The 57,671-nt window shown below is 45.5% G+C and carries 51 protein-coding genes and 1 pseudogene (1 of these 52 cut by a window edge); 9 read left to right on the top strand and 43 right to left on the bottom strand.

What is annotated here, in order from left to right; genetic code table 11:
• From rlmN to MHB37_RS13335, 11 genes are all read right to left on the bottom strand, one after another.
• Positions 1-693, bottom strand: partial view of a 23S rRNA (adenine(2503)-C(2))-methyltransferase RlmN gene (gene rlmN / locus MHB37_RS13385; protein ID WP_036686196.1) — the 5' portion only. 348 nt of this gene lie to the left of the window's left edge; the window shows 693 of its 1,041 coding nt (coding positions 1-693); it begins with the start codon at positions 691-693; the stop codon falls past the left edge of the window.
• A 151-nt stretch (positions 694-844) separates the two neighbouring features.
• Entirely contained in the window at positions 845-2,317 is a 1,473-nt protein-coding gene (gene rsmB / locus MHB37_RS13380) for a 16S rRNA (cytosine(967)-C(5))-methyltransferase RsmB (RefSeq protein ID WP_282579740.1), read from the bottom strand.
• Entirely contained in the window at positions 2,314-3,249 is a 936-nt protein-coding gene (gene fmt / locus MHB37_RS13375) for a methionyl-tRNA formyltransferase (protein ID WP_248548083.1), read from the bottom strand. The genes rsmB and fmt overlap by 4 nt, the downstream gene beginning before the upstream one ends.
• A 5-nt stretch (positions 3,250-3,254) precedes the next feature.
• Positions 3,255-3,734, bottom strand: a complete 480-nt coding sequence (gene def, locus MHB37_RS13370) for a peptide deformylase (RefSeq protein ID WP_036686193.1) — start codon at positions 3,732-3,734, stop codon at positions 3,255-3,257.
• 85 nt (positions 3,735-3,819) lie between these two features.
• Complete coding sequence (gene priA / locus MHB37_RS13365) at positions 3,820-6,351, bottom strand: primosomal protein N' (protein WP_076189879.1); 2,532 nt, start codon at positions 6,349-6,351, stop codon at positions 3,820-3,822.
• Positions 6,351-7,586, bottom strand: a complete 1,236-nt coding sequence (gene coaBC / locus MHB37_RS13360) for a bifunctional phosphopantothenoylcysteine decarboxylase/phosphopantothenate--cysteine ligase CoaBC (protein ID WP_405169492.1) — start codon at positions 7,584-7,586, stop codon at positions 6,351-6,353. Before coaBC ends, priA begins: the two co-directional genes overlap by 1 nt.
• Before the next feature lie 216 nt (positions 7,587-7,802).
• Entirely contained in the window at positions 7,803-8,003 is a 201-nt protein-coding gene (gene rpoZ, locus MHB37_RS13355; RefSeq protein WP_036686188.1) for a DNA-directed RNA polymerase subunit omega, read from the bottom strand.
• 51 nt (positions 8,004-8,054) lie between these two features.
• Positions 8,055-8,624: a guanylate kinase gene (gene gmk / locus MHB37_RS13350; RefSeq protein WP_076129144.1), complete on the bottom strand. Its 570-nt coding sequence runs from the start codon at positions 8,622-8,624 to the stop codon at positions 8,055-8,057.
• A 19-nt stretch (positions 8,625-8,643) separates the two neighbouring features.
• Complete coding sequence (gene remA, locus MHB37_RS13345; RefSeq protein WP_006209218.1) at positions 8,644-8,904, bottom strand: extracellular matrix/biofilm regulator RemA; 261 nt, start codon at positions 8,902-8,904, stop codon at positions 8,644-8,646.
• Positions 8,905-8,952: 48 nt separating this feature from the next.
• Positions 8,953-9,846 (bottom strand): YicC/YloC family endoribonuclease, encoded by an 894-nt coding sequence (locus tag MHB37_RS13340; RefSeq protein ID WP_076129143.1) that lies wholly within the window; start codon positions 9,844-9,846, stop codon positions 8,953-8,955.
• A gap of 38 nt (positions 9,847-9,884) precedes the next feature.
• Positions 9,885-11,753, bottom strand: coding sequence for a bifunctional homocysteine S-methyltransferase/methylenetetrahydrofolate reductase (locus MHB37_RS13335; protein ID WP_405169491.1), 1,869 nt, complete (start codon positions 11,751-11,753; stop codon positions 9,885-9,887).
• A gap of 185 nt (positions 11,754-11,938) precedes the next feature.
• Between MHB37_RS13335 and MHB37_RS13330 the strand changes: the two genes are divergently transcribed.
• Complete coding sequence (locus MHB37_RS13330) at positions 11,939-12,196, top strand: hypothetical protein (protein WP_036686181.1); 258 nt, start codon at positions 11,939-11,941, stop codon at positions 12,194-12,196.
• Here MHB37_RS13330 and MHB37_RS13325 read toward each other — a convergent pair.
• The 5 genes from MHB37_RS13325 to MHB37_RS13305 all read right to left on the bottom strand — a co-directional run bounded on the left by MHB37_RS13325 (position 12,169) and on the right by MHB37_RS13305 (position 20,094).
• Entirely contained in the window at positions 12,169-13,269 is a 1,101-nt protein-coding gene (locus tag MHB37_RS13325; RefSeq protein ID WP_076129140.1) for a GerAB/ArcD/ProY family transporter, read from the bottom strand. The genes MHB37_RS13330 and MHB37_RS13325 overlap by 28 nt on opposite strands.
• A gap of 22 nt (positions 13,270-13,291) precedes the next feature.
• Positions 13,292-14,578, bottom strand: a complete 1,287-nt coding sequence (locus MHB37_RS13320; protein ID WP_081383232.1) for a Ger(x)C family spore germination protein — start codon at positions 14,576-14,578, stop codon at positions 13,292-13,294.
• The gene (locus MHB37_RS13315; RefSeq protein ID WP_076280822.1) at positions 14,496-16,157 is read right to left on the bottom strand and encodes a spore germination protein; all 1,662 of its coding nucleotides are present in this window, start codon (positions 16,155-16,157) and stop codon (positions 14,496-14,498) included. Before MHB37_RS13315 ends, MHB37_RS13320 begins: the two co-directional genes overlap by 83 nt.
• Before the next feature lie 146 nt (positions 16,158-16,303).
• Positions 16,304-17,140: a diaminopimelate epimerase gene (gene dapF / locus MHB37_RS13310; RefSeq protein WP_076129138.1), complete on the bottom strand. Its 837-nt coding sequence runs from the start codon at positions 17,138-17,140 to the stop codon at positions 16,304-16,306.
• 137 nt (positions 17,141-17,277) lie between these two features.
• On the bottom strand, positions 17,278-20,094 hold the full coding sequence (locus tag MHB37_RS13305; RefSeq protein WP_076189874.1) for a calcium-translocating P-type ATPase, SERCA-type: 2,817 nt from the start codon (positions 20,092-20,094) through the stop codon (positions 17,278-17,280).
• 291 nt (positions 20,095-20,385) lie between these two features.
• Here MHB37_RS13305 and MHB37_RS13300 point away from each other — a divergent pair, with 291 nt between their 5' ends.
• The gene (locus tag MHB37_RS13300) at positions 20,386-22,275 is read left to right on the top strand and encodes an NFACT family protein (RefSeq protein ID WP_405169490.1); all 1,890 of its coding nucleotides are present in this window, start codon (positions 20,386-20,388) and stop codon (positions 22,273-22,275) included.
• Between the two features lie 87 nt (positions 22,276-22,362).
• On the opposite strand, the gene MHB37_RS13295 is transcribed toward MHB37_RS13300, so the two are convergent.
• From MHB37_RS13295 to MHB37_RS13250, 10 genes and pseudogenes are all read right to left on the bottom strand, one after another.
• Entirely contained in the window at positions 22,363-23,250 is an 888-nt protein-coding gene (locus MHB37_RS13295; RefSeq protein ID WP_405169603.1) for a PHP domain-containing protein, read from the bottom strand.
• 72 nt (positions 23,251-23,322) lie between these two features.
• Positions 23,323-23,775: pseudogene (locus MHB37_RS13290) on the bottom strand (GNAT family N-acetyltransferase); the annotation flags it as partial.
• Between the two features lie 23 nt (positions 23,776-23,798).
• On the bottom strand, positions 23,799-24,698 hold the full coding sequence (locus MHB37_RS13285; RefSeq protein WP_076129135.1) for a selenium metabolism-associated LysR family transcriptional regulator: 900 nt from the start codon (positions 24,696-24,698) through the stop codon (positions 23,799-23,801).
• Positions 24,699-24,858: 160 nt separating this feature from the next.
• Positions 24,859-25,296, bottom strand: a complete 438-nt coding sequence (locus tag MHB37_RS13280; protein ID WP_076129159.1) for a hypothetical protein — start codon at positions 25,294-25,296, stop codon at positions 24,859-24,861.
• Positions 25,297-25,460: 164 nt separating this feature from the next.
• Complete coding sequence (locus MHB37_RS13275; RefSeq protein ID WP_036686170.1) at positions 25,461-25,724, bottom strand: YlbG family protein; 264 nt, start codon at positions 25,722-25,724, stop codon at positions 25,461-25,463.
• A 40-nt stretch (positions 25,725-25,764) separates the two neighbouring features.
• Positions 25,765-26,202: a YlbF family regulator gene (locus MHB37_RS13270; RefSeq protein WP_405169489.1), complete on the bottom strand. Its 438-nt coding sequence runs from the start codon at positions 26,200-26,202 to the stop codon at positions 25,765-25,767.
• Between the two features lie 20 nt (positions 26,203-26,222).
• Complete coding sequence (locus MHB37_RS13265; RefSeq protein WP_405169488.1) at positions 26,223-28,148, bottom strand: helicase-associated domain-containing protein; 1,926 nt, start codon at positions 28,146-28,148, stop codon at positions 26,223-26,225.
• Positions 28,145-29,857, bottom strand: coding sequence for a DNA repair helicase XPB (locus MHB37_RS13260; protein WP_076280364.1), 1,713 nt, complete (start codon positions 29,855-29,857; stop codon positions 28,145-28,147). Before MHB37_RS13260 ends, MHB37_RS13265 begins: the two co-directional genes overlap by 4 nt.
• 119 nt (positions 29,858-29,976) lie before the next feature.
• Complete coding sequence (locus tag MHB37_RS13255; protein ID WP_405169487.1) at positions 29,977-30,408, bottom strand: CBS domain-containing protein; 432 nt, start codon at positions 30,406-30,408, stop codon at positions 29,977-29,979.
• A 63-nt stretch (positions 30,409-30,471) separates the two neighbouring features.
• A complete protein-coding gene (locus MHB37_RS13250) occupies positions 30,472-31,653 on the bottom strand; it encodes a M20 family metallopeptidase (protein ID WP_405169486.1) in 1,182 nt (393 codons plus the stop codon).
• Between the two features lie 239 nt (positions 31,654-31,892).
• On the opposite strand from MHB37_RS13250, the gene MHB37_RS13245 reads away from it, so the two are divergent.
• Both MHB37_RS13245 and ftsW read left to right on the top strand, forming a co-directional pair.
• Positions 31,893-32,240 carry a YugN family protein gene (locus MHB37_RS13245; protein WP_036686159.1) on the top strand — a complete coding sequence of 116 codons (348 nt, stop codon included), beginning with the start codon at positions 31,893-31,895 and terminating at the stop codon, positions 32,238-32,240.
• Positions 32,237-33,478, top strand: coding sequence for a putative lipid II flippase FtsW (ftsW, locus tag MHB37_RS13240; protein ID WP_081387374.1), 1,242 nt, complete (start codon positions 32,237-32,239; stop codon positions 33,476-33,478). Before MHB37_RS13245 ends, ftsW begins: the two co-directional genes overlap by 4 nt.
• Positions 33,479-33,566: 88 nt before the next feature.
• Here the strand turns inward: ftsW and MHB37_RS13235 are convergent, their stop codons facing one another.
• Positions 33,567-33,932 carry an Asp23/Gls24 family envelope stress response protein gene (locus MHB37_RS13235; RefSeq protein WP_019911482.1) on the bottom strand — a complete coding sequence of 122 codons (366 nt, stop codon included), beginning with the start codon at positions 33,930-33,932 and terminating at the stop codon, positions 33,567-33,569.
• A 153-nt stretch (positions 33,933-34,085) separates the two neighbouring features.
• Here MHB37_RS13235 and cax point away from each other — a divergent pair, with 153 nt between their 5' ends.
• Positions 34,086-35,156 (top strand): calcium/proton exchanger, encoded by a 1,071-nt coding sequence (gene cax, locus MHB37_RS13230; RefSeq protein WP_036686157.1) that lies wholly within the window; start codon positions 34,086-34,088, stop codon positions 35,154-35,156.
• 87 nt (positions 35,157-35,243) lie between these two features.
• Here cax and MHB37_RS13225 read toward each other — a convergent pair whose 3' ends face one another.
• The 8 genes from MHB37_RS13225 to MHB37_RS13190 form a co-directional block, all read right to left on the bottom strand.
• On the bottom strand, positions 35,244-35,540 hold the full coding sequence (locus tag MHB37_RS13225; RefSeq protein WP_036686156.1) for a YlaN family protein: 297 nt from the start codon (positions 35,538-35,540) through the stop codon (positions 35,244-35,246).
• Between the two features lie 202 nt (positions 35,541-35,742).
• Entirely contained in the window at positions 35,743-35,988 is a 246-nt protein-coding gene (locus MHB37_RS13220; RefSeq protein WP_036686154.1) for an HPr family phosphocarrier protein, read from the bottom strand.
• 106 nt (positions 35,989-36,094) lie between these two features.
• Positions 36,095-37,210, bottom strand: coding sequence for an aminopeptidase (locus MHB37_RS13215; protein WP_036686152.1), 1,116 nt, complete (start codon positions 37,208-37,210; stop codon positions 36,095-36,097).
• Between the two features lie 95 nt (positions 37,211-37,305).
• On the bottom strand, positions 37,306-38,133 hold the full coding sequence (locus MHB37_RS13210; protein WP_139331051.1) for a hypothetical protein: 828 nt from the start codon (positions 38,131-38,133) through the stop codon (positions 37,306-37,308).
• Between the two features lie 104 nt (positions 38,134-38,237).
• Positions 38,238-38,390 (bottom strand): hypothetical protein, encoded by a 153-nt coding sequence (locus tag MHB37_RS13205; protein ID WP_179087520.1) that lies wholly within the window; start codon positions 38,388-38,390, stop codon positions 38,238-38,240.
• A 129-nt stretch (positions 38,391-38,519) separates the two neighbouring features.
• Complete coding sequence (locus MHB37_RS13200) at positions 38,520-38,756, bottom strand: hypothetical protein (protein WP_405169485.1); 237 nt, start codon at positions 38,754-38,756, stop codon at positions 38,520-38,522.
• A 414-nt stretch (positions 38,757-39,170) separates the two neighbouring features.
• Entirely contained in the window at positions 39,171-39,368 is a 198-nt protein-coding gene (locus MHB37_RS13195; protein ID WP_139331052.1) for a hypothetical protein, read from the bottom strand.
• 278 nt (positions 39,369-39,646) lie between these two features.
• A complete protein-coding gene (locus tag MHB37_RS13190) occupies positions 39,647-41,650 on the bottom strand; it encodes a sensor domain-containing diguanylate cyclase (protein WP_076306359.1) in 2,004 nt (667 codons plus the stop codon).
• A 400-nt stretch (positions 41,651-42,050) separates the two neighbouring features.
• Here MHB37_RS13190 and rpsD point away from each other — a divergent pair, with 400 nt between their 5' ends.
• Both rpsD and MHB37_RS13180 read left to right on the top strand, forming a co-directional pair.
• On the top strand, positions 42,051-42,650 hold the full coding sequence (rpsD, locus tag MHB37_RS13185) for a 30S ribosomal protein S4 (protein ID WP_036686147.1): 600 nt from the start codon (positions 42,051-42,053) through the stop codon (positions 42,648-42,650).
• Positions 42,651-42,894: 244 nt separating this feature from the next.
• Positions 42,895-45,810 carry a transglycosylase domain-containing protein gene (locus tag MHB37_RS13180; protein ID WP_405169484.1) on the top strand — a complete coding sequence of 972 codons (2,916 nt, stop codon included), beginning with the start codon at positions 42,895-42,897 and terminating at the stop codon, positions 45,808-45,810.
• A gap of 83 nt (positions 45,811-45,893) precedes the next feature.
• Here the strand turns inward: MHB37_RS13180 and acsA are convergent, their stop codons facing one another.
• A complete protein-coding gene (gene acsA, locus MHB37_RS13175) occupies positions 45,894-47,618 on the bottom strand; it encodes an acetate--CoA ligase (protein WP_405169483.1) in 1,725 nt (574 codons plus the stop codon).
• A gap of 159 nt (positions 47,619-47,777) precedes the next feature.
• On the opposite strand from acsA, the gene MHB37_RS13170 reads away from it, so the two are divergent.
• Positions 47,778-48,410: a GNAT family N-acetyltransferase gene (locus MHB37_RS13170; RefSeq protein WP_076189864.1), complete on the top strand. Its 633-nt coding sequence runs from the start codon at positions 47,778-47,780 to the stop codon at positions 48,408-48,410.
• A 3-nt stretch (positions 48,411-48,413) separates the two neighbouring features.
• Here the strand turns inward: MHB37_RS13170 and MHB37_RS13165 are convergent, their stop codons facing one another.
• From MHB37_RS13165 to MHB37_RS13155, 3 genes are all read right to left on the bottom strand, one after another.
• On the bottom strand, positions 48,414-49,109 hold the full coding sequence (locus MHB37_RS13165; protein ID WP_076183358.1) for a 5'-methylthioadenosine/adenosylhomocysteine nucleosidase: 696 nt from the start codon (positions 49,107-49,109) through the stop codon (positions 48,414-48,416).
• Between the two features lie 92 nt (positions 49,110-49,201).
• Positions 49,202-50,212, bottom strand: coding sequence for a catabolite control protein A (ccpA, locus tag MHB37_RS13160; RefSeq protein WP_036686140.1), 1,011 nt, complete (start codon positions 50,210-50,212; stop codon positions 49,202-49,204).
• A 252-nt stretch (positions 50,213-50,464) separates the two neighbouring features.
• Positions 50,465-50,929 carry a hypothetical protein gene (locus tag MHB37_RS13155; RefSeq protein ID WP_076129122.1) on the bottom strand — a complete coding sequence of 155 codons (465 nt, stop codon included), beginning with the start codon at positions 50,927-50,929 and terminating at the stop codon, positions 50,465-50,467.
• A gap of 209 nt (positions 50,930-51,138) precedes the next feature.
• On the opposite strand from MHB37_RS13155, the gene MHB37_RS13150 reads away from it, so the two are divergent.
• Positions 51,139-51,663 carry a type 1 glutamine amidotransferase domain-containing protein gene (locus tag MHB37_RS13150; RefSeq protein ID WP_076189861.1) on the top strand — a complete coding sequence of 175 codons (525 nt, stop codon included), beginning with the start codon at positions 51,139-51,141 and terminating at the stop codon, positions 51,661-51,663.
• 91 nt (positions 51,664-51,754) lie between these two features.
• Here MHB37_RS13150 and MHB37_RS13145 read toward each other — a convergent pair whose 3' ends face one another.
• The 4 genes from MHB37_RS13145 to MHB37_RS13130 all read right to left on the bottom strand — a co-directional run bounded on the left by MHB37_RS13145 (position 51,755) and on the right by MHB37_RS13130 (position 57,511).
• A complete protein-coding gene (locus MHB37_RS13145) occupies positions 51,755-53,155 on the bottom strand; it encodes a DUF4179 domain-containing protein (RefSeq protein WP_405169482.1) in 1,401 nt (466 codons plus the stop codon).
• Positions 53,148-53,678, bottom strand: a complete 531-nt coding sequence (locus tag MHB37_RS13140) for a sigma-70 family RNA polymerase sigma factor (RefSeq protein ID WP_405169481.1) — start codon at positions 53,676-53,678, stop codon at positions 53,148-53,150. Before MHB37_RS13140 ends, MHB37_RS13145 begins: the two co-directional genes overlap by 8 nt.
• 180 nt (positions 53,679-53,858) lie before the next feature.
• Entirely contained in the window at positions 53,859-55,628 is a 1,770-nt protein-coding gene (ptsP, locus tag MHB37_RS13135) for a phosphoenolpyruvate--protein phosphotransferase (RefSeq protein ID WP_405169480.1), read from the bottom strand.
• A complete protein-coding gene (locus MHB37_RS13130; RefSeq protein ID WP_405169479.1) occupies positions 55,625-57,511 on the bottom strand; it encodes a glucose PTS transporter subunit IIA in 1,887 nt (628 codons plus the stop codon). Before MHB37_RS13130 ends, ptsP begins: the two co-directional genes overlap by 4 nt.
• Positions 57,512-57,671 lie beyond the last annotated feature (160 nt).

Here is a 57,671-nt window from a genome sequence, read left to right as displayed (position 1 = left end):
AACAGGCATTAGCTTTGAACGCAAGGCGTCGTTAGGTGCATGAATCGAAATCGCCAAATTAATCTGGGTATCTTCTTCTGCAAATTTATAAATGCTCGGTACAATACCGCTGGTGGAAACAGTAATATGCCGTTGTCCGATATTTAGGCCCTTCTCATGAATCATAAGACGCAAGAATCTCATTGTTGCATCATAGTTCTCAAACGGCTCACCAGTACCCATGATAACAATGCTGCTGACACGTTCGCCGCGCGCATCAAGGATTTGTTGGGAACGAACAACCTGAGCTACAATTTCTCCCGCTGTCAAATCCCGTTTTAATCCACCGAGTGTGGAAGCACAGAAAGTACAGCCGATTCGGCATCCTACTTGGGTTGTTACACAAACGCTATTGCCATAATTATGTTTCATGATAACTGTTTCGATAGCATGATCGTCATGCAATCCAAACAGGAATTTTACAGTTCCATCTTTAGATTCCATTTTAGTAATTTCAGTTAGTGCAGCAATAGAGAATTGTTCATTCAGCTTCTGACGAAGCCCTTTGGACAAATTGCTCATTGCTTCGAAGTCATTCACACGTTTTACATACAGCCAATCAAAAATTTGTCCACCACGAAAAGCAGGCTCACCATTGTCTTTCGCCCACTGTTGTAACTCTTCTAAAGAAAAATCATATATTAAAGGTTTCATTATTATCTACACCTGTTCTTTCATAAGGATATGCGTATTATTTCTCATTCTTCCTATTTTAACACAAATTTCAGAGACGGTAAAAGAAAACGCCCGCCGTACGGTAGCCCGGCGGGCGGAGGATACTACAATTGTCAGAAAATTTGCTATATTACAAGACTCTCTGAAGCTTGGAAATATAGAACCCGTCGCTCCCATAATGATGAGGCAGCAGCTGAATTCCTTCACCCTCAGCCAGCGCAGTACCCTCCAGCCTGTCCCATAATGGGGAGGCAAAAGTCACAGCGGTGAAGTCAGGATTCTGCTTCAAAAATTCAGCTACTACTTCACTATTTTCTGCTTGTTCAGTAGTACAGGTACTATATACCAGAATGCCACCCGGTTTCAACAGTTTAGAGACCGACTGCAGCAATTCCCGTTGCAATGACGCTACGCTAGCCACATCTTCCGGCTGCTTACGCCATTTGAGGTCTGGCTTACGGCGAATTACGCCAAGTCCAGAGCAAGGTGCGTCGAGAAGGATTCTATCAAAGGATTGATGCTCTAAAGTGTGCTCCAGCTCCAGCGCATCTGCACTGCCTGTAGATACGCAATCAAGACCTAAACGTTCTGCTTGATCTGAGATCAATTTCGCTTTATGCAAATGCAAATCATTAGCGTAAATTGATCCTTCATCTTTCATGAGCTCGCCCATATGTGCTGTTTTGCCCCCAGGAGCAGCGCAACAGTCAAGCACCCTCATACCAGGCTCCGGAGCTACCGCTTCAGCTACTAGCATAGAACTCTCATCCTGAACGGAGAGATATCCATCACGATACCAGGAGGTGAGCGCCAGGTTTCCGCCGCCTTTCACAACAATGCCATAGGGACTAACCTCAGATGCTGAAGCTTGCAGACCTTGTTCAATCATCTGGTTCAGCAGAGCTTCACGACTGATCATCGTTGTATTCACACGTACGCTGACCGCAGGCGGCTCATTATTAGATGCACAAATCGCTTCCGCCGTGTCGACACCGTACTCGGTAATCCAACGTTCCACTAACCACAACGGATGTGAGTATAATATCGATATCCGCTGCGCTTGACTCAGTCCCTCAGGCAGAACCGGTAGATTACCAGTACGCAACACACTGCGCAGCACGCCGTTAACCATCCCTGAGATTCCCTGGTGGCCTTTTTTCTTCGCTATATTAACAGCCTCATTTACAGCTGCATGGGACGGTATACGATCAAGATACATAATTTGATATAAACTTAACCGCAGTAAATTACGGACCCATGGCTGTAGTTTAGCTATCCCTTTACTAACAAATCCTTCAAGCACATAATCCAAGGTGTTCATCCGCGAAATAGAGCCATAAACAAGTTCTGTCACCAGTCCGGCATCTTCTCTGCTAAGCGTTGCCTTCTGTAGACTGCTGTTGAGCAGCAAATTGCTATAAGCACCTTGCTGTTCAACCTTAACCATTATATCAAGCGCGATTTCCCGGGCAGAAGCAGGGGTAACCTTACCCTTGTTGCCAGCTCCGCCGTTTTTGCCTACTGCTTTTGAATTATTCCCCTGTCTCTTACCAGCGTTAGGATTTACTGCTGATCGGCCAACACCTTTTCCACCGCCGCTCAACCTAACACCGTCCCTGGCTTCATAACAGCACCACGGCTAAAATCGGCCGCACTCATTGCTTTTTTGCCAGCAGGTTGAACCGTTGTCAGCAGCAGACTTCCGTCACCTGTTTTCACTTCGACACCTTGCTCGGTTACAGAAAGCACCGTTCCTGGAGCACTATCGCTTGCTTTCTGCTCTTCAGGCAGTTGAGAAGCCCATGCTTTAAAGGTTTCGCCATTCCAGAGCGTAAATGCGCCGGAAAAAGGAACTAATCCACGAATTCGATTATAGTTATCACGCGAGCTGGCGTTCCAATCCAAACGTTCATCCTCGCGATTAAGGTTAGGAGCATAAGTTGCTTCACTATCTTCTTGCTGAACAGCTTGAACTTTTCCACTCACTAAACGTGGCATTTCAGACTTTAACAGATCTCGTCCCGCTAGGCTTAGCTTCTCAAAAAGAGTTCCAGAGGTATCTTCAGCCTCAATAGCCACTTCGACACGAGAGATCATGTCACCGGTATCCAGCCCTTCCGCCATATACATCAAAGTAACGCCGGTCACTTTCTCACCATTGATGATACTACGCTGAATCGGAGCACCTCCCCGATATTTAGGAAGCAACGAACCGTGTACATTCACACAACCATTCCGCGGTAAGTCCAACACAGCTTTAGGCAAAATTTGACCATAAGCAGCCGTGACGATCAAATCCGGCTCATACGCAGCCAGCTCAGCGACTGCCTCAGGACGACGCATGCGTTCAGGCTGAAGCACAGGTAATCCGAGAGCTAATGCGGCTTCCTTAACTGGTGAAGGAGCCAAGATCTTTTTTCTCCCCTGCGGACGATCCGGTTGGGTGATGACAGCTACAACTTCATAGCCTTCATCTACCAGCATTTGCAAGCTTGGCACCGCAAAGGCTGGAGTTCCCATGAAAACAATCTTCATATTCCTCACTCCTCAGTCTCGTTAGCAGTCATCTCGTACACTTTTTCAGCGATATCTGTAAATAGAACTCCATTCAAATGGTCAATCTCATGCTGAAAAGCCCGGGCAAGTAAACCACTGCCGGTTATCGTAATCTCTTTTCCCTCACGGTTAAGGCCACGTACAGTTACAGTCTCCGCACGGCGTACATCACCATTCAAGCCAGGAATACTAAGACATCCTTCTGGCCCTAGCTGTTCACCTTCCATGCTGATGATTTCAGGGTTAATCATTTTGATCAATCCATGCTCTTCATCCGCATCCACCACAATTAGACGTTTCAAAATTCCGACTTGGGGTGCCGCCAGCCCTACTCCTTCAGCGTCATACATCGTATGTGCCATATCATCCAGCAATTTTTTAACATTAGGAGTAACTACAGCTACTTCTTTAGCTTTTTTGTGCAATACTTCATCCGGTTCCTTAACGATCAAACGTATAGCCATTACAAAACACCTTCCCGTTCTGAACATTTCTATATTTAAAGTCAATTTATAAAGCTCTTTTTTTACATTGTAACATGATACGGATTTACATCAACATCTGCGGATCCACATCAATGCTGATCTGAAGACCAGTATCCCGTACAGAATCCTCTAACTCTTCAGCCACTTGGCGGACAAGTCCAATTACATCGATGGCGCCGCGCCATTTTATCATACACTGGAATCTATATCTACCCTTTAATCGAGGGATAGGTGAAGCCACAGGACCCAACAGATCTAACACATCACTGGTTAGCTTATCGAGACTTCCATACCATCTTAGCTGTCTGGCTTTTCCTTGAAGATTCAGAGCATAATTCTCTGCCATCCGCAGTAGAAGCGGCAGCTGTTCATGAGACAATGTGACCAGGATGAGTCTGCAATACGGCGGATAATGGAGGCCTCTACGATGCTTCAGCTCTTCACGTACAAAAGAGAGATAGTCATGTCCGCTGGCATGAATAATGGAATAATGCTCTGGCGTATAGGACTGAACGACCACTTCGCCTGGAAGCTGATGCCGGCCTGCTCTGCCTGCAACTTGTGTAAGCAATTGGAAGGTCTTCTCTGCTGCGCGAAAATCGGGCAGGTTCAATGCTGAATCTGCTGTGATTACACCAACAAGAGTGACATCTGGAAAATCCAGTCCCTTTGCTACCATCTGAGTCCCCAGGAGAACATCCGCTTTTTTGTCCCGGAATTGGTTCAGCAGCTTCTCATGTGAGCCTTTTTCTGTTGTTGTGTCCACATCCATACGAATCACTCGTATGCCTGGGAAGAGCTTACCAAGCTCTTCTTCCACCCGCTGTGTACCCGTTCCGAAAAACCGGATATGCTCACTCCCACACTCCGGACAAAGCTTAGGTGCTGGTTCAGCATGGCCACAATAATGACAACGCAAATTGTCACTACGGCTATGATATGTTAGTGAGATATCACATTCTGGACAACCGGCTACATAACCACAGCTACGACACATGACAAAGGTTGAAAAACCTCTACGGTTAAGCAGCAGCACCGTCTGTTCTCCGCGTTCCAGCCTCTTTTCCAGTGCTGAATGAAGCTTTCGGCTGAACATCGAACGGTTGCCTTCTTTAAGCTCTTCCCGCATGTCTACTACGTTCACCTTTGGAAGTTCATTTCCAAGCGCACGGGTAGGCATCTCCAGCAGTACCGGTGAAAAATGAATATCACTCTGCGATCTTGCAGCATGATAGCTTTCCAGCGAAGGCGTGGCAGATCCAAGAATCACAGCTGCCCCACACTGCTCCGCTCTACGAATAGCAGCATCACGGGCATGATATTTCGGATTCTCCTCCTGTTTATAAGAGGTCTCATGTTCTTCATCCATAATAATCAGCCCTAAGTTGGAGAAAGGAGCAAACACGGCCGATCTTGCGCCTACAGCGACTGTGGCCTTTCCTTCACGGATTTTACGCCACTCATCGTAGCGCTCACCAACAGACAGCCGGCTATGCATAACCGCGACCCCGCTGCCGAACCGTCCCTTAAACCGCTCCACCATTTGTGGCGTTAAAGCAATCTCTGGAACAAGAACAACAGCCTGTCTACCCTGATCTAAACAACGTTTAATACACTGCAAATAGATCTCTGTCTTACCACTACCCGTAACGCCATGAAGCAGAAATACTTCGTGAAGCTGCTCTTCTACGGTTCGAGAAATCCTTGTATATACGACCTCTTGTTCCGCTGTGAGCGGTAGAGGTGCGGTAGGTTTAAAATCTCGCCCTTGATAAGGATCGCGATAGACTTCAATTTCACTGATCTCGATAAATCCTTTTTCCTCCAAGGCCTTTACAGTACTTGCCGTTACTTGGAGTGCAGACAAAACTTCTTTAAGGGCCATGGGGAGTGTAGCTTCCATATCAACTAAAAAGCTCAGAACTTCCTTCTGGCGTGCTGATTTTTTCGGAAATTTGTTCAAAGCCTCACGGGCAGCAGTGACACCTATCGCCAGATCGACTGCCTTGAGCTTTTTCTTGCCCATTTTATCCTTAATGGATTGACTCTCTATAAGTACTCCACGCCGCAGCATGAACTTCACCGTCTCAGCAGCCTCAGGAAATGCACGAGTAAGCTGCTTCATGGAAACTTCGCCACTACGTCCAATAAATTCTGTGATTAGCCGTTCCTCATCCCCTGTGTCCGCAAACATTGGGAACAATTCATCCGCTGGAAATGCTGTCTCTTCCTGCACATCTCCAAGTGAAATCAGCCGTTCTGCCTTCCCTTTTAGAGCGGTGGGCAACATCGCCTGCAGTGCTGAAATTCGTCTACATGCATATCTTTTACTCATCCAGTCCGCAAGCTCAACTAATTCAGGAGATAAAGGCGGGAGCAGATCCAACACTTCTTGGATTGGCTTCAGGCTAGGATTCACTAGAGTCTCGCCTGATTCTAAAGAAACTACAAAACCTTGGACTGTCCGGTGCCCAAACGGAACGGCTACCCGACTGCCCACTTCAATCCATAATTTCAGGGATTCTGGAATACTATAATCAAATGGCCGGTCAGTGCTGCGTACAGGCACATCCACAATGACCTTGGCGATATCCATTATAATGAAGCTCCAGTAATTCGCTCTGCCACGAGCGTCAGCAAACGACGAGCAACCTCATCCTTCGACAATTGTGGCAATTCAAGCACCAATCCATTCACATCATATATCGAAACGATATTCGTATCCGCTCCAAATCCGGCTCCTGCAGCCGCTACATTGTTAGCAACGATGAGATCGCAGTTTTTGCGGACCAGCTTGTCCTTAGCATAAAATTCCGTATTGCCCGTTTCCGCAGCAAAGCCAACCAAAAACTGCTTGTTTTTGTTCTTACCGAGTGTTTCCAGAATATCCGTTGTCTTCACAAGCTCAAGCGTCATCGTCTCTCCGCTTTTTTTAATCTTAGAAGGCTCACTATGCTTCGGACGGTAATCCGATACAGCCGCCGCCTTGATCATAATATCGCAGCTGTCCCACTGTGCGGTAACTGCTTCATACATTTCCTGTGCAGATTGAACACGAATGACTGAAATCTCTGGATCCTGTGGAGGGGCCTCATCTGTACGCGCAGCAATCAACGTTACCTCAGCTCCCATTGCGCGCGCAGTACGTGCTAATGCGAAGCCCATTTTACCTGATGAATCATTGGAGATATAACGTACTGGATCAATGCGTTCTACCGTTCCACCCGCTGTGATGACGATTTTTTTACCCACAAGAGGTTTGGATGCGACGCTTGCTTGATGTGCAAAAAAATTCTCAACCACACTCACAATAGCCTCTGGCTCTTCTAGCCGACCTTTGCCAACGTATCCACATGCCAGCAGTCCTTCACCAGGCTCAATAAATTGAATGCCCCGACTAGCGAGAATATTCAAATTATTAAGTACAGCTGGATGCTGATACATATGAACATTCATAGCTGGTGCAACCATAATAGGAGCCGTAGTAGCTAGCAGCGTTGTAGATAACATATCATCGGCGATCCCGTGCGACATTTTGGCAATCATATTTGCGGTCGCGGGTGCTACCAGCACAAGATCCGCAGCATCTGCCAGATCAATATGTGAAATGGAGGATGGATCTCTCTCCTGGAATGTATCGCTGTATACTCGTTGCTTCGATAGTGACTGTAGAGTTAATTCTGTAATGAACTGCTTCGCCGAAGCTGTCATAATGACATGGACCTCGGCACCTTTTTGGACAAGCTTACTGGTCAAGGACGCCGCTTTATAAGCAGCAATTCCTCCTGTGATCCCAAGTAAAATAGTCTTCCCCTTCAAGCTCTTCAACATGATCTCCCCCCTGTTCCCTACTCTTACAACGAATGGCTATCTTTACGACGAGAAAAAAATAACAACCTTCCGGTTGTCATAAAGAGCCCGGTTCTGGGCTTTCATCATAAATTTAAGACCCGTAAATGCTCCATAACCCAAGAAGAAACGGCAGCGCCTCAAAACAAATAGGCGGCATCCGTTTCTACAATAGGTCATTATTACTTATGCTTGAGACTACTCTTCACCGCGGGTTAGAGTAATGCGATCTTCGTAAATTTCCTCAAGAGCAACACCAACAAATTTATGCGATCTAGGATTCTTCACATCTGTCTTGCCACCCTCACGCAATTGTCTAGCACGACGTGCAGCAGCGACAACGAGCGAATACTTACTGTCAACCTTAGTCATCATTTCATCAATGGATGGATATAGCACTGGGACACCTCTTCATAGTTTACTGTTAATACATTTGACCTTCAGCATAAATTATCTGACTTTACAATGTTCGGCGATAATAATGCTTTCTATTCTCTTACAAGCCAGATCAATCTCATCATTCACAACAGCATAATCATAATGCTGCATTAAGTTGATCTCATCCTCCGCTACAGTCATGCGGTGATCGATCACATCTGGATGCTCAGTACCCCGTCCGCGAATGCGGTCCTTCAACTCGTCCATGGATGGAGGAAGAAGGAACACAAAAATCCCTTCAGGAAATTTCTCTTTAACTTTGAGAGCGCCTTGAACCTCAATTTCGAGAATAATGTCTTTGCCGCTATTGAGAGTTCTCTCCACAAAATCACGTGGAGTACCGTAATAATTACCTACGTACTCCGCGTATTCAAGCAATTGATCGGCTTCGATCATTGCCATAAATTCATCTTTGCTTTTGAAAAAATAGTTGACGCCATCTTCCTCACCCGCACGCGGACTGCGAGTAGTAGCAGAAACTGAGTAGACAAGTTCGGGCATCTTCGGACGTAGTGCTGTACAAACAGTACCTTTACCTACGCCGGAAGGTCCGGATAATATGATGAGCAATCCTTTTGACATAATACACTCCATTTAGTTGTTATTCGTCGTTGTCGTCATCTTTACTGGATAAGCGATGCGCCACAGTCTCCGGCTGTACAGCCGATAGGATGACATGATCACTATCTGTAATGATTACGGCACGAGTCCGTCGGCCATAGGTGGCGTCGATCAACATATGCCGATCACGTGCCTCCTGGATAATACGTTTGATTGGTGCAGATTCCGGACTGACGATAGAAATAATGCGGTTGGCAGACACAATATTTCCAAAGCCAATGTTAATAAGTTTGATTGCCATGTTCCGGTAGTTCCCCCCATAAAGTTCTATGCTATTACCTATTCCCGATTACTCTATGTTCGCAGCTTGTTCTCGAATCTTCTCCAGTTCTGCTTTCATATCTAGCACAAGACCCACGAGAGTTAGATGATTGCATTTCGATCCGATTGTATTCGTCTCACGGTTCATCTCCTGAATGAGAAAATCCAGTTTGCGTCCTACCGGTCCTTTCCCCTTCAGGAGGGCTCTGCATTGCTCGAAATGACTATACAACCGGGTCAACTCTTCATCAATATTACAGCGATCTGCAAAAATAGCGATCTCCATCCCAAATTTATGCTCATCAAAAGCGAACGTCCCATCATTTAGTTCATTTAACCGATGTCGAAGTTTCTCTCGATATTCAATGATTACGACAGGTGCAAGTTCAACCATTTCAGCATGCATGTTCTCAAGATGGTTCAGGCGCTGTTCAATATCAGCGGCTAGAAAACTTCCTTCACGGGCGCGCATCTCCAGCAGAGACTGCAAACACTGCTCAAGTCCCGCCTCCAATACTTCGGAGTAGTCTTCTAATGTCGCAGACACGGCACCCGCAGCCTCGTCTTTGCTGTCCATAATACCGGGTATAGAAAGTATATCACGTAAAGTCAACTCACCACTCAAACCATATTCATTCTTAAGCTGCTCTGCTGCCTTTAGATAGGTCATTACAGCAGAGTGATTCAGAACCGGTCTAACAGTCGACTCATCGTGCTCTCTATTGATGGTAACATCTATTCTTCCCCGTTTGATGTGCTGCTGAACCTTTCTTCTCAACACATCCTCATAACCCGTCCAATCCCGGGGCATCCGCAGTACAACTTCGCAGTACCGGTGATTCACCGATTTCACTTCGAACATAATCTTGTAGCCGCCGAATTGCAGGGACGATTGACCGTATCCGGTCATGCTAAATGACAACGGAATCACATCCATTACACTATTGTAATTGATTATTACTAGCGAAACAAGGGGGACAATTTGCGTCCTGATTTCTCCCACACATACTCAATTAGCTGTGCACTCATATCGTAGAACATGAACGGAGTCATCAGATAGATCCCATTAAAATGTGCAGTAGCAACATCTAACAGTTCCTTAGCGATAGCGACACCTTCTGCTCTTCCAGCTTCCCCTTCAAGTCCCTTCATGCGGTTGCGGACATCGTCCGTAAGCTGAATACCGGGAACCTCATTATGCAGAAACTCTGCATTTCGTCCGCTTGCCAGTGGCATAACCCCAATGAATACAGGGATTTCCAGATGTGCTGTTGCCTCAGCTATCTTCACGATAAGTTCCTGATCATAGACAGGCTGGGTCATAATATAGTCGGCACCAGAGGCGATTTTCTTCTCCAGACGTTGCACTGCCTTATCCAAATGTTTAACATTCGGGTTAAACGCAGCTCCGATTACAAAATTCGCTTTCTGTTTCAAAGGTTTACCTGAGAAGGAAATCCCGTCATTCAGCTGCTTGATCATTCTAATTATCTCAAAAGAAGTTAAATCATAAACCGAGCTTGAGCCGGGAAGATCTCCAAATTTCGCAGGATCACCTGTTACGGCCAGCACATGATCAATTCCAAGCGCATCAAAACCCATCAAATGGGATTGAGTACCAATCAAATTACGATCCCGGCAAGCAATATGCACTAGCGGACGAAGTCCGGTTTTAGCGTGCACCAAATGCCCCAACGCCATATTGCTCATCCGTGTAACAGCCAGAGAGTTGTCGGCGAGTGTCAACGCATCCGCGCCTGCTCTTCTTAGCGCTTCTGCACCCTGCATAAACTTTGCGATATCCAATTCACGAGGTGGATCAAGCTCAACAATTACCGTATGTCGTTCCTTTACCAGATCAACCAGGTTCGGCTCTCTACCCTCTCTACCATCATCGCCAAAATTATCTTGCAGCGATACACGCTCCACAGCAGGTGGCAACGGTTTAGGAAGCGGTTGCGGTACATAATTCTTCAGTGCAGACGAGATTTCTGCGATATGCTGCGGAGTTGTACCACAGCAACCACCGATTATCCGGCAGCCCATCTCCGCAAAAGTCTGCGCCATTTGCCCAAAATATTCTGGAGAAGCCCCGTACCGGTATTCTCCGTCTACATAATCCGCTACACCCGCATTTGGATACACAGAAGCTGGCAAAACCAGACTCCCTTGTACAGCTTTGAGCGCCCGCTTCATTCCGTTCGGGCCTGTGTTACAGTTAAATCCGATAACATCAGCGCCATCGCTTTCCAGGATACGAAAAGCTTCCGGCAAAGTTAATCCATCTAATGTGCGTGCTGTTTCATCGACAGCTAATTGGCAAACTACAGGAAGCGAGCTGATCTTGCGGAGCGTTCTTAGAGCTAAATGCAGTTCCTCAACATCGTAGAAGGTTTCCAGCATAATGCCATCTACGTCCTCTTCTAACAATGCAGCAATCTGCTGTGTAAAATATTTTTTCAGCTCTGTGGAAGAGAGATTCGCACGTTTGCCCGCGCGAATAGATCCTACAGCTCCTAATACATACCCATGATCTCCAGCAGCCCGGCGAGCGATTCTAACCCCGGCTCGATTGATTTCCTCAACCTTAGATTCTAGACCATATTTAGAGAGCCTGTCATAGTTCGCCGAGAAGGTGTTGCTCTCCAGCAGCACTGCCCCTGCCTCAATATAGCTGCGGTGAACATCTTCGATTACCCCCGGAGAGGTCAAATTCAATTCTTCATAGGAAATGCCGACCGGGAAACCCTTCTGATATAAGTAGGTGCCCATCGCTCCGTCTCCGACTAATACTTTATTTCCCCATGCGGAACGTAAATCCGGCTTCACAACAAGATCCTCCCCTGCCACATTAGTTTCTAACTTTAGTTTCATACTAATGTAACATAAATCGGTATGGATGATAAGCTTTCCAAAAGAAATGCATTTAGCCCAAAATATCCACCATGCATGTTCATCTATAAAAAGCTTCATACTAACGTTAATGCTGAGATTTCCATAAAGGAGAGAATACTTTGAAGAAAAAAACAAGAAAGTTTCTGATCCGAAAATACGCTGTAACTTTACTGCTAGCCACTCTCTGCTTATTGTATATTTATTTGCTAGATTGGCTGTATGGCTATGGGCTGGGTAACGTCGGCTATATCCTTAATTATCTATTCTATACCGCCTCTGAGAAAGCAACGGCTTGTATTTTGCTGCTCTGCTTGTTCATCCCCGATATCTACTACTGGAAAACAGGACATCAACCAGAACGTGGCGGGGAAAGATGACTTCTTATCGCCGCAACAATGACAAGAATTACAGGGATCAACACCATAAAGAAGGGGAAAATCGTATATAACAATCTCCCTCCCTCATTAATATGTTCAGTAAAGCTCCGCGCGTTCAACATCGAGCTGAACAGAATGATCAGAGCACAGGGATAGACCATTCTCCGGTAAGGAATTTTGAACAATTCGGAAATTCCTATAAGTGCCGCCGCAAAAAACACTGACATTTTGAAAAAAACGCCGATAATCAGCACCATAACTACTAGAATATCCACACGTTGAATAAAATCAGAGATTGAAATCTTGCTAATCGTGGGCATCAGAGGGAGGGGTGAACGTTTCACAATATCTGTGCCCAGCACGGAGATATTCAGCATCATAGTCAGACTTAAGAGCAAACCTGAAACAAATATCCCTGCTCCGATGACCCAAGGACCTTTTTTAACATTGTTCAGATAGGGCATTAGCATGGTAAAACAAATCATTTCACCAAAAGGGAACATATAGTTCTGGCGAATGACAGATTCGATCACAGGCTGGAACCCATTCTCAAAAACAGGAAGCAATCGATTCAAATTAATGGAGCCCGATAACATCAGCATGATCGAGCAAAATATACCTATCAGCATTACGAGAGTTGCGAATACCAATGAAGTTCGGGATAACACCTCTACTCCTTTATGCAAAACATACGCAGAAGATAAGATCATCAATGTAGATATGATAAACAACGGTGTGCGGTGCATAGTAGCCATAACCAGCATGGAACTGCCATCCCGTAAATCACGACCCGCTAAATTGAGAAAAAGAATAATGTAGAGAACGGAAATCACCGTACCTAAGGATCTTCCCAGCAGCTTGCGGGTATATGCCGTTAAGGGGAGATCCGGAAACTTTCTGTATAAATAAGTGTACCCCGAAAAAATAATCAAACCGATCAAATTTCCGAGCAGTATGGATATCCACGCATCTTTACCAGACTCCATCCCAAGATTCACTACCAGTGCTGTTCCAAGTTCAAACAACAAAGTCAACGTGAAAAATTGGAGTAGTCCTATTTTTATTTTTCCCATAGCTGCTCCTCCTTTATCGTCATTACTTATACTTGGACTGAAAGGAATCACTCCGCATATCCGTATGCCTGATCACAGCATCCGTATTGATATTAATCTGGCAGGTTTCAAATATACGGTCCCAATGATCTTTTACTTGTTTCCAGCCACGTGGATTAGCTCTTTCTGCTGCTTCACCAAAACCTAGATAATCACTTTTTAACGAACGGGCAGTTGTTATGGCAGCGCGAATCTGTTCTTTAATATTCTTTTCCAAAAGCTTCGAAAGATTATTTAACACCGTCGGATCTGTTAGATCCAAGCCATTGGGCGATTCCTTTAATCCAGCCTGCTGAGTGACGTTAATCGTGAAGATAGGATGCTCTATGTCTTTCGCATCAGCGTGGATATGTACCTGTGATAAATACACATTAAATGATATATAATCATTCTCACCTATCGAGACCAGTACCGGCATCTGAGAGATTTTATTCTTAAGCAAAACGGTACCGATCGCCTCCTCCCCTTGCAGCCACCCTTTAAGCTTGTCTTCTTTAAAAGCTGCAAGACCCGTAACTTTTATTATGGCCTCCGGTCTTATTTTTTTTAAATTATCATTACTTTCCCTCTGCTCCAAATCTCCAGTCACTAGCACGCCATTGATCACTGGCCCCCCACCAGGAACCTGTATCCCCCGGATAATATCATCCACTTCCATCCGATAGTTATATCCGAATTGTTTAGAGGTCGTCTGCAGCTTTTCCACCAAATCGTTGGATGGAATTCTTCCGAACACGGTCATAGTCGTCATACATTCACTAGCAGGCTGTCCCTTGGAAATAAAAATCAGGCTTGTCAGCCGGGTTTCACTTTCCCTTTCCAGCACATCCATGATATCCTTGATGCCTTCTTGCGCGAACTTCTCGGAAATGATGACTACCCGAATATGTCCTAAAGACAAAAAACGTGCAGTCTGACGTGAGGCATTGGCTAATGCTTCAAACATAGAGCGGCCGCTACCTTTATATACCGAAACAGGTGAAGTCCCTCTAGCGTTCTTCCCAGAGATTTCGTCAGCAACGATAACCTGAAAGGATACTACGTATTTCTCTTCTTCTGTAGGTCCTCTATCTATGGACACACCCGAAACGATGGCTCTTCTGTTTAATTCCACACTATCCCAGCAGCCTGTGAGACTAAGACAGATCAATACGCAAGGTAAAAGTCCTGCTAAGAAAAAATTGCATTTACTCAGAATCTTGCTTTCCTTTCTTATGCGACTGTGTCCCTTTAGTCTTATCAAGAATTTTTGGAGATAGGTTCTGTTCATGTCCGGTTGTGATCTCCTTCCCTTCTGAAATGTTCCCTTGCTGCGCAGTAGCAGGAGCTGGTTCTGCTGTGCCAAGCGCCCACAAAGGCAGCCTTAAGACAGCATCCTTCTGACCTCTGGATGACAAAGGCACGATTGGAGACAAATAAGGAACGCCAAAAGTCCGCAGACTGTTCATATGTGCAACCAGTACGATTAAACCCAATGTAATCCCGTAAAAACCAAACATACCGGCCAATATCAAAAAACCAAAGCGGATAATTCTGCCCGCAATCGCCATGTTATACGCTGGAATGGCAAAGCTCGCAATCCCGGTCAACGCGACCACAATCACCATAACGGGCGTAATAATTCCAGCCTCTACCACGGCCTGACCAAGAATCAGAGCACCTACTACAGATACGGTCTGCCCAACTGCACGTGGCATTCTTACTCCCGCTTCCCGGATGATCTCAAACGCACCTTCCATTAGAATAGCTTCGACAAAAGCGGGGAAAGGCACATTTTCTCGTTGCGATAACAGGTTGATCAGCAAAGTCGTAGGGATCATCTCATAATGAAACGTCGTCAAAGCTATATACACGGAAGGCCCTAGAATAAGCACGATAAAACTGATATACCGAATAATTCGCATCAGAATAGCAATATCGAACCTTTGCGCATAATCCGAAGCTGACTGAAAAAAAAGAGTGAAAACCGCAGGCAAAATCAATACAAAGGGGGTGCCATCAACGACAATCACTACCCTCCCTTCTAACAGATTCGTTGCAGCCACGTCTGGCCGCTCGCTGTTATTGATCGTTGGAAAAGGGGTAAAGGTCTTATCCTGAATCAGCTCTTCGATATAACCGGATTCCATGATGGCATCTACATTAATCTGTTGCAGCCGTTTTCTAGCTTCTTCAACCAGCTTCTCGTCCGCAGTATCCTTGATGTACATTAAAGCCACATCGGTCTGAGTTACCGACCCGATCTTCACATGCTCGAGCCTTAGTTTGGGTGATCTTATTCTTCTGCGTATTAATGAGACATTCGTAGCCAAAGATTCAACAAAACTATCCTTTGGACCACGCACAACTAGCTGAGTCGAGGGTTCGGTGACAGAACGAGCTTCCCCTCCTTCAGTCTCACACATGATGCCACTGTCATAACCTTCAATGAGAATCAGTGTCTTCCCAGAAAGAATTCCGAGCAGCACCTCGTTCCAATCCTCCTGCAGCTGCGCTTCACCTATTTCCAGGGCACGGTTTAAGATGAGGTCATTCAGATTATTTGCTGCAGTATTACTTTCCTTGAGCATCTCATCCGTAATAGAGAGCAATGAACCCATTACAAATTGATTAACGGTTTCTGTCTTAGCTAGACCATTAAGATGTACCGCAGCAGCCTCAACAAAGGATTGCTCACCAAGCTTTACCTGGCGGATTCTAAGATCCGGACTATCTCCCAGCTCGGTAATGATATTGTTTAGTGTCTGCTCCAGATGAATGGTTAATCTGGCTCCAGAACCTGAACCCGCCGGGTCTGCTTGCTGTCCCTTACCGGATTTATTTCTTTTAGTTAACCCGTTGATGTTCAACAAGCTCCCCTCCTTTTTTCATAAACATTGTAGTATTATTCTCGGTTACTCCTTCCATTATTCGGCTGCTTAAAGTCACATCAGGTTAGAAACACAAAAAAGGCAGTCCAAGAATGCGCTCTTGGACTGCCTTTTTTGTTATTTTTTTATATTGCTACACTGCCCGTGAATACGACCTCAGCAGGTCCAGTCATATACACATGATTATCCTCTTCATTCCATTCAATATAGAGATCGCCGCCCTTTAGACTAATCCAAGCTGCCCGGTCTGTAAGATCGTTCAGCACAGAGGAGACAAGGGTTGCACAGGCTCCAGTGCCACAGGCAAGCGTAGGTCCTGCCCCACGTTCCCAGACACGCATATCCACTCTCCCCCGATCCAGTACCGTTGCGAATTCAACGTTTACTTTTCTCGGGAACAAAGGATGTACCTCAAGCTTAGGTCCCCATGTGGCAAGATCAAAATTCACTGCATCTTCTACGTAAATCACGCAATGAGGATTTCCCATGGATACCGCTGTGAACGTAAATTCGGTTCCGTCCGCTTCAATCGGCTGAGAGAGCACTGGCTCTGCATCAATAGATACTGGAATTTGCAGACCGGACAATACAGGTTCGCCCATATCTACGGTTACAGTCTCCACAACACCGTCTTTCACGTTTAATGTAACCTTTTGTTCTCCGGCACCAATCGTTTCTATTACAATCTGCTCTGAGCTTACCAGTCCGTGGTCATATACATATTTAGAGACACAGCGAATGGCATTTCCGCACTGCTCCGCCTCCGAACCATCAGAATTCATAATACGCATCATGAAATCGCCACGCTCAGAAGGAAGGATATATACCAGTCCGTCAGCACCGATTCCAAAGAACCGGTTGCATAGGGTTACAGCAAGCTCCGCTGCATTACTTGGCAGCTCTTGCTCTCCGAAAACAACGATGAAGTCATTACCGAGGCCGTGCATTTTTGTAAATTCCATTAAAAGTCCACTCCTAAAGGTTATATTATGTTAGCATTCGCTTAAGCTTAAGGTTCTGTGTAATTTAGCATTTCGCAAGCATATGAGCGGTTAACTGCAACAAGTATACCTTTAGGAATGGAGCATTAGTATTGACTTTATGCTGAAATTTTTGTACTTTTTATCATCGTACTGCCGCTGCGCCCCCGATTACGTTTGCCGCCCCAAACACTGCCGGCACCCATCAAGAAGGTTGGGATTCCGGCTGTTACAAACACCAGACACCATTCGCGGAAATTGAGCGGCACTGTTTTGAAGACAGGCTGGAGCACAGGCACGTACATTACGGCCAGCATTAGTAAGACTGATGACAATACGGCAAGCACTAGATACTTATTCTGGAACGGATTGCGGTGGAACACTGAGCGCGAGCTGCGGCAATCGAAGACGTGGATCAACTGTGCCATAACGAGTGTCGCAAAAGCCACCGACTGTGCGCGAATCAATTGTGCAGGATTCTCTGGTGCTATACGTAAAGTTAGCCAAAATGCTCCTAGCGTACATAAGCCAATTAAGAGTCCACGGCTTATAATTTTCCAGCCTAAGCGGCGGGCAAAAATATTCTCTTTCGCACCACGCGGTTTATGCTCCATCAAATCCTTCTCGGGCTGATCCACGCCAAGGGCCATCGCTGGCAGTCCGTCTGTCACCAGATTGACCCAAAGGATTTGAATGGGAACGAGTGGCAATGGCAGAGCGAGCATCATGGCAAAGAACATTGTCAGAATTTCTCCTACATTGGATGCCAACAAATAACGAATGAATTTACGAATATTCTCATAGATGTTTCTGCCTTCTTCGATGGCAGCAACGATCGTAGAGAAGTTATCATCTCCGAGAACAAGTGATGATGCTTCCTTGGTCACATCTGTGCCTGTGATACCCATGGCTATTCCGATATCCGCAGCCTTAATGGCTGGAGCGTCATTCACTCCATCTCCGGTCATAGCCACTACGTGACCATGACGTTGTAGCGATTTAACGATCCGAAGCTTATGCTCTGGAGATACGCGGGCGAATACATACACATTGTCCGATACCTTATCCAGCTCATCATCATCCATCCGGGTTAACTGAGCACCTGTCAGCACCGTTCCACCACGCTGCAGAATTCCCAGCTGGTGAGCAATAGCCTCGGCAGTTGTTCCATGGTCACCGGTAATCATAACCGTCTTAATCCCGGCCCGGCGTGTGACGCTGATGGCATCGCGGACTTCACGACGTGGCGGATCAATCATTCCAGCCAAACCAATAAAGACTAATTGATTCTCCGCATCCTTTTCACTATTCACATGTTCATTTGGACGCATATCCCGGTAAGCCATACCTAGCACACGAAGGGCTCCAGAAGCCATCTGCTCATTGGCATCAAGCACCTTTTGCCGCAAAGTCGGCGTACAAGGCACAACACCGCCCTCCCAAAGCATGTATGAGCAGCGATTGAGCAGTACATCGGGCGCACCTTTTGTACATACCATCCGTCCTCCAGGATGGCCTACGATCACAGACATCAGCTTCCGTTCAGAATCAAACGGAAATTCCTGTTCACGAGTGTAGGTTACAGCAAGCGTCTGAGCGGTCAGACCCATCTTTCCTGACAGTGCCACGAGTGCTCCTTCAGTCGGGTCGCCCTTCAGTTCCCAAACGGAAGTGTTGTCTGCAGACTTTTCAAGAATAGCATCCTTATCCTTCCCTTTGCGTTTGCCTCGCACTTCAGACTGGAAGGTCTCGATGATTTCCGCGTTGCTGCATAATGCGCCGACCTGCAACATCCGCCGTAAGCTTTGATCATGTTTTAGATCCACTGCTTTACCTTTCTCCAGAACCTGTCCATTTGGAGCATACCCTTCGCCTGTTACCTCAAGACCACGTCCACCCGTCCATAATCGGGTCACCGTCATTTTATTCTGCGTTAAAGTTCCTGTCTTGTCTGAACAGATTACCGAGGCACAGCCCAGCGTTTCCACTGACGGCAATTTACGAACGATAGCTTTGCGTTTGATCATCCGCTGCACACCTAGCGCAAGCGCAATAGTTACAATAGCGGGGAGCCCTTCCGGAATCGCGGCAACTGCCAAGCTCACACCAGCCAAGAACATGGAGGTGGCAGGCTGTCCATGCAGAATACCTGCTGCCACAACTACAATTGTCAATCCCAGAGATACGTAGATCAGAATCTTTCCTAGTTGCTCAAGCCGGTGCTGCAAAGGTGTTTCCTGAGAATCCGTATTTTGGATTAGATCTGCTATCTTACCCATTTCCGTATTCATACCGGTACGGATTACAACAGCTCTCCCTGTTCCTCTGGTTACCATAGTGCCCATGAAGCCTAAATTCTTCTGATCACCAAGCGGAATCTCTTCTGCACGGATCGCTTCCGAATGCTTCGAGACAGGCAATGATTCCCCAGTAAGTGCGGATTCTTCCACATATAGAGCACTGCATTCCAACCAACGTACATCAGCAGGAATCCGATCACCACTCTCCAGCAAGACAATATCGCCTGGCACCAACAGCTTGGCTGGGATAATCTCGCTATTCCCTCCACGTAGCACTTTCGCAGAAGGTGCGGAGAGCTGCTTTAAAGCTCTGAGCGAACGTTCGGCGCGAAACTCCTGAACAAATCCAAGCGCTCCATTCAGTAGGATAATCGCGATGATCGTGATGGCATCCAAGTATTCGCCTAGCAACCCGGATACAAGCGTTGCACCCATGAGCACAAGCACCATGAAATCCTTGAACTGGTTCAACAGCAGGGTAAACGGAGATACTGTCTTTCCTTCCGACAGCTCGTTGTACCCGTTCTCCTTTCGTCTCTCCGCGGCTTCCTCATCACTGAGGCCCGTCCTTGGCTGGACATTGAACATTTTCTGCAGCTCTTCTGCACCGAGACGGTGCCAACTGTTTTGTTCCATGACTTTTCTTTCCCTCCCGGTCGTTTCTTTACTTCCGGCGGCGCACAGCTTTTCCACCTGTTCATGACAAATGTATTCAAGGTCGTCCAATAATATCACCCCTATCCAATTCCCCTTTTGCGCGAATGTCCTAAAGTATGGCATCATAGAGAGGTAAGCATAAACGTCTTTGGCGTCCTTATAAGGACAGGTAGGCGTTTGAGCGAGAAATATAAGACATAAAGTATTGTGTGAAACTTTTACTTTCTTATATTTAAGAAATTCATTTCACGGCGACAGGAGAGCTTTATCATGGCATTAGACGGCATTGTTACCAAAGCTATCGTGCACGAATTGCAATCATTCATAGGTGCACGTATAGGAAAAATATATCAACCGAACAATCACGATTTAATTTTTAACCTGCGCGGCGCAGGTGGCGGCGGCAAGCTGCTGCTCTCTGCTAATCCTACGTATCCTCGGGTGCATTTTACCGAAAGAAACAGCATTAATCCTTCGGAAGCCCCCATGTTCTGCATGCTTATGCGGAAGCATTGTGAGGGAGGGACCATTGAAAGCATTACGCAGGTAGGCATGGAACGAATTATTCACATAAACGTCAAGACTAGAGATGAGCTTGGTGACGTATTTGCCAAAAAGATCATCATAGAGCTCATGGGTCGGCACAGTAACATCATTCTTACTGATCTCAGCTCTGGAACGATCATAGACGGCATTCATCATGTAACTCCATCGATTAGCAGCTATCGGATTGTGATGCCCGGCATCGCCTACACAGAGCCGCCTCAGCAGCATAAGCTGAACCCTTTGAAAATCGGCCAGGAGCAATTTCTCAATTTAATCTCGGCTGCTGAAGAAGCTGCGCTGATAGAGGATGTTGAGGAGGAAGCTGAGCCAGAAGAAATCATTGAGGGAGAGCTTGCTAATCTGATCACAAAAGAAGCAGTAGAGCAAAAACCTGACGGCTCTGGCGGTCCATCTCCCTCAGCTGACCCGGTAGGCTGGATGGTACATGCTTTCAGCGGAATGAGCCCGCTGATTGCTGGTGAAATTGCTCTTCGTCTGAGAAACACCTTGGATAAAGGCGAAGTTACAGAAACCGAAGCAGCGTTTCCAACAAAATTATGGGTTGCCTTCCATTCCGTAATGGGCCCCGTACGTGATAACGAGTTTTCTCCTGTTGCAGGTGCAAACGCAAAAGGTAAAATGATTTTTTCTGCGATTCCCTTAACACTTCTAGGTGAGAGTGCGAAACATTACAACTCCATCAGTGAATGTATGGAGGATTATTACGGGGATAAAGCCGAGCGCGATACTGTAAAGCAACGGGTGAGTGATTTGATCCGTTTCCTCAGCAATGAACGGAGCAAAAACGTTAAAAAACTCGCTAATTTGCAGAAGGATCTCGACGAAGCTCAGGATGCTGATCGTTACCGCATTTGGGGTGAGTTGCTTTTCGCTTCATTACACGCGGTATCCAAAGGGGATAAAGAAGCCTCCTTGGTCAATTATTATGATGAAAATCAGGCGGAAATGGTGGTTCCGCTCGATCCGTTATTAAATCCTTCGGACAATGCACAACGTTATTTCAAAAAATACAACAAATATAAAAACAGCCTGCTTGTTATTAATGAACAGCTTTTGAAGACGCATGAGGAAATTTTGTATATGGAGAGTCTGCTGCAGCAACTTGCCCACGCTTCCCTCAACGACATTGAGGAGATCCGCGACGAGCTTGTAAGCCAAGGTTATCTGCGTGACCGGAGCAAAAAGGGTAAAAAGAAGAAAAAAGCCACCAGACCCACATTACAGGTCTTCACCTCTTCGGAAGGAATCGATATTTATGTCGGCAAAAATAATTTGCAGAACGAATACGTCACCAATCGGCTGGCTTCTCCGAATGATACTTGGCTGCATACCAAGGACATCCCCGGATCACACGTGGTCATCCGAAGTGAGCAATTTGGAGATGCAACGCTAGAAGAAGCCGCTCAGCTTGCCGCTTATTTCAGCCAAGCCAAACAGTCCAGCAGTGTGCCTGTGGACTGTACATTGATCCGCTATGTACGTAAGCCAAGCGGTTCCAAGCCGGGATTTGTAATCTATGATCATCAAAAGACACTGTTCGTCACACCTAATGAGGAAAGAATTAAGAGTCTTCCAAATACTTTGAGAAGCTAACTACTAGATATAAAGAAACCTCCAGCTGCAGATGTTGAACATCTAAGACTGGAGGTTTTTATAATTCGCTCCGCAAATCGACTAATTTCATGCCTTCTTGTTTAAAAACTTCAGTACTTCTGTAGAAACCGTAACACTGCCGATATCCCCGTGAAAAATTACGCCTTGACGGGCACCATGAAAGTCAGAACCTCCGGTTATTAACAGATTATAATCCTCAGCCATAACATGATAACGTTCTTCTTCCGCAGGCCCGTGATCAGAGTGATAGACCTCAATCCCTTTAAAAGCGCCTTGCTCCAGAATATCTCGCACCAGAAGGTCATCCCCGTACAAGCCCGGGTGGGCTAATACTGGAGACCCTCCTGCCTCAATGATCCACTCGCAAGCTTCCTCCGGTGTGATTCTGGGAGGTGACACATAGGCTGCTGCATCCTCGGCCAAATACTTGTTGAAGGCATCTCTCATATCGGTAGCTGCCCCAAGCCGAACCAGCTCGTCGGCAATATGTGGCCGGCCGATGCTTTCATCAGGCTTCAATTCCCGCCCGATCCCCGCTATAACCTGTTCCAAGGTAATCGCAATCCCAAGGTCTTGCAGCTTGGTAATTATCGCTTCATTCCTAAGTGCCCGGGTATCTCTTAGCCCTTCCAAACGTGAGAGAAATTGTTCATTCTCAGGATCAACATAATAGCCCAGCACATGAATGTCTTTGCCACCAGCACGCGTACTGATCTCTACACCAGGCACAACGGTTATTCCGTACTTCTCTCCTGCTTCACAGGCTTCCTTCACGCCAGCTACTGTATCATGATCCGTAATGGCAACAGCGCTTAGCCCCTTCTCCTTAGCAAGCCGTACATTCTCCGCTGGCGGCTGCATGCCGTCAGAGGCTTGAGTATGGGTATGGAGGTCACATACATCCTTAGCAGATAGGTTACCTGCATTCTCCCACTCTTCCCGCAGAATCCCCATTTTTATGGCATCATAGTATTCTCCTCGCACGATTCGTGCTTTACGGACGCGAGCTTCCTCCACCATGCCACATTTCGCTGCCAACCCGATCATTCTTTTATTCCCTGACCAGGTGCCTATTCCAAGACGGACTGTATCAAGAGAATTAAATAAATAATCTATCCACATCTTAAACGCTTCCGTACCATAACCACCTGACCAATAACTAGAATCAAAGATTACTATACCAATCTCCATCCAGTTGGTTTCTTGCGATATCCAGTAGCGCCCTACTTTCCCCTTTACCTTGCCGTCTATTTCTATGATCAACAGGTTACGCGGGGTTTCCGTCTCAACTAACGCCAAATGACCTATGTAGTCCTCGGTAAACTTTTCGAATCTTTGATGTGTCAGAGATTTATAGGGACCATCCCATTTCAAGTGTTCACGGTCTTCAGCTTCATGATAGTGATAATAAAGCTTCTGAAAATCAGCCTCTGTAATATCGCGCAATACTAGCTTTTCTCCACGTAGAACAATTGACATTGTAATATCCCCCGCTTTAACTATCAGATTTGATTCGAATGCTCACGCAAATAAGTCAGGAAGGTTACTGCAGAAATTGGCAGCAGTGTTGATTTTAGATGAATGGCGTAGAATTGTCTTTTAAAAGAGGCATCGGAGATATTCACAATTTTCAACAGTCCCAGCGCAACTTCATGCTTGACCGAAGAGGTCGATATGATCGTTATGCCAAGACCTGCTTCCACCGCTGATTTCACAGCTCCCGTACTTCCAAGCTCCATCACGATCTTCATAGTTCCCGGATCAAGTCCCTTGGAGAACAGCTGCTCCTCCATCACACGCCGCGTTCCTGAGCCCTGCTCACGCAATACAAAAGGATGCTGAAGCACTTGCTCCAAGGTAACCTCTTGCTGCTCCGCAAGTGGATGATCATGTGGCACGATCAACTTCAGTTCATCCCCCATCACGGGCTCGATCTCCATGTCCGGATGTGTGACCGGGGCTTCAATTAAACCAAAATTCAGTTGATGCTTGAGGATTTCCTCCATAATTTGCGAGGTATTCATCACTTTCATCATAATTGAAATGTTAGGATATTGCTTTCCGAAAGGGCCTAACAGCCGTGGCAGCACATATTCTCCTATCGTAAGACTCGCCCCAAGCTGCAGCCGCCCCTCCAGCATATGTGTGAATGCTGACATCGCTTGATCCGTCTCACGCATCAGCTGAATACTGCGCAGCGCGTATGGCATCAGGGTGTGCCCTGCTTCGGAGAGTACGATTTTTTTGGTGGAACGGTTAAACAATTTGGTGCCAAAATAATCCTCCAGTGCCTGTACCTGCATGGTCACAGCTGGTTGAGTCATATGTAAAGTCTGCGCCGCCGCCGAGAAGCTTCCCCGCTCGGAGACCGTATAAAAAATATGCAGCTGATGAAAGTTCATGCTTCGCAACTCCTTATATTACAAAAAGAACGTCCTTTAAAGACGACAATCGTTTCTCGTAGAAACTTAAGAATATTATAATCGTGCTGTATATAAATTCTTATATTTTTAAAAAGGACATGCAGACTCGCCGCATGCCTCTTGCCCGTTTCTTTATAGACTATTTGCGTCTTCGTTTCTTCTTCGACAGCTTTGTGCGGTGAGAATTACGCAGCAGTGAAAAATAGGTCTTTAAATCTCTCAACTGTGGCATCTCCGAGATTCTCCCAAGAAACGAAACGATGATCATAGAATATAATGGCTGGCCTGAGAGATCTCTCTCACCTGTCAATTCCGTAAACTCAGCGATTACTACAGAGTCATCGTCAATTAAATATGCGTTATAATCACTGCTTGAAAAGGGCTTGATCCGATTCTGCATTAGGCACTGCCACATCCATGCAGCGACCTCTTCGGCATTGCTTGCACCATTGCTGATGCGGTCCATATAACGGCTCTTCGCATGATTGGTTATAACGATATCGGCGACCCTGTAATCGTTCAGCATGATGTGGAAGGGCTCATAAGTGCTGGGCCAATCCGTCCCCTTGTTGCGCATCATCATCACACTCCACCATAAGGGTCTTAGTATGCACTTAATGTTGTCATCTTACCTCATTGCCGAAAGTTGTACAAGTTTCTACCGTCGAGAGTAATGGCGTTTTTTTGTAAATAAGCATAAAAAAAACAGACGCTGTTTAAGCGCCTGTTTATCTCCTGGAATCACATACTGTAATTACGGGACTTGTCCGGTCCATTACTAGTATACTCTGTCTTAATTTCGTTACGATAAGATCTTTCAATCTTTCGCACATAGGAGAGTCTGCGGACATTCTTCATAACTTCCTCGGCCCGTTCTGCATTTACATACATAACTGCATAATGCATTTTCCGAGAAACATAATGTAATGTTCCGTATTTCTCAAGGTTACGTGCCGCTTTAACGTCACTTACCCAAATGATGTATCCTGTCCGTTCCGCAAACATAAGCTAAACCGCCTTTCTCTCTCTAAATCCTAAGGGAAGCTTATCCGCAGGAGCATTTTCCCCCGCTGCCGCATCCACCTTTAGGGGAAGGATCATTACTTGGTACTTTAATGCTATCGGATACTGAAAAAGCAATCGCTTCCGACATGGAATGCAGAATGTCGTCAAGGGTCTTCTCTGCCAGCTTGAAACGAACAACTTCTTCGAACCGCTCCAGTTCAGCTTCTACTGCCGAAACCTCAGCCTTTGCTGAATGATAATTCGGGTGGAAATGTCCGAATCGCTGTGTTTCTTCAAACAACTCCTTCTTAGTCTGAAGTCGTTTGACCATGGCCTGAATTTCGGGGTTCGTATCAACCCGTCCTTTCCAGTATAAGTAATCCGACACCTCGGCGGATTGATTAATCATATCGCCTAATTCATAGGCGTATGTCAGCACTTCAGCCATATCGACCGTATTTATTTCAGCTACGCTCATGAACTCAGCTCTTTTCTTCGTTAATGATCTACCGATTCAGTAGACTTTTCTATCATACCATAATCACTCGCTTGAGCAGAAGAGGAATTTCTTCGTCCTTTGGGAATAACTAACTTCATTTCCTTCCAGTCTTCCGGAGTGAGCTCTATATCTTCAACCGTTTCACCATCGTGATAGAGCAGCTGTCCGGAAACTCTCCATGGATTTCCGCTTATGCGGGAAGGGATAAAATCTAACTTCTGATCTTTTAGTGCAAAACGCACCTTGACTCCCCATCTTAACCCTTGCTCCATCACCTTTTGTGCAGTCGAGCTATGATAATGCCGCCATTCTTTGCTCCAGATCTGCGGTACATTTTCTCCACCGAAGAGAATCTCCTCCTCTTGTTCAGGAGCAATAACCGGCAGGTTAAGAAAAGGATTCCCTTTGGACAGCAATCCTAGTTCTACATTCAGCTCTGGAAGAACATACGTTGCCTCGGGGTTTCCTGTTTCATGAGGAAACCAACTCCACCCTACGTTTGGATCCTCCCCTTGTCCTCCAATGATTCTGGAAGGCGCTAGCCCCGCGGAGTACAGTTCTTTTCGTATCTGTTCCATATATTCCGGGTCCACTATGAAATGTAAAGGACCGATACGTTCAAGATTCTCCTGTAAACGCGGGTGAGCTGCGATAGCAGCTCCATCGGCTTCCGTCTGACAGGTCAAGAGAATTACTTGCGATAGTGAAGTACGGCCAATGCTTTTTGCCCATTGCTCAAGGGACATTTGAACCACCGAAGGAAGCCCGCCCAGAGCATGCTCGCTTATCCAGGAGATGATGTCATTCGGTGACATTCCACGCTCAGCTGCAAGTTCCAACCTCTCTTTCGTCAGCCGGAAGCTCCATATCGTATCACTTTGCTGGAGCTCAGCGCAGCCAGCCAGTGTCCATCGTACAGAATAGGGGACCTCCGGTGGAACCAGCACCTCGAAATCCGGCTGCACAATAAACTGTTCCTGTGTATCTCCAGACCCAACAGCAGCGAATGATCCCCTCTCAGCAGATAGCATTGGCTTAGCAGCGGTCCAGCGAAAACACAACATGCCCTCAGCGGTTTCTCCCAGTTCACACCAGCCAAAGCCTGTTAAACAACGTAACCAGTTCAAGCTTGACTTCTCAAGCTCATTACGGGCAATGTTACCTGTGAGATTAGAAGCCATCATCCAGTCTAATAGTGCGGGCAACATTATCCATTTCCCGGGGATAAAATCTGCATTAGAAATTATATAACGAAAATGTTGATCGGCTGGGCCCACGCTTCCAGAGCGATTAATTACAATCCCATAAAGAATGTCACTCATCGTCGCTTCAGGAAGCTGCAGCCAACGATCCAACAGCTCCAGATCAAGCGTGTATCCGGCACTCTGCCTGCGAATAAGTCCAAGACACAGCAGGATATCCACCGTCGCTATGACAGAAAGAGTTTTCTGTTCCTCTAAAAGAGAACCCACGGAGAGCCCTTGCAAATGCTCCTCCCCAAAAGAGAGCTGCGCCGCTAAGCGGTTAAGATGCTTTTTATGAATAATCCCCTTGGCTGTCAGCGGCAACCCTTCCCAAGCGGTGAACAGCAAAGCCCGAAACAAATCTATCGCCAGTCCGGCTCCTGCTTCCATGGTAAGACTCACTAAATGCCCGGCAATGAATTGCGGCTGATACGGGAAAAATTCTTGTTCAATTGCCGGCAGCTGATCAACAGGAATCTGGTACAGCTTTTCGCCTAATATTTTATGCCTTGCAGTTAACAGCCCCTCGCGGCGCAATTCGTTCATTGCAAGCTTTTGCTCAGCACGACAAAGCGCCACAGGGCGCAATCGTTCTTCCTTCCCTTCCTCAAACGGCTGGGCAGCATAAGCTGCACATAATCGCTTTAAGACCTCTAATGCTTCTGTAGACAGCTGGTTCAATGGATGGTTCTCTCCTCTCCACTCGGCATCTTTTTAACGACATATTCATAGCCCTGCTCAGTCAAAAACATCCGGCGTCGCAAAGCGAAATCCTGTTCCCGGCTATCTTCAGATACCAGTGTATAGAAATAGGCTTTATTCTCCCCCGCTTTGGGACGGAGGATTCGACCTAGTCGCTGGGCTTCCTCCTGCCGTGATCCATAAGCTCCCGAGACTTCAATAGCAATTGACGCGTCAGGTAAATTCACCGCGAAATTCGCTACTTTTGACACCACCAGTACCTGTATATCTCCCTCGTTAAAAGCCGCATATAGCTCGTCTCTTTCACGCTGCTTCGTTTTGCCGGTAATTAAAGGCGCCCCGATCCTGTCAGCCAGTTCACTTAACTGGTCGAGATATTGTCCAATAACCAGCACCGAAGAACCTGTATGGACCTTTAGAAGCTTGGCTACAATTTCAGCTTTGGCAGGATTGCAGGAAGCCATACGAAATTTTTCTTTTGCCGCCGCGTACATATATTCTTGTTTAAGCTCCGGATTCATCGGCACAATGATCTCTACACATTCCACTTCAGCGATCCAGCCCTGCTGCTCCAGCTCCTTCCAAGGCAAATCGTAGCGTTTCGGTCCGATTAAAGAGAACACATCCCCTTCCTTCCCGTCTTCTCTAACCAAAGTGGCTGTAAGCCCCAGTCGACGTGTAGCCTGAATGTCTGCTGTAGCCCGAAATACAGGCGCTGGAAGCAGGTGAACCTCATCATATATAATCAAGCCCCAATTGCGTTCGTTAAACAGCTTCATATGGAGAAACGGACCGTCTTTGGACGAACGATGCGTTAATATTTGATAGGTGGCAATGGTAACTGGCCGCACTTCTCTTTTTTCACCCGAATATTCACCTACTGCCTCTCCAGCCAAATCTGTTCGCTCCAGCAATTCATCCATCCATTGCCTTACGGACGTTGTATTTGAAGTTAAAATCAGGGTTTCACATTGGAGACTTTCAAGTACTGCTACTCCTACAATTGTCTTCCCTGCGCCACAAGGCAGCACCACCACACCGCTTCCCCCTTGTCCTTCTGTCCCTTGAAACAGCTGAACGGCCTCCTGCTGATATTCACGTAAGCCAAATGAATCGTTTGCCGAATCAGCCTTGCAGGTATCGAGATTCTCCTTCCAGGTCAAGCTAAGCGCTTGCCCTTCATGATATCCGGCGTAGTCGAGAACTGGATACCCCAATCTCATCAGCTCTTGTTTCAAAAGCCCTCTATTCTCCGCGGGGCACGAGCATTCCAGAGGATTTATTCTCAGTAGACCCAACGCTTTTAGACCTTGTACATCACTCAATTCATTCAAAAGCTCAGGAGCATCCGCTCTTAACATAACGACCTCATTCTGAGTCTCTTGGCCATGAAGAGTCAGCTTTCCATATCTGGACAAAAGAGTTTCAATTTCCTCCTCCAATCCTGTGGGAACACCCCAGCGTGCAAGGTGATGCAGGCTAGTGATAATCTCCTCAGCAGTATAATTAAGCGCAGCTGCATTCCAAAGAGATAAAGGGGTAATTCGGTAGGTATGGTAAGCAGGAGGACTTTTTATTAGCTCCGCGAAGGTCCCTAGCTTTTTCCTTGCCACCTCAAAATCCGGATGAGCACATTCCAGTAAAATTGTCCGGTCCCTGCGTACGATGCAAGCTCCTGATCCATTCATAGCTTTTCCTCCCTAGTGTTCAAGTGATTTAAGCTTGCGCTATGTAATTTTGTTTATTTTCATATAACAGGAAAAAGCCCATCCCCGCATAACGGTCATGAGCTTCCCTATCTGACTATTTAATGTAAGTGCTGCTGCGAAATATCATGGAGGGCTTCACCAGCTTCATCCGCAAAAATGTCGCTCACAGCCAGATCTCCAATCGACACAACGCCCACCAGCTTCTGGTCACGTGTCACCGCCAGCCTGCGAATTTGCCAGCCAGTCATTACCTCTGCAGCCTCATCTACTGAAGTATTCTCCGAGACGGTCTGAATCTCTTTACTCATTACAGTTTCCACTGAGGTTGAACCAGGATGTTTAGCTGCATAACCTCTAATCACGAGATCGCGGTCAGTAATTACGCCGAGCAGTGTCTTATGTTCTTCATTATCAACAACAGGTATAAATCCAGTGTCATAATCTCGCATTTTCACGGCAACTTCATACACATTATCTTGCAGCGTAACCGTTGCAGGCTCCTTCGTCATAACCTCTTTCACTGTCTTCAAGAATGAACCCTCCTAATCATGGTCTCCATGTTATGGGAATAGGTTCTCCTCTATGAAACGAAATTATACGATTGTGTTCTCACGCATACAGGAATTCGCCATAGCAATGAGCAGCTTCATTCCGTGCAGCATGGCATCTTCGTCAAAATCAAATTTGCTATGATGATGTGGATAGTCAGCCTCTTTATCCGGATTTCCGGCACCCACAAACATAAAGCAGCCTGGAATCTCCTTAACATAATAGGCAAAATCCTCAGCTGGCATCAGCTTTTCCATCCGAATCACTTCAACAGATTCTCCTAAAGCCGCTGGGGCCACCTCGAAAAACCGCTGCACTTCACCATCATGATTTACGAGGGGAGGATATCCCATAACGTAATCTATCTTAGCTTCTGCCCCGTAAGCGCTGGCAATAGAAACGGTCATTTCTTCGATTCGCTGGCGTATCAAATGCCGTGTCTCCTCGTCGAATGCCCGTACTGTCCCTGTGATCCGGCATTGCTCGGCAATGACATTTTGGGCGAATCCTCCTTGGATGGTCCCTACACTGAGTACAGCGGGCTCCAGCGGATTCACAGAGCGGCTTACAATGCTCTGGAGCTGGGTCACCAGCGCCGCTCCCGCCACGATGCTATCAATGGTACGGTTAGGCATGCCGCCGTGTCCGCCTTTGCCAATGATATCTATAAAAAACTCGTCCGCAGACGCCATCAACGGTCCCGGAGCACTCCCTACAGTTCCCATAGGCAATGGAGTCCACAGATGCAGACCATACACTGCATCCGCTCCTTCTAACATGCCTTCGGCAATCATTCCCTGCGCCCCTCCTGGGCATACTTCCTCTGCGGGCTGAAAAAGAAAACGCAGCTCCCCTTCCAGCTTTTCAACCCGGCTGCTGTAGTAAGAGGCTACACCGAGCAGTATAGAAGTGTGGCCATCATGTCCACAAGCATGCATTACCCCTTCATTTTGCGAAACGTAATCCTTCTTGTTCTCCTCTTTAATAGGTAGGGCATCCATGTCCGCACGAAGAACCACAGTTTTCCCCGGCCGCTTTCCCCGTAGTATGCCAAGCACACCATACCCTGTCCCGCTTTTTCTGACTTCAATTCCGAATTTGGCTAACTTATCTGCTATAAACGCTGACGTTTCCTTTTCATGAAAAGACAACTCCGGATGACGATGCAAATGGCGTCTCCATTCCACGATCTCCGGCATGAGCGAATCAACCGCTAAGCTCTTCATAAGTTCTCCATCCCCTTCTCGATAAACCCGCATCCATAGCAAGCGATAGCAGTCCTGTTCACTTTGTTCCAGCCGCGAACGACTATAATTCTTTTATTGTAGCAGAAACGCAAAAAACTGGGTATTGTTAGGCACTGCCTACTCTTGCACAACCTTTAGAAACATACTATCATGAGGTAGAACATCAGCAATCGGATCAGAAATTCATCATTATACTTCATAAGGGGGATATGCGTGCTATGATTTTTGAGAACACGGGCCTCGTAGGATTGAAGAGTGATCTTCTCTATCTGGACGAGAGTGCCACAAAAGCTGGCTTCATCCGCTGGCAATGGGAATACTATCGTGCCACTTACGACTGCAAAATTGAAGACCCACAGGATGGTGGCGAATACTTCCTACGCATTAACACTCGCGCTGTCGAGGGAAAGCTAGAGAAGTCTGATGCCGTACTTGCAATTGAAGCCGTATACTTAGGAAAAGCAACCTTCCCTCATGGCCTGGAATATGAATCTCCGGTGCCAAAACCAGTATTGGACACTGCTGCTAAGCGGATTCTTGAATTAAAGCAGCTGTTAGAGGCTTGAGTAACAGAAAGGGAACGACGAAACAAAATGTCAGCCTGCCCAAAAGAGGAACACCCGATTTCCAACTACTTATCTTAACACTACTACTTGTGGGTTTCGGTCTAGTCATGGTCTTCAGTGCTAGCTCAAGCTTAACCTTAGCAAGCCCGAAGTTCGGTAATGACCCTCTATTTTTCATTAAACGCCAAGTGATCTGGATCGTACTCGGAACCATTGTTATGTTTATAGCTATGAACATTCACTACAGTAAGTTTAAGAAGTGGTATGTACCTATTTTTATCATCACCGTTATACTTCTGCTCGTGGTAGCCTTCTCTGAAAAAATTAATGGTGCCAAGAGCTGGCTTAGTATCGGAACACTTGGAATTCAACCCACCGAATTAGCCAAAATATCGATTATCCTGTATATCTCAGCACTCATCACCAAAAAAGGTGAACGGTTTAGAGATTTCCGTACAGGATATATCCCTGTAATGGTCATCGTGGGTATTGTTGCCGGACTTATAATGATGCAGCCGGATTTAGGTTCTTGCCTTATTCTCGTAGCTACCAGCGGACTTGTTATTTATGCCGGTGGTGCCAGCATGAAGCATATTCTGGGCTCTATAGCACTGCTAGTGCTGGGTGTAGGACTAGTTATAGGCGCCAAAGCAGCGATTGATTCCTTATCTCCATCCGATAAAGCCACTGACACTCAGGATTATAGAAAAGGTCGTATCGTTGCCTTTTTAGATCCTTATCAGGTTGCTGAGGGTGATGGTTATAACATTATTCAATCCTTAACCGCTCTTGGCCAAGGTGGAGTAAGTGGTTCCGGCTTCGGCAAAAGCATTCAAAAGCTGGACTATCTAAAATACCCTTATACGGACTTTATCTTCCCCGTAATTGGTGAAGAGTTCGGCTTTCTTGGGACCTCCATATTTTTGATGTTATATCTGTATTTTATCTGGCGAGGTATTCTAATCGCTTTAAGGTGTAAGGATCCCTTTGGTACGCTCGTCGGAATTGGGATTATGGGCCTCATAGCCATTCAGGCCTTTGTCAATATCGGCGGTGTAACCAATACAATCCCTCTTACCGGCGTTACCTTGCCGTTTATCAGCTACGGGGGCTCTTCACTCCTTGTCAGCATGCTGTGCATGGGAATTATGCTAAGCATCTCAAGAGAAACCAACCTTCCTGCCAAAGAGGAAGTAACGAAATCTGTAACAACGGTTAGACAGGTTCGTTCCCGGTAAGCTTTATAAAGCCGGAGGTTAGGGAATTTACACATAAAAAAGCAGCCCAGGGAATTAACCTTGGACTGCTTTTTTGTGTACAAGTTTTTTAAGAGATTTCATCATTCTTGAAAGCTACGCCTTCAACTTTGACATTTACCTCAACAATATGAAGTCCAGTCATGCTCTCCACAGCTTCACGTACGTTCTGCTGAAGCATCCGGCACACTTCGTGGATCGGTGTTTCATAGAGAACGATAATTCGTAGATCTACTGCTGCTTCCAGTTGTCCTACTTCAACGGTAACGCCCTTCTGAACGTTCTTACCGCTTAGACGTTTCGCCCAGCCTTCTGACAGGCCACCAGACATGGCTGCAATTCCCGGAGTCTCCAAGGCAGCCAAACCGGCAATTTTTGAGACGACGTCATTTGAAATTCGTATATTTCCCATTTCCAGTTGAAGTTGTTCTGCCATGCCATATCCCCCCTACACTCATTATCAATTATTGTAATTCCAAAACAGGCTAAAAAGCAAATCACTTTATCGCTTTCTCGTTTACACCTAGGAACAATTTGGGTATATTGATTATGAATTCAATCTAAATACATAGATAGGAGTGCCTTCACATTGAAAAAATGGATTTCACCATCACTGATGGGTATCGCCTTTATCCTTAGTGCGATCGGCCATTATGCCGATTGGGATCATACCCTGCAGTTCATTCTATCAGCAATCGCTGTGGTGTTTGTGGCTGGTTTTCTCGGCCGGGCCACTGAAAGTGTAGCTCATTATGCCGGACAACGACTGGGCGGCTTCCTAAACGCCACCTTCGGCAATGCTGCTGAGCTAATCATTGCCTTCTTCCTGGTTAAGGAAGGATTGTTCGACATGGTCAAAGCCAGTCTTACCGGTTCTATTATCGGCAACCTGTTGCTTGTTCTAGGATTGAGTATTTTCGCCGGCGGGATGAAGTTCAAAGTTCAGAACTTCAACGTAACCCTTGCCGGAATGAATGGCTCCCTGATGATCGTTGCCGTCATTGCCTTATTTGTTCCCGCTATGTTCTTTACCACCCACTCTATTACGGAGAAGGATACCGATGTGCTCAGTTTAATCGTTGCCGGGCTGCTCATCGCTTCGTACATAGCTTGGCTAATCTTCTCCATGATCACGCATAAGAAACATCTAGAGGACGTTACAGAAGAGGGTAAAGAAGAATTAGCTCATGAACATGCCCCTGCTTGGTCCAAAAACAAATCCATCCTTTATCTCGTGCTTGCCACTGTAATGGTAGCCTTCGTGAGTGAGTGGCTGGTAGGAACGTTAGAGACTTTGACAGAGCGTTTCGGATTCAGCGAGCTGTTTGTAGGTGCGTTCCTCGTAGCCATCATCGGTAATGCCGCAGAGCATAGTGCAGCCATTATGCTGGCCATGAAGAACAAAATCGGTGCGGCAGTAGAAATTGCGGTTGGAAGCAGTCTGCAAATCGCCCTGTTCGTAGCACCTGTCCTAATCTTCGCCAGTTATTTCATGGGTGATACAATGGACATAGTTTTTACGACCATCGAAATTGTCGCCATCGGTGTAGCCGTCTTTATTGCCAAATCAATTACTCAGGACGGCTCAACTAACTGGTATGAGGGTCTCTTGTTATTAACGGTCTACCTGATTTTAGGAGTCTCCTTCTATCTCGTATAATCATTATTAACCATTGTACACAACAAAAAGCGCACATGAGCGATTCGTCCTCATGTGCGCTTCTATAAATACTTAAGAAACCGATATTTATTCTTCCTTCGCTTTGTTGTTCAAAGCCTCGTAGAGTACTGCTAAGTTACGCTCCAGCTTACTTAGTACCATCTTACCAGTAATCTCTGGGACCAAACCTGCTCTAACCGCAAAATCCACTTCTCTGGAGAAACCGTACATCTGGGTATCCAGCACTTCCTCATAGAGAGGGCAGTAGCGTGTTGCCAGATTCTCCATCTGCACTTCTATAAGTTGCTGAATTTTATCGGCATCTTCTTGTAGAAGATTGATTGCTTTAAGATTATACTGTTCCTGTAATTCCGATGAAGTCATGCCTCTATCCCCCCCATGTCCAAAAGTTAAGCTGCTTTTACTATTTTACTTAATATTAGACGAAATCCGGTATCAATACAACAATTCAGTTTATACTAACCATATATTTAAAAGAACCTGCTGCGTTATCCTATCAAGTTTCGTATCTACTTCTAGAAAAAACGCCCCACCGAAAACCGGTAGGACGTTTTTAGCACGACTATTACTCAGCAACAACTGTGAATTTCAAACCGTGTTTTGCAAACACTTCAGTCATTGCCTTCTTAGCTTCTTCAGCATCTGCCCCATGAACATGAAGCTCATAGCTTTGGCTGGATACCAAAGTAGTGAACAAACCAAGGATACTTTTAACATCAATGTACTTGTTGTCCGCTTGAAGAACGATTGAAGAGTTGAACTGGCCTGCCGTTTGGGCAATATCGACAATTGCCGCATTGTTACTGGACATAGAAATCCCTCCGCAACTTGATTATAAAACTTTAGTCTTTTGTTATCATTTCTTATGATACATTGAATCCGCTTACTTGTGCAAGGAGTTTTCTTGTTATTACATTTTATTTCAAGTTTTCAGGATTCAGACCTTCGAGTTCCGGCAACACAAAAATTCCATCCTTACGGATCAATACATCGTCAAAATAAATTTCACCGCCGCCATAATCGGGACGTTGGATCAACACAAGATCCCAGTGAATGGAGGAGCGGTTACCGTTATCTGTAACATCATATGCTTGTCCTGGCGTAAAGTGCAGGCTGCCTGCGATTTTTTCGTCAAAAAGAATATCATTCATCGGGTGAAGAATGTAAGGGTTAAAACCAATAGCGAATTCGCCAATATGACGCGCGCCGTCATCTGAATTCAAAATTTCGTTCAAACGAGCGGAGTCATTGCTGGTGGCTTCAACAATTTTTCCGTTCTCGAATTTGAATTTGATATTTTCAAAGGTCACTCCATTATATACTGACGGTGCATTATAGCTGATCGTTCCATTTACAGAATCGCGAACGGGGGCGCTGTAAACCTCGCCATCCGGAATATTTTTTTGCCCGGAGCATTTCTCTGCACCGATTCCTTTAATCGAGAACTTAAGATCTGTTCCAGCACTCAAAATATGTACCTTATCCGTTCTGCGCATGAGATCAGCTAAAGCATCCTGAGCCTTGTCCATCTTGGCGTAATCCAAATTACACACTTCGAAATAAAAGTCCTCAAACGCTTCAGTGCTAATATTCGCAAGCTGAGCCATGCTCGCATTCGGATAACGCAGTACTACCCACTTCGTATGCTTCACACGTTGTTCGCTATGCACTGGATGAGAGTACAACGAGTTATACAATTTCATATTTTCTTCAGGAACATCGGACAGATCGTTCACATTCTCACCTGCACGAATCCCGATATAACAATCCATTTGCTTCATCCGGTTCAAGTCAATTTCAGCCCATGTCTGAAGACTCTCACGAGTTGCGTATTTAAGCATGCTGCGCAGGACTGTACGATCTGTTAATTGTACAAAAGCATGACCGCCGGCCTTGCCGATTTCCTCTACAACAGCTTTGATTAAATCTCTTTCATTGCCAATCATTTCGACGAGCACGTTCTCGCCTGGCTGGACATTTACGGAATAACCGACTAGGTTAGCTGCCAGCTTTTGAATTCTGGGATCTTTCATTGTGTATTCTTCCTTCCTCTGTCTAAAAAATAAGCAAGCTTTTCTATTGTAGCACGCCCTGTATGGAGCGCAAGACCTGTGGGATAATGTGAAAATCAACGAAAGCCTGAAAAATTCACCTGTGATACATAAGTTTCATTATCAGATTCATTCCCCGCTTCCGAATAGGTAACCTTACGATTTAAGGTGAGCTTTCTCGGCAGATTATGTTTTGTATCAACGGTTAAATGGTAGACAGTCTCAACATTAGCTTGTTTCAGCTTTTGCTGTAATTCATTATTTTTCTTCTCCCATAGCTCCACCAAAGCTTGCGTAACCGCCTGGTCGTTCTTTGTTATTTTTCCAGCAGAATCTGGTGTTTCAGGTCGAAGGTCTTGCATCTCTTTTTCCAATTCAGCAGTCAGCTGCTTTCTGGCCTCAGCAGGCGTCAGCTCGATCCGTAGCACATTTGTCCCTCTGCCTGCACCCGCATCTTCAGTCACATTAGCCTCCATGGATTGCAGCTCCTCCAGCTGTTTCAACGGATTAAGCAAAGCAAGCGGATTTCCGTCCTCAGAGGAATCTTCAGTGGTCAACGCTACCCATTCCCCCTCTTTTTTCTCTAGCTGACTATGGAAAGCTTTCATAGAAGTGATGCTGCTTTTTAAATCTTTAGCGCTATTTGCTGATTTTTTTGTGGCTGAGGATTTATCAGGAAGCAGTGTATACAGATTGACCTTCTTATGGTCCTGTACTGTGCCTTCGTAAAATATCATGGATTCCGGAACGGTCTTTCCACCTTTTGTAAGCATGGTTGACCCTTTAAAAGTAACCCCATCACTGCCCGTTATACCCGCTAACACCAAACTTAGATCTTCCTTGGCTGGTTTGTCTCTAATAACGCTGCAACCGCTGTTGAACACGCAGGACAAGGTAAAAATCATAAGAACTAACCCCTTCAGTAATAATGACTTTCTCACGGTCATCAGGCCTTTCTTGGAGTATTTTACTTTACAGCCCACTATAGGGTTCTCCCTTCCTGCGCGCCTTATACAGATGCAAATACGTTGCTGTAATCGGTTTCCATACATTGCTCTAACTTATGCGCGTTTGTCGCTTGCTTCTGAATGTCAGTACATACTACCTTCAGACTCACGAAGTTACCGCTGCCAGTCGCCACACCGTTGAAGCTTTCGGACACAGCTGACCTTAATTACAGTATTTTGCGGTATTTCGTATGCCAACGGACTCCATTGCACCTATTGACCTTAAAAACGTACAAAATGAGTCTTTTTCCAAGCAATAGCGTCTCTGGAGTCCGAAACCTTGCTTAAAAAGCTAAAATCATGCCAATAGCGTCATCTGGGTCCGAATGCATCGCAGCGGCATGTATGATACACAGTCGAAGCGCCAGCCAACTATCAAAAACAATGACCATCGACTCTCCAATAACAGGAGAACTGCTAGTCACGTGCCGATGCGCGAATATGACCGCTGCCAATCGCCACCCCGTTGTCTCTATCGGACACAGCTGACCCTTAACGCAGCATTTCCCGATATTTCCCATACCAACGGACTCCAGCGCAGCTATTGACCTTAAAAACGCACAAAATGAGTCTTTTTCCAAGCAATAGCGTCTCTGGAGTCCGAAACCTTGCTGAAAAAGCTAAAATCATGCCAATAGCGTCATCTGAGTCCGAAGGCCTCACAGCATGATGGATACACAGTCGAAGCAGCCAGCCAACTATCAAAACAATGACCAGCAACTCCCTATTACGTCAGAAACGCTGGTCAAATGCCGATGCGCGAATATGACCGTTGCAGTCGCCACGCCGTTGTCTCTATCGGACACAGCTGACCTTAATTACAGTATTTTGCGGTATTTCGTATGCCAGCGGACTCCATTGCAGCTATTGACCCGAAATGCGCCCGATATGCCCCTCTTACTAAGCAATAGCGTCTCTGGTGTCCGAAACCTCACTTAAAAAGCTAAAATCATGCTAATAACGTCATCTGGGTCCGAATGCATCGCAGCGGCATGTATGATACACAATCGAAGCAGCGAGCCAACTATCAAAACAATGACCAGCAACTCCTTATTACGGGAGAACCGCTGGTCAAATGCCGATGTGCGAATATTACCGATGCCAGTTGCCGCACCGTTGTCTCTAACGGACACAGCTGACCCTTAACGCAGCATTTCCCGATATTTCCCATACCAACGGACTCCAGCGCAGCTATTTACCCGAAATGCGCCCGATATGCCCCCATTACTAAGCAATAGTGTCTCTGGTGTCCGAAAACATGCCCCAAAGGCAAAATACATGCCAATAGCGTCATCTGGGTCCGAATGCATCGCAGCGGCATATTTGATACACAGTCGAAGCGCCAGCCATCTGCCAAAACAAAAAGCAGCGACTCTCCAAATACGGGAGAACCGCTGCTCTGCTATCTCTTTTACTTATGAGGCAATTCCTTCACACCGCTGCCATTCTCTTTAGTGTCAACGATCACTTGGTTACGCCCATTGTTCTTAGCTTTATACAGTGCCATATCTGCTCGATAGAACAGGGATTCGACGCTTACACGTTCGTCCATCCAGCTCCATTCTGCTATACCGCAGGACACTGTTACATTAGGTTCGGTCTCATTCATCACTCGCTTACGAATACGTTCAGCCACATTTACTGCCTGTTCTACTCCCATTAATGGTAAATAGACCGACAGTTCTTCTCCACCCCACCTCGCAGCAATATCCCCTTGACGAATGGAGGACTTCACAATTTCACTGACCTCTTTTAAGATCTTGTCGCCCTTTTGATGACCATAGGTATCATTCACCATCTTGAACTGATCGATATCCACAACAATTAAGCAACCGCAAAAATCTGTAGACTGCCGTTCCTTTATTTCTTCGTCCAGATAATGACGAGCATAAAGTCCAGTTAGGCTATCTCTGTTCGCTAGACGTCTAACTTCGGCATGCAGCCTTGCATTCCCTACAGCTAGTCCAATATGCCCCGCCATCGCCTGAAGCAATCTGTAATTGTCATAAGAGAAATAATGGGCATCGCGATGCGCCAACATGATGGCACCACGCACTTCACCACCTACACTTAAAGGTGTGGCAATCAGCGACTGCGACCCGGTAGCATTCATTAAACGAGAAGTAGTATTAGGATTATCTATGTAGTTAGACATGATTAATGATTCCCCAGTAGTATAGACCTTCCCTCCTAAACCTTGTCCTACTTCTAAAATTTCATTTTGCAAGGAGGAATGATTGCAAGCAATAACCTCTAGCCCGCCCTTTTCTTCGTTCATATGTAAAATACAGCAGTAGTCAGCGCCAAACATCTCAAGCAGCTCTTCAAACGCAAATTGAAAAATATCCCCTAAACGCAAGCTCTGATTCAGCCGTTGTGTAAGTTCGTTACTCATACGCAGCTCACGAATGAGCTGATTGGAGCGTTCATACAGCTTGGCATTCTCAAAAGCAGTACCTGCGGTATCCGCCACCATCGAGAGAAACCGTAAATCTACATCCATAAAGATCGAGTTATCCATCACCATGTGGAATACGCCATAAACCCCTTGCTTCCCGCCTAGCGGAAGACCAATCTCTACAATGTGTTGATCTTCAGTGTTGGTGTTCAGAGCAACACGGCCGTCTTTAAATGCTCTAGCGCAGACATCATCACTGGACATCTGAAACGGTAAAGGTTTGACCTGCGGATGAGTGCTGCGGTGATCTTGCGACATAAACAGCTCAAGCCTAGCACCAGGGTACATTGCAGAAATGCTATCTATAACCTCCGTAAGCACAGCGTTCACATCAATATTGTCATGCATCCGCTGAACGATCTGAAATAACAAGGAGCGGCGATTGCTCTCACGTTCAGCATGTTGATGAACACTCGCAAGATCAGTTACAAAAATATGTTCAAACTTATGATAGAATATGGTCCGGTACTGCAAAGATATAGCCTCAGCAGTATCTCGTCCACCCATTAAATATTGTTGTGTCGGCATAGCACAGCCCAGGAAGGCAAAAATTTCTTTGTCAACGCGAGTGATGAGCGGTATAGTAAAAAAGCTCATATCCTGACCCTGCACCGTAAGTTGAACAGATGAGGTTGCGCCAGAAAGTAAACTAGCTGCAGCCGCTTGCTCCCATTGGTGCCTCCATCGTTCTTGCTGATCGGCAATATCAGCAAAATATCTGCCTTCAAAATTCAGCACACACCAATCCCATGATTTAGCGAATGGTAGAGCCTCTAGCCCATCGATCCATTCCTCGAAGCTGTCTGCAATCAGATTGGCCAAATATGGGAAGTCATGGGACACTATTTCCGTTTCCCTAAGCCAGGCGGTGGGATCTTCGGAATCTCTACTAGTGTGCAATTTGTCCTGTATCAGCATACGACTGTCTTGAGAAGCGTATGCTTTCTGTTCTGACATAACGAAGATCCCCTTTGCTTCTCATTTAAGAAAAAAAACCTTCCCAATTAACATCTAATTAACTATATTTTACTCCCTTTCTTTGTGTATTGCATTATATTTTCCTTATTTCCGGGATTTTTTTTAGGACCAAAGAACTAACGACAAAGAATGACAAAAACTCTTTTAATATGCGCTTGACTTTATATGCTACTTTCATATAATATTTATTGTTGAACAAGACTGTAACAAGTCTTACTTGGGCGTAACGTTGTGTCACCCTCACGCATTTCGTTACTGCCAGGGCAGCGGCTGAACTTCCCTGGTAGTGTGGAAGCCATTAATGCTAATCACGGATACGAAATGCGGCGCAAATAGAGCCCTAACCTGAAATTTCAAATATAAAGGAGTCTACTATAACATGGCACGTTACACCGGACCTAAATTCAAACTCAGCCGCCGTCTGGGCATTTCCCTTAGCGGTACAGGCAAAGACCTGAAACGCCCTTTCCCACCAGGACAACACGGCGCTAACCAACGCAGAAAAGTAAGTAACTACGGAATGCAGCTTTTGGAAAAACAAAAACTGCGTCACATGTACGGCTTGGGAGAGAAACAATTCCGTACTCTCTTCGCTAAAGCACAAAAACTTCCAGGTCTTGCGGGCGAAAACTTCATGTTCTTGCTTGAAAGCCGCTTGGACAACCTAGTTTACCGTCTTGGATTTGCTAACTCCCGTGCTGGAGCACGTCAGTTGGTATCCCACGGACACGTAACTGTAAACGGCAAAAAAGTCGACATCGCTTCTTACCGTGTAAGCTTGGGCGACGTTATCGGTCTTCGCGAGAAGAGCCAAGGCATGGCTTCCATTAAAGAAGCTCTTGCTAACCGTAACCACCTTCCAGCTTACCTGGAATATGCTGAAGGATCTTTCGAAGGTAAATATATTCGTTTGCCAGAACGTTCCGAGCTTTCCCAGGATATCGATGAGAAACAAATCGTCGAGTTCTACAACCGTTAATATCTCGCTTTTAGCGGGTATGACCAAAGCCTCCGGATTAATCCGGGGGCTTTTTGTTATGTCAATATCCTAAATTCCATGCCGTTTGTAAAAGGTTATGCTTCCGCAAATCATACCCTAAATTACTTTATTTATAATTTTTGCACAAAAGTCGAATCTTAAGACCATGAGAATCAGGTAGAAGCGCATTCAAAAACGCCAATTTATGCTATAATAATTCCGTTAAAAGGAGGAATTATCGTCGATGGCTCAAGAGAACAAGAAAAAAAACGCTAAGAAGCCTTCACCCCGCAGATCCGCCCTAAGCAGGTTCGGTTCTGTAGTTAAGTGGATGTTTATTCTTGGAATAATAGGCGTTCTATTTGCCGGTGGTGCTGTAGCAGGCTATGTCGCTTCCATTGTGAAGGATGAACCTGTTCGCTCCGAAGAAATGATTCAGCAGCAGGTCAGTCAAAATGCGATCACCGGATTCGCTTATTTCCGAGACGGCGCACCGATCGGCCAGCTTCGGACAGAAGAAGACCGAAGGCTCATTGAATTCAACGATATCCCCCAGCTTATTATCGATGCAGTTCTCGCTATAGAGGACAATAATTTTAATGAGCATAATGGCGTGGATTTCAAAGGCACCTTACGTGCCGTCAAACAAAAGCTTCTCAATGAATCCGTTCAGACCGGAGGCAGTACACTCACCCAGCAGCTCGCAAGACGTGTATTCCTGAATCTGGATCGGACAGAAGATCGCAAAGTAAAAGAAATTCTACTTTCTCTTAGATTGGAACGCTTCTTGACCAAGCAAGAAATATTAACGGCTTATCTGAATAAGGTTCCTTTCGGCAATGGCTCGAATGGCTACAATGTATTCGGAATTAAAGCAGCAGCCAAGGGAATATTCGGTCTAGACGATCTGGACAAATTGAACGTGGCTCAAGCAGCTTATTTGGCTGGTCTTCCGCAGCTCCCTTCCACTTATTCTGCATTTAATGGCATAGGTGAATTCAACGAAAAAGCTTTCAACAGAGCTATGGACCGTCAACATCTTGTACTTCGTCGTATGCTTGAAGAGAATAAGATTACTACCTCTCAATATGATGAAGCCCTTCAATTTGATATCAAGAGTTCTCTGGCGCCGCACACCAAAAAAGCCTATGCTACCTATCCATATCTGATGATGGAGACTGAGCGTAAAGCATCCGAGATCCTTCTATCATTGAATGAAGAGAAAAATGGCACAACGGATGCCAATAGCACTACTGACAATGCCGTGTTACTTGAGGAAGCAAGACAGCAGCTCATGACCGGCGGTTATCGAGTCTACACAACCATTGATAAAAAAGTTTACAATGCAATGCATAGTGTCTCAGAAGACAGCAATAATTTTACTAAAGACAGCAAAACCAAAGGTATGGAACAAACGGCTGGCATGTTAATCGACAACAAAAGCGGAGCCATTCTCGGCATGATTGAGGGTCGCGACTTCAATATTGAGCAGATGAATTATGCTACCCAAATGATCCGTCAGCCCGGATCGACTATGAAGCCAATTTCAGCTTATTTACCAGCCTTAGATGCAGGGCTGATTCAGCCTGCCGGGATTGTGGATGACGCGCCAATTATTCTAAAAGACGGCGGAAAAGGATTCCACATTCCTAAGAATGCCAATAATCGCTATCAAGGTCTGGTCACTGCCCGTTACGCACTTAACAAATCGCTCAACTTGCCTGCGCTTAAGCTGTTTAATGAAAAGGTCGGAATAGAGAAATCTTGGGCCTTTACTAAAAAGCTGGGGATCTCCACCCTCACAGATGATGATTACAGCGCGCAGACTGGGGTTATAGGCGGTCTGAAATACGGAGTATCCGTAGAAGAGTTAACCAATGCCTATTCCGCTATCGGTAACCAAGGAGCTTTTAATGATGCCTACATGATTGAGAAAATCGTCAATTCAGAGGGCAAAATTATCTATCAGCACAAGGTTAATCCTGAGCAAGTATTCTCTAAGCAAACAGCTTACCTAATGACAGATATGCTGCGAACTGTAATTACAGAGGGTACAGCCAGCACAGTAAAAAGAGAATATAAACACTCTAAAGAAATTCCGATTGTCGGTAAGACTGGATCTACCCAGAATTATGGAGACGTATGGTTTATGGGCTACACTCCTGATGTCACACTGGGAATGTGGGTCGGCTACAAAGAGCAAATCAACACTCTTACGGGAGATACACAAAAACGTCAAGCCCAAACATTATGGGCAAAAGTGTTGAATGCTGTCATTGATAAGCAGCCGGAACTATTCGTCACAGACAAATTTGCACAACCTGAGGGAATTATCAAAAAGACAGTTTCCGCATATAGCGGCAAATTGCCAACATCCCTGACTGATAAATTCACAACGGATATATTTAATACAAAATATGTGCCAAAAGAGAGCGACGACGGGATTTCCAAAGCCAAGTATATTACTTACAAAGGCGTCAATTATATCCCGTTGGAAGGCACTCCAGAGGAGTTCCTAAAGGAAAAAATCGTCGTTAAACGTGAGAAGCCGATACAGGAATTAGTCAAAGAACTCCTGGCTGCCTTCCCTAAGATGAAGGATCATAAATCACTGGAGTATTATATGCCAGCCGATGCCAAGACGGATTTCCCAACAGAAGTTGATCCACGTGTGGACGATGGGGCTTCCCCTGCTGCTCCCGGAAATGTTAACGTCTCTTATAGCACTGGTAAAGCGGTCATCAGCTTCTCCGCTAGCAGCTCGGCAGATGTTGTGGGATACCGCTTATATCGTTCATTAAACGGAGGTTCTTTCCAGAAGCAATCTATACTCATGGCAGATGAGAACAAGGTATTCACACCGGGTACACCTGCAAGTGCTAATGCAACCTTTTATGTAACCGCCGTGGATGTTGCAGGTAATGAGACGGCTTCTGGCAGCGTTGCTGGAGGGATTACACCAACACCAGAAGCAACTCCTACACCTGATCAACAACCTGGTACAGAGGCGCCTACAGAGCCTGAGGCGACACCAGGAGACATTATTGAGGATCCAGGTAACATTCTCCCGCTACTACCGACGGAAACACCAGTCGGCGGAGGTAACAGTACTGGGGGCAGTAATAATACCACAGCAGGTAATAATGCAGGGACACGTTAACCCAAAGATCATTAAATAAATTTACACAGCAAAACACCGTTCCCATGAATTCATCCGGGAACGGTGTTTTTTTACAATTCATTCTAATCCTCAATCGTGGATAGATCTCCTGTCGGTAGATGCAGCTCCCATGCCTTCAGTACACGCCGCATAATTTTACCTGATCGTGTCTTCGGAAGTTTATCCTTAAACTCGATTTCTCGCGGGGCAGCATGTGCAGACAGACCCGCTTTGACAAAAGCGGTGATCTCCTCTTTCAAGGCAGCAGTTGGAGTATAACCTTCTCTAAGCGAGATAAAAGCCTTAATAATCTCCCCCCGCACAAGATCCGGTTTGCCGATTACACCCGCTTCTGCCACTGCCGGATGCTCCACTAATTTGCTTTCCACTTCAAATGGACCAATACGCTCACCAGAAGAGTTGATGACATCATCAATTCGTCCCTGAAACCAGAAGTATCCTTCGTCATCCATATAAGCTGAATCGCCAGAAATGTACCAGCCAGGAATCCGGAAATATTCCTCATACTTCGTCTGATTGTTCCAGATCGTTTTCATCATGGATGGCCACGGAGTTTTTATCGCAAGATTCCCCATAGAAAAAGGCGGGAGAACATTTCCCCGGTCATCCAGAATCGCTGCTTCAATCCCCGGTAACGGACGGCCCATCGAGCCTGGTTTGATATCCATTGACGGATAATTACAAATCAATTGTGCCCCTGTTTCAGTCATCCACCAAGTATCATGAATACGCTGATTGTAAAATTTATCTCCCCAACGTACCACTTCCGGATTTAACGGTTCACCAACCGATAGAACATGGCGCAAACTGCTTAAATCAATCCCCTGTAAAGAGTGCTCCCCTGCACCCATCAACATACGAAAAGCTGTAGGTGCGCTGTACCATACAGATACCTTATTCCGTTCGATTGTCTTATACCAATCCTGAGGACTAAAGCGGCCGCCTCTGACTACATTGGTCACCCCGTTTAACCAAGGGGCAAATATGCCGTATGAAGTTCCGGTCACCCAGCCAGGATCTGCCGTACACCAGTATATATCGTCTTGACGTAGATCTAGCACTACTCTACCTGTATAATAATGTTGAATCATTGCTCTATGCACATGATAAACGCCTTTGGGCTTACCTGTAGAACCAGAAGTATAATGCATAATAAGGCCATCGTCCAAATCAAGCCATTCTAAATTAAGATCAGCAGAAACGTTAGCCATCTCTTCTGCGAATCCTAAGTTTCCTTGCTCAATATCAGTTGCTCCACCTACTAGAAAAATATGACGCAGCTCAGGAAGCTCTTCTCGCTTGACCCGATGCAGCAATTCTGGCGTAGTTACCAGCGCAACAGCCCCACTATCCTCCAAACGATCCTTAACTGCTGTTTCCATAAAGGCTTCAAATAAGGGTCCTGCTATGGCTCCGATTTTGAGAATACCTAGCAGACTGAAATACAGTTCCGGTTGGCGAGGCATAAAAATAAATACCCTATCTCCTTTACCGATGCCATATTTACGCAATACATTTCCGAACCGGTTCGACCGCTCCTGCAGATCGGCAAATGTATAGGATTCTTCCCGTACAGCGTCACTGTAGAGTAGGGCCGTTGCCGCTCCCCGCCCTTCATCCACATGGCGATCAACGGCTTCATAGGCCATATTAACCTTGCCGGTTTCATACCATGAGAAATTACGTTCAACATCCTCCCACTCAAAATTGGCTACTGCCTCCGCATAATCAGACATATTGGAGCTCTGCACACGACCCGGCAAAATTTCGCTATGGACTTGACCCATCACTCTTGCCTCCCTCACTCGTTTGATTTAAGCTTTAAGGGTAAGACTCATGTTTTAAATAATGATGTCAATGCAATGAATGTGAATTTTTTATGTCTGAATTAGTATACCATAGCAAGCGTTTACATACCATTTTTTTGATCTGAAAGGAGCACTGTCATGGAGCATCGCAAAATCCCTATTTCCCATACTCTCTCCTATATGGGTAGAACGATAACTGTGAGCGGACCCCGATCTCCCGAGGACCTTGAAGTCCTGCATATGCATCAGGACCTTGATGCTTTCCGCAGGCCATTAGAGCAACAAGAGGCGCTCGTAGAGATCGCCAGCTTGCCAGAGGGCCGTGTAATTACCGCAGTAGAGAATGACGTTATAGTAGGCTATGTGACCTTCCATTATCCAGATGAAATGGAGTTATGGTCACAGGGTGGTATGGAGGATCTTATTGAGCTTGGAGCGATAGAGGTGAGTAATGATTATAGAGGGGCCGGACTAGGCCGGCTGCTGGTTTCTACTGCTTTTGAGCGGGAGCAATTGGAGAATTGTATTGTTTTTACAACAGAGTATTACTGGCACTGGGATTTAAAAGGCAGTGGGCTGGACGTATGGGCCTATCGCCAGATGATGGAACGGCTGATGAAAACCGTAAATATGGTTTGGTATGCTACGGATGATCCAGAAATTTGTTCACATCCCGCTAACTGCCTAATGGTTCGCATTGGACAAGAGGTGCCCATGTCCTCCCAGGAGACCTTTGACAGAGTACGTTTTAGACAACGCTTTATGTATTGATCATTAAATATGCTGCAGCATAAATTCTAATATGGAATGGGAGCGTTGTGAAGATTGTACTGTAAATTCCCTGAAATTCACCTCAGCTGATCCATCAGACTTATCTGACATGGAGCGAATGATGACAAAGGGCGTGGCGTTCATATGACAGACTTGAGCAACCGCCGCCCCTTCCATTTCCACACAAGCTCCATCCATTTGGTCTCTTAATTCAGCTACAATCTCCGCATTAGAAATGAATTGATCACCAGATAACACCTTGCCTATCAAGTACTTTTGACCTAGCTCATTGCATGCCTTCTCAGCAAGCTGTACTAGCGCAGGGTCTGCCTGAAAGACGGAAGTCTCCTGATAAGGAATTTCGCCTCTTGCGAACCCAAGCCCCGTAGCATCCATGTCATGTTGTACACATGTAGATGCTATAACAATATCTCCAATATTCAATTCTGGATGTACTGCTCCAGCAACCCCCGTAAACAGCACACGGGATACGCCAAAATTATCAATTAGAATCTGAGTCGTAACTGCTGCATTTACTTTACCCACGCCAGATTTACAGAGCACTACGGATTTTCCTAATATGTTTCCTATGTAATATTGTATACCTGCTTTAACTTTTGTCCGCTTGTCCTCCATACCCTCTAGAAGCAGCTTGATTTCTTCATCCATAGCTCCGATTAATCCGATGACTTCACTCACAGTAAATACCTCCTTTGAAGATTTATTTAGCAAATAAAAACATAAAAAGCTCCATAAGGAGCTTTTTACGGAATAACTGTTCAGTTCTTAAATTACTTATTTAGATGATTAACCGACAAGCGGAGAATCGTTTCATGAGGCAGGATAACCCGCGGATTCTCAACGGTTTCTTTCTTCATAAGCTTGGTCAAAAGTCTCATCGCAACTGCGCCCAAATCGTACATAGGCTGAGCTACGGTTGTCAGCAAAGGACGAACCATCGAAGCCATACGAATATTATCCACACTAATGATGGAGAAATCATCCGGTACCTTCAGACCTTCATCTTGAATACTGTGAATGGCACCAATAGCCATTTCATCCGTTGCCGCAAAAATAGCGGTTGGTTTCTTCTTGAGTCCAAGGAAATACTTCATTGCTTCTACACCAGATTCATAGCGGTAGTTACCGATGCGTACCAAATCCTCTTGGTACTCGATTCCTGCCTGTTCCAATGCTTTCTTGTAACCATGGAAACGTGCATATCCATTTGCAGGATCCTGCAGTGTGCCACTGATCATAGCGATCTCACGATGACCGTGACGAATCAATGTGTTCACAGCATCAAAAGCAGCGGTTTCATGATCGATGTCAACGGAAGGATAAGTTCCCTTCTCATCCCGTGTAGCACATAGAACAATCGGAACTGCAGAAGTCTGGAAAGCTTGAATATGTTCGTCAGTTACTGTACCACCCATGAAGAGCAGACCATCGACCTGTTTCTCCAAAAGGGTATTAATGACACGAATTTCTTTCTCTTTACGCTTATCCGCGTTACACAATATGATATTGTAATGATACATGTTCGCGATATCTTCAATCCCGCGTGCAATTTCTGCAAAAATCGAGTTTGAAATATCAGGGATGACAACCCCAACGGTTGTCGTTTTCTTACTGGCAAGACCTCTTGCCACGGCATTGGGACGATATCCCAAACGTTCAATCGCTTCAAAAACTTTCTTCCGGGTCTGCGGTTTCACGTTAGGGTTATTATTCACAACCCGTGATACCGTAGCCATAGATACGCCTGCTTCTCGAGCTACATCGTAAATGGTTACCGTCAAATTACTCTCTCCATTGCGATAAATTTTATCGTTCGACTAATTAAAAATATGATACGACACTTTGTACATTTGTGCAATGATAACGCTTCATTTTCCTTTCAAAATTTCTTTCAAGGCTGAAAACGTCACCCTGGATTAAAATTGTGACCAGTGCTGGTTAACCTGTCCAAGAGCATCAATAATGTAACTTCTATCTATCGTAACAAAAAGTGAGTGAAAAATCCAACATTCCGTGAAAAATTTTCATTATTTTCACACAATTTTTTTATAATCTTCATTTTCAGTCATTTGGAAGGTTAATTGAGACAATCTTCGACTAGTTTCTTCCATCCAATGCTGGTCTGACAGCTTCTCAGCTAAACGATAGATATCGAGAAGCATATCGACTCGGGTCTGAATCCTCTCTCGGATTATCGTCTCTAGTTCTGATATTCCCCCTATTATAGTTTCTGACAAGGATTCTTTTAATACACTGGCCAATTCATTTCTCTCCGTAAACAAAAAATCTTTTCCCGGATCATCTCCACTGAGTTCTTTTACTAATTTGCCTAGATCTGCTTTAATAAACTGCAAAGGTTCATAACTAGCGCATTCTGGGCAGGTATAGACAGGAACATGAGTAATCTTCATCTTCGTATTAAAAATCAAAGAATGCATATGTAAGTTCATGAGGCCACCACAACTGCACAACTTCTCCATCAAATTATCTTTATACATCTTCTACACCTCTTGCACAAAATTAATAACGCACAAAGTTTGACTTTTTCAACTTCTATATTCGACTCCACTCGATTAAAACCCTCCTTTATTGCATATAATGATTAAATTGGCAATTTGTCTATAATTTACATCCCTAAAGATGACTTCATATTTTAAATTTGATAGAATAATGAAAGAATCATGGGAATCGAAAGGAGCTTAACTAAATGAGACTAGCCGGTAAAAAGGTCATAGCACTCGTAGACGATGAATTTGAAGATTTGGAGCTCTGGTATCCCGTGTATCGGGTGAGAGAAGAAGGTGCCGAGGTTCACTTGGCAGGTCTGGAAAAAGATAAGACGTACATCGGTAAATATGGCGTACCTGCTAAAGCAGAATACTCCTGGGACGAGCTTAATGCCGCAGATTATGATGGGATTTTGGTTCCAGGCGGCTGGGCTCCTGATAAAATCCGTAGATACAGTGCCGTTCTAAAGCTTGTACAGGATTTTAATGCGGCTAAAAAACCGATTGGGCAGATCTGCCATGCAGGCTGGGTATTAATTTCTGCTAAAATTCTGGAAGGTGTAACCGTCACCTCCACGCCAGGCATCCGTGATGACATGGAGAATGCCGGAGCCATCTGGAAGGATGAAGCTGTGGTTACGGATGGACATATCATTTCTGCTCGCCGCCCGCCAGATCTTCCGCCATACGGCAAAGCCTTTTGCGATGCACTAGCTGGGGAATAAACAGTAGGAATATAGTTAAAATCAAACAAGCCCTGTTTCTCACAATTTGAGGAACAGGGCTTTTGATTTGAGGCGTTTAAAATCCAGATGGTTATCTAATCCGCATGGAATCCGTCTCCATGATCATATTTGGATAATTTGTAAACCTAAAAGTCAAAGGTTGAGGCAGCTTTTCTTTGCCTACGTTAAGATAATAAGTTATTGTAGTTCCCTTAGCGTCTTCACGGTATTCTCTATATCTAGAATAACTCTCAGAATCATGTACAAGCCAATGTCCGCTTCCAGCACTATCCACAAAATTATCGTCTATCCCAAAACCGGTTGCTTCATGCAACTCCTCAACTTTTTTGGGAATCAATAAATCCAATAATATAATCCCCTTCTCCTCATCCGCGGTCCGTTTAGAAATCGTGAGATAGTTATCCGGTACCTTTAAAATCTGCTGTGTTTCCGTATTAATCACAAGTTCGACCTCTGACTGATCTAGAGCAGAGATTCCCTCAACTTCAAGTTTGATTGGATCATCAGGTCTCATATTGTCATTGTGGTAAATATTCGAACCACTTGCCCACATTAGTTCCTCTTGATGATCCCCTTTTCCGAGGACAAGCTTAGGTGAAAGCAAACTGAAAATCCTCATTGTATTCTCTCTGCCAAAGGTTTGTCGCATATAAATACCCGTAGGCCCAATATAAACCTGGTCCATTATAATTTTCTGTCCGCCGATAGACAGACTATCCTTCAGATCAACGAGTTCTCCTTCAAAATAATTGTTATCAGCTTCCAGTGGAATTTTGACATCCATTTCTTTTATATCCTTGTTATTAAAAACTTGACCAATTGCATCTGGAAAAAGCGATAGTGTGATATTCAACTCCTCTGGTATCTCATCCTGATATTTATCCCAGACGATTTGCTCATACATACGAGTCGTCCCAGGGGACCCAACCTCTTGTGCATTAGAAGTGCTAAACCCGCTGTATCCACTAAGGTGGTATTTATCCTCTGGAGTCTTTTTCAAAGACAAGCCAAAAAGCCGCATCTTCTGATCCGTATTGTTCTGGATTGTATAAAGCACCGCAATGCCTCTTCGGTCTGCAATGATTCCATTAACAGTCCATGTTATCCCGTCCACCTCAGGAGAAGAGATATTTACCTCCTTCATCATCCCCGCATCAAGTGCTGATTTAATCGTCAGATTATTAGCAATAACGGGTCTAAACACTTCAAGCTGACCCCAGCTTTTTGGAGGTAATTGCGCACGTACGGGATTTATCATCTGATTTGCCCAAGGCACAATTATAAGTAAGGCGAATGCCAAGACTACCAATACAACAACAGCGTACTTTTTTCTAAAAGACAAACGTGAACGGTTCCCTTGCTGCATCCCCTTGCGGATCGCGGTGTCCAGTTTTACATCCAGAATTTCTTCTGCCTCCGCATCGATTTTCTGAAAATAATCTTTAAGCAGCTTCTCTTCAGACTCAGCCATAAAATAGCTCCCCCTTCCGCTTCATTTTGTCACGCAGTTGTTTTAATCCTTTATTCAGCCATGTCTTCACTGTGCCCTCTGGTTTATCCAGCACCTCTGCAATCTCGGCAAGGGTCATATCCTTGTAATATTTGAGCACCAGCACTTGGCGATATTTGGGTTTCACTCCATCCAGCGCTTGTTCCATGTCCAGTCTGCGGTCACTTTTCATCTCCATGATCCCCTCATCACTTCGAGCAGCTTCTGCGACTGTATTCCTCTTTCGGCGCTTCAGCTCATCATTACAGCAATTAATCAAAATACGTGTTAACCATGGAGCGAAACGCTCCGCATCTTTTAAGTTTTTTCGTTTAATCCATGCACGGCAGGTGGCCTCCTGCAAAACCTCCAGCGAATCCGCTTCATTTCGCAAATAGCTGTAAGCAATGCTATAAAGTTTTCTTTTCTGTCCAGCCACTTGCTCATAAAACAGCTCTTCATCCGTAGCAGCCATTTCCATTTCGTCATTTATAATGTGATCCATTTTCGGCCTGCCTCCCCCCTTGCCTTTATTCTTAAATCGGTTCTGTGTAACTCTCTCTATGTATTGACTGCGCCGCAGGGCAAACGGTTTTGTTTTTTTAAAAAGTATGGCTTAAATAAAGAAAAAGGTTCGGCAAGAATGCCGAACCTTGATATGAATTGAATAAAAGTTACAGTAACTTTAGGATGAGGCTTTCTCCTGTAGTTCCCCGCTTGATCCAAGTGTAAGACCACTTTTTTGGGCAAACGCAGTTAACATTTCTTCCGTCTCTGAGCTTGTACGATGGTGGAAACACGCTTTGGCGATTCTTTTGGCATCCTTGGCCAATGTGTTCAGTGTGCGGTGTTTAACCTTCAGCAGCGCCTGCGGCGACATGCTGAGATCTCTAATTCCCAGCTCCAGCCAAAGAGGCAAAGAACGCTCATCCGCCGCCATTTCACCACATACACTGATATCAATCTTGGCATTACGTGCCGCTTCTACCGTCATACGGATCATTCGCAGAACCGCTGGATGGTACGGATGATACATATGAGCAATTTGTTCATTCATACGGTCTACCGCTAACACATATTGAACCAAATCATTAGTGCCGATACTGAAAAAGTCAACTTCCTCAGCCAGTAAATCAGCAATCATAACCGCCGCCGGAACTTCAATCATAATACCCACAGGAAGATTCCGGTTAAAAGGGATATCTCGTTGCTCCAGCTCAGCTTTCACTTCTTCTAAAACAGCTTTTGCCGCCTGCACTTCCTCTACGGAAGAAATCATTGGAAACATTAACTTTACATTCCCGTATGCACTTGCCCGCAAAATGGCACTTAGCTGGGTTTTGAACATATCTAATCGGTCCAAGCTGATGCGAATCGCCCGGTAACCAAGGAAAGGATTCTGCTCTTCAGGCAGCTGGATATAATCCAACTGCTTGTCCCCGCCAATATCCAGCGTACGAATCACTACAATGTTATTGCCCACCTTCTCGACAACCTGTTTATACACTTCAAATTGTTCATCCTCAGTTGGAAAAGATCTGCGGTCCATATAAAGAAACTCCGTGCGGAACAGGCCTACGCCTTCAGCTCCATACTTAAGCGCTATGTTGAGTTCTTTAACTGAACTGATATTGCCGGCAAGTCGCAGGTTCACACCATCCTTGGTAACAGCCTCCACGGTGGCGAGCAGTTCCAGTTGCTCTTTCTTTTTATGCTGTTTATCCCGAATCGCTACGTATTCATTTATCGTAAGTTCATCTGGATGGATTTGTACAGATCCGGTATCACCGTCGATCACAAGCATGTCCCCGGTCTGAATAGGATTAGACAGATTATTCTCCAAGCCTGCTACAAGAGGAATGCCTAGCGCACGAGCCATAATGGAGGAATGTGAGGTTTTACCGCCCATCATGGTGACAATACCTAGAACATAAGTTGGATTCAAGTGAGCTAGCTGGGAAGGAGACAACTCCTTCGCAACAAGAATATATGGCTGTGTATCCGATGGTAACGTAACCTCTGGAGCGCCTAAAAGATGTTTTAAAAGACGGTTTCCGACATCCTTGATATCCACCGCCCGCTCCTTCATGTACTCATCGTCTAGCAGATCAAACATCGCTACAAAATGATCAATCGCTTCTTTCACAGCTACTTCTGCCGCCTTGTACTGGCGCTCAATGATCCCGCGGATTTCACTCATGAACACAGGATCATCTAAGATCGCCAGATGAGCATCAAAAATACTCGATTCCTCCGGACCCACCACTTCTCTGAACTCTTTTTTGATGAATTCAATCTCGTCCTTAGAGGTACGGATACCTTCGTATAAACGCTCAAACTCCTTAGCTAGATCCACTGGGTTCACTTGTGTATCCGGTAAGCTCCATTCCCAGTTCGGCAAGACAAAGGCCTTCCCGATAGCTACACCTGCTGCTGCGCCTATGCCTTGTATCATCCTTCAATCCCTCCAACGTTACTTTCGTGTAAGACTACGGACATTACTGATGATTGCCCCTTTTTAACATTTTTAAATGGAGCATAGCTCCATGATTTGACTCGATCAGGATTCGTGATCACCATCGGTGTAGCCAATGAGGCCGCATGTTCACGCAAATAAGCGAGGTCGAATTTAACAAGCAATTGACCCGGCTCCACGCTGTCGCCTTCTTTTACAACCGCCTCAAAGGGTCCCTTGAGCTGTGAAGTGTCGATCCCTATATGCATGAGTACTTCCAACCCTTCCGGCGTCGAAATACCCACGGCATGCATTGTAGGATAGACGTGCATAACTTTCCCGAATACGGGTGAAGTAAGTTCCCCTTTTTCCGGCAAAAATGCAACACCATCCCCCACTAGCTTAGCTGCAAAAATGTGATCAGGCACTTCCTCAATGGGCATCATTCTACCCTGCATTGGCGAACTGAACAGCACCTGCGGTAAATCACGAAGCATAAGCTTATTAATCTCCTCGCGGATCAGTTCTGAATACGTGCCAAATACTACCTGGACATTTCCGCCGCCTAGCTTGATAATCCCAGCAGAACCTAAACCTTTAAGCGCTCCAGTATCTATATATCGGTCATTATGAACGGTAAGCCGCAGACGGGTGATACAGGACTGCACTTGTACAATATTCTCCTTGCCTCCAAGCGCCTCTAAGATCAGCGGTGCCTGATAAGGGATATTGCCGGCCCAATCCCCAAGCTCTGAACCTTCTTCACGCCCCGGTGTCGGGATCTGAAAACGGCGAATCGCCCAGCGAAATAAATTATAGTATACAATCCCGTAGCCGATACCAATCGGAATCAGCAGCCAAGCCCTCTGTGACAAATGCATGTTCAAGAAGAAATCGATGGCTCCAGCCGAATAGGAGAACCCGTGATGGATTCCCAGCATGTAGGTCAACACCATAGCGAGACCGGACATTACAGTATGTACCGCGAACAAATACGGAGAAGCAAATAAAAATGCAAATTCGATCTGCTCCGAAACCCCGGTCAGAAAACAAACCAACGCCGCCCGCACAAAAGTCTTTTTAATCTTGGGCTTCAAATCCTCGCGCGCTTCCTGAATAATTGCAAAAGCAATGGCAGGCAGCGCAAACATCATAATCGGAAACAACCCCGCCATAAAAATCCCCGCCGTTGGATCGCCTGCAAAAAAACGCGGCAAATCCCCCTGAACCACAGCACTGCCATCAGGAGTCGTAAAATTCCCAAATTGAAACCAAAACACATTATTAAGAATATGATGTAGTCCAAAAGCGGTCAGAACCCTATATAGGACGCCATAGATAAAAACGCCAAACCCGCCCGTCTGCAATATTCCCTGAAAAAGATTATCCAGCCCTATCTGCAGCAGCGGAGATATTCCTAACATTACCCATGCGAACCCGGCAGAAAACAAGCCCATGAACAGCAAAACAAAACGCGACCCTCCAAAAAACTGGATCGCCTCTGGAAGCTTAATATTTTTAAACCGGTTTTGCGCGACACCGGCAACGATCCCCAGCAAAATTCCGATTAGTGTTGCAGGTTGTACAAGCCCGTCTCCCATTTGGGTGACAATTCGGTCGTAAGTGAACATCCCAGCCAGCGCTGCAAGCCCCCCTGTTCCGGCTTGATTGGATAACCCCCAGGCTACACCTACAGCGAACAAATAAGGCATATAATAAAATATTGCCTGCCCCGCGTAAGTAGCCACTTCAGACACCGAAGAAAGTCCCCATGCAGACCAAGGTAAGCTGCCCAAACTCAGCAAAATGGCTGCCGCCGGCAGTACCATGGTAGGAAGCATTATGGCTCTGCCCAATTGCTGCAATGATCCGAGCCAATTCAAGGCTACCCTCTCCTTTCTTTCTATATTGAATGGTAAGCGCTGCGGGGATTTTTGTCAAAAGAAACTCATGAGATCTTCACGTTACATTTTTAAAACAAATATTCTCATATTCCACTAAACATTTATTCATTAGTATCCATAGAACGGCTGGTATTTACGT

It is taken from the genome of Paenibacillus sp. FSL H3-0286, from assembly GCF_045040705.1.
Classification (GTDB): Bacteria; Bacillota; Bacilli; order Paenibacillales; family Paenibacillaceae; genus Paenibacillus_AQ; species Paenibacillus_AQ odorifer.
The sequence above is the reverse complement of the archived record's forward strand: the minus strand, read 5'-3'. Positions and strand labels throughout refer to the sequence as shown.

Bases quoted from the DNA above. Each gene is read 5' to 3' on its own strand.
- fmt (WP_248548083.1), bottom strand. From the start codon at position 3,249: ATGAAGATTGTTTTCATGGGAACTCCAGCCTTTGCGGTGCCAAGCTTG.
- def (WP_036686193.1), bottom strand. From the start codon at position 3,734: ATGGCTATACGTTTGATCGTTAAGGAACCGGATGAAGTATTGCACAAA.
- priA (WP_076189879.1), bottom strand. From the start codon at position 6,351: ATGGATATCGCCAAGGTCATTGTGGATGTGCCTGTACGCAGCACTGAC.
- coaBC (WP_405169492.1), bottom strand. From the start codon at position 7,586: ATGTTGAAGAGCTTGAAGGGGAAGACTATTTTACTTGGGATCACAGGA.
- gmk (WP_076129144.1), bottom strand. From the start codon at position 8,624: ATGTCAAAAGGATTGCTCATCATATTATCCGGACCTTCCGGCGTAGGT.
- remA (WP_006209218.1), bottom strand. From the start codon at position 8,904: ATGGCAATCAAACTTATTAACATTGGCTTTGGAAATATTGTGTCTGCC.
- MHB37_RS13325 (WP_076129140.1), bottom strand. From the start codon at position 13,269: ATGGGAAAAATAAAAATAGGACTACTCCAATTTTTCACGTTGACTTTG.
- MHB37_RS13320 (WP_081383232.1), bottom strand. From the start codon at position 14,578: ATGAACAGAACCTATCTCCAAAAATTCTTGATAAGACTAAAGGGACAC.
- dapF (WP_076129138.1), bottom strand. From the start codon at position 17,140: ATGGAATTTACAAAAATGCACGGCCTCGGTAATGACTTCATCGTTGTT.
- MHB37_RS13305 (WP_076189874.1), bottom strand. From the start codon at position 20,094: ATGGAACAAAACAGTTGGCACCGTCTCGGTGCAGAAGAGCTGCAGAAA.
- MHB37_RS13300 (WP_405169490.1), top strand. From the start codon at position 20,386: ATGGCATTAGACGGCATTGTTACCAAAGCTATCGTGCACGAATTGCAA.
- MHB37_RS13295 (WP_405169603.1), bottom strand. From the start codon at position 23,250: ATGGGGATTCTGCGGGAAGAGTGGGAGAATGCAGGTAACCTATCTGCT.
- MHB37_RS13285 (WP_076129135.1), bottom strand. From the start codon at position 24,698: ATGAACTTTCATCAGCTGCATATTTTTTATACGGTCTCCGAGCGGGGA.
- MHB37_RS13280 (WP_076129159.1), bottom strand. From the start codon at position 25,296: ATGCGCAACAAGGGGACGGATTGGCCCAGCACTTATGAGCCCTTCCAC.
- MHB37_RS13275 (WP_036686170.1), bottom strand. From the start codon at position 25,724: ATGTTTGCGGAACGGACAGGATACATCATTTGGGTAAGTGACGTTAAA.
- MHB37_RS13270 (WP_405169489.1), bottom strand. From the start codon at position 26,202: ATGAGCGTAGCTGAAATAAATACGGTCGATATGGCTGAAGTGCTGACA.
- MHB37_RS13260 (WP_076280364.1), bottom strand. From the start codon at position 29,857: ATGAATGGATCAGGAGCTTGCATCGTACGCAGGGACCGGACAATTTTA.
- MHB37_RS13250 (WP_405169486.1), bottom strand. From the start codon at position 31,653: ATGAAGAGCTTAGCGGTTGATTCGCTCATGCCGGAGATCGTGGAATGG.
- MHB37_RS13245 (WP_036686159.1), top strand. From the start codon at position 31,893: ATGATTTTTGAGAACACGGGCCTCGTAGGATTGAAGAGTGATCTTCTC.
- MHB37_RS13235 (WP_019911482.1), bottom strand. From the start codon at position 33,932: ATGGCAGAACAACTTCAACTGGAAATGGGAAATATACGAATTTCAAAT.
- MHB37_RS13225 (WP_036686156.1), bottom strand. From the start codon at position 35,540: ATGACTTCATCGGAATTACAGGAACAGTATAATCTTAAAGCAATCAAT.
- MHB37_RS13220 (WP_036686154.1), bottom strand. From the start codon at position 35,988: ATGTCCAGTAACAATGCGGCAATTGTCGATATTGCCCAAACGGCAGGC.
- MHB37_RS13215 (WP_036686152.1), bottom strand. From the start codon at position 37,210: ATGAAAGATCCCAGAATTCAAAAGCTGGCAGCTAACCTAGTCGGTTAT.
- MHB37_RS13210 (WP_139331051.1), bottom strand. From the start codon at position 38,133: ATGATTTTTACCTTGTCCTGCGTGTTCAACAGCGGTTGCAGCGTTATT.
- MHB37_RS13200 (WP_405169485.1), bottom strand. From the start codon at position 38,756: ATGGGAAATATCGGGAAATGCTGCGTTAAGGGTCAGCTGTGTCCGATA.
- MHB37_RS13190 (WP_076306359.1), bottom strand. From the start codon at position 41,650: ATGTCAGAACAGAAAGCATACGCTTCTCAAGACAGTCGTATGCTGATA.
- rpsD (WP_036686147.1), top strand. From the start codon at position 42,051: ATGGCACGTTACACCGGACCTAAATTCAAACTCAGCCGCCGTCTGGGC.
- MHB37_RS13180 (WP_405169484.1), top strand. From the start codon at position 42,895: ATGGCTCAAGAGAACAAGAAAAAAAACGCTAAGAAGCCTTCACCCCGC.
- acsA (WP_405169483.1), bottom strand. From the start codon at position 47,618: ATGGGTCAAGTCCATAGCGAAATTTTGCCGGGTCGTGTGCAGAGCTCC.
- MHB37_RS13170 (WP_076189864.1), top strand. From the start codon at position 47,778: ATGGAGCATCGCAAAATCCCTATTTCCCATACTCTCTCCTATATGGGT.
- MHB37_RS13155 (WP_076129122.1), bottom strand. From the start codon at position 50,929: ATGTATAAAGATAATTTGATGGAGAAGTTGTGCAGTTGTGGTGGCCTC.
- MHB37_RS13150 (WP_076189861.1), top strand. From the start codon at position 51,139: ATGAGACTAGCCGGTAAAAAGGTCATAGCACTCGTAGACGATGAATTT.
- MHB37_RS13145 (WP_405169482.1), bottom strand. From the start codon at position 53,155: ATGGCTGAGTCTGAAGAGAAGCTGCTTAAAGATTATTTTCAGAAAATC.
- MHB37_RS13140 (WP_405169481.1), bottom strand. From the start codon at position 53,678: ATGGATCACATTATAAATGACGAAATGGAAATGGCTGCTACGGATGAA.
- ptsP (WP_405169480.1), bottom strand. From the start codon at position 55,628: ATGATACAAGGCATAGGCGCAGCAGCAGGTGTAGCTATCGGGAAGGCC.